Annotated in this window: 54 protein-coding genes and 1 pseudogene (1 of these 55 cut by a window edge); 24 read left to right on the top strand and 31 right to left on the bottom strand. The window is 63.0% G+C overall.

What is annotated here, in order from left to right:
* Window positions 1-56: 56 nt before the first annotated feature.
* From iolE to mocR, 3 genes are all read left to right on the top strand, one after another.
* Window positions 57-968, top strand: coding sequence for a myo-inosose-2 dehydratase (gene iolE / locus NKH05_RS19150; RefSeq protein WP_352481564.1), 912 nt, complete (start codon window positions 57-59; stop codon window positions 966-968).
* 200 nt (window positions 969-1,168) lie between these two features.
* Window positions 1,169-1,375: a LacI family DNA-binding transcriptional regulator gene (locus NKH05_RS19145; RefSeq protein ID WP_352481565.1), complete on the top strand. Its 207-nt coding sequence runs from the start codon at window positions 1,169-1,171 to the stop codon at window positions 1,373-1,375.
* 4 nt (window positions 1,376-1,379) lie between these two features.
* Window positions 1,380-2,846 (top strand): rhizopine catabolism transcriptional regulator MocR, encoded by a 1,467-nt coding sequence (gene mocR, locus NKH05_RS19140; protein WP_352693694.1) that lies wholly within the window; start codon window positions 1,380-1,382, stop codon window positions 2,844-2,846.
* Between the two features lie 166 nt (window positions 2,847-3,012).
* Here the strand turns inward: mocR and NKH05_RS19135 are convergent, their stop codons facing one another.
* Window positions 3,013-3,456 carry an SRPBCC family protein gene (locus NKH05_RS19135; protein ID WP_352495776.1) on the bottom strand — a complete coding sequence of 148 codons (444 nt, stop codon included), beginning with the start codon at window positions 3,454-3,456 and terminating at the stop codon, window positions 3,013-3,015.
* A gap of 169 nt (window positions 3,457-3,625) precedes the next feature.
* Entirely contained in the window at window positions 3,626-4,870 is a 1,245-nt protein-coding gene (locus tag NKH05_RS19130) for a DegT/DnrJ/EryC1/StrS family aminotransferase (RefSeq protein ID WP_023721241.1), read from the bottom strand.
* A gap of 364 nt (window positions 4,871-5,234) precedes the next feature.
* On the opposite strand from NKH05_RS19130, the gene NKH05_RS19125 reads away from it, so the two are divergent.
* From NKH05_RS19125 to NKH05_RS19105, 5 genes are all read left to right on the top strand, one after another.
* Window positions 5,235-6,209 (top strand): polysaccharide deacetylase family protein, encoded by a 975-nt coding sequence (locus NKH05_RS19125; protein ID WP_352495774.1) that lies wholly within the window; start codon window positions 5,235-5,237, stop codon window positions 6,207-6,209.
* Window positions 6,210-6,276: 67 nt separating this feature from the next.
* Window positions 6,277-7,245, top strand: a complete 969-nt coding sequence (locus NKH05_RS19120; protein ID WP_023721243.1) for a rhizopine catabolism ABC transporter substrate-binding protein — start codon at window positions 6,277-6,279, stop codon at window positions 7,243-7,245.
* Window positions 7,246-7,393: 148 nt separating this feature from the next.
* Window positions 7,394-8,509: an ABC transporter permease gene (locus NKH05_RS19115; protein ID WP_352547088.1), complete on the top strand. Its 1,116-nt coding sequence runs from the start codon at window positions 7,394-7,396 to the stop codon at window positions 8,507-8,509.
* 32 nt (window positions 8,510-8,541) lie between these two features.
* Complete coding sequence (locus NKH05_RS19110; RefSeq protein ID WP_353025889.1) at window positions 8,542-9,360, top strand: ATP-binding cassette domain-containing protein; 819 nt, start codon at window positions 8,542-8,544, stop codon at window positions 9,358-9,360.
* Window positions 9,361-9,386: 26 nt separating this feature from the next.
* The gene (locus NKH05_RS19105) at window positions 9,387-10,493 is read left to right on the top strand and encodes a Gfo/Idh/MocA family protein (protein ID WP_353025887.1); all 1,107 of its coding nucleotides are present in this window, start codon (window positions 9,387-9,389) and stop codon (window positions 10,491-10,493) included.
* A 27-nt stretch (window positions 10,494-10,520) separates the two neighbouring features.
* Here the strand turns inward: NKH05_RS19105 and NKH05_RS19100 are convergent, their stop codons facing one another.
* Together NKH05_RS19100 and NKH05_RS19095 are read right to left on the bottom strand one after the other, a co-directional pair.
* Window positions 10,521-11,294 carry a FadR/GntR family transcriptional regulator gene (locus NKH05_RS19100; protein WP_023721247.1) on the bottom strand — a complete coding sequence of 258 codons (774 nt, stop codon included), beginning with the start codon at window positions 11,292-11,294 and terminating at the stop codon, window positions 10,521-10,523.
* A gap of 30 nt (window positions 11,295-11,324) precedes the next feature.
* Window positions 11,325-12,326 carry a LysR family transcriptional regulator gene (locus NKH05_RS19095; RefSeq protein ID WP_023721248.1) on the bottom strand — a complete coding sequence of 334 codons (1,002 nt, stop codon included), beginning with the start codon at window positions 12,324-12,326 and terminating at the stop codon, window positions 11,325-11,327.
* Between the two features lie 110 nt (window positions 12,327-12,436).
* Here NKH05_RS19095 and NKH05_RS19090 point away from each other — a divergent pair, with 110 nt between their 5' ends.
* From NKH05_RS19090 to NKH05_RS19080, 3 genes are all read left to right on the top strand, one after another.
* On the top strand, window positions 12,437-13,051 hold the full coding sequence (locus tag NKH05_RS19090; RefSeq protein WP_352481572.1) for a nitroreductase family protein: 615 nt from the start codon (window positions 12,437-12,439) through the stop codon (window positions 13,049-13,051).
* Complete coding sequence (locus NKH05_RS19085) at window positions 13,048-13,905, top strand: EamA family transporter (RefSeq protein WP_023721250.1); 858 nt, start codon at window positions 13,048-13,050, stop codon at window positions 13,903-13,905. The genes NKH05_RS19090 and NKH05_RS19085 overlap by 4 nt, the downstream gene beginning before the upstream one ends.
* 169 nt (window positions 13,906-14,074) lie before the next feature.
* Entirely contained in the window at window positions 14,075-14,563 is a 489-nt protein-coding gene (locus NKH05_RS19080; protein WP_023721251.1) for a nucleoside deaminase, read from the top strand.
* 110 nt (window positions 14,564-14,673) lie between these two features.
* Here the strand turns inward: NKH05_RS19080 and NKH05_RS19075 are convergent, their stop codons facing one another.
* The 4 genes from NKH05_RS19075 to NKH05_RS19060 form a co-directional block, all read right to left on the bottom strand.
* Complete coding sequence (locus NKH05_RS19075; RefSeq protein ID WP_023721252.1) at window positions 14,674-15,153, bottom strand: hypothetical protein; 480 nt, start codon at window positions 15,151-15,153, stop codon at window positions 14,674-14,676.
* Window positions 15,150-15,569 carry a helix-turn-helix domain-containing protein gene (locus NKH05_RS19070; protein ID WP_198030531.1) on the bottom strand — a complete coding sequence of 140 codons (420 nt, stop codon included), beginning with the start codon at window positions 15,567-15,569 and terminating at the stop codon, window positions 15,150-15,152. Before NKH05_RS19070 ends, NKH05_RS19075 begins: the two co-directional genes overlap by 4 nt.
* On the bottom strand, window positions 15,556-15,921 hold the full coding sequence (locus NKH05_RS19065; protein WP_156948174.1) for a hypothetical protein: 366 nt from the start codon (window positions 15,919-15,921) through the stop codon (window positions 15,556-15,558). The genes NKH05_RS19070 and NKH05_RS19065 overlap by 14 nt, the downstream gene beginning before the upstream one ends.
* 331 nt (window positions 15,922-16,252) lie before the next feature.
* Window positions 16,253-17,149 (bottom strand): NAD-dependent epimerase/dehydratase family protein, encoded by an 897-nt coding sequence (locus NKH05_RS19060; protein WP_352481574.1) that lies wholly within the window; start codon window positions 17,147-17,149, stop codon window positions 16,253-16,255.
* 146 nt (window positions 17,150-17,295) lie between these two features.
* Here NKH05_RS19060 and NKH05_RS19055 point away from each other — a divergent pair, with 146 nt between their 5' ends.
* On the top strand, window positions 17,296-18,234 hold the full coding sequence (locus NKH05_RS19055; RefSeq protein WP_353025885.1) for an NAD(P)-dependent oxidoreductase: 939 nt from the start codon (window positions 17,296-17,298) through the stop codon (window positions 18,232-18,234).
* Between the two features lie 666 nt (window positions 18,235-18,900).
* On the opposite strand, the gene NKH05_RS19050 is transcribed toward NKH05_RS19055, so the two are convergent.
* Both NKH05_RS19050 and NKH05_RS19045 read right to left on the bottom strand, forming a co-directional pair.
* Window positions 18,901-19,680: a FadR/GntR family transcriptional regulator gene (locus NKH05_RS19050; RefSeq protein ID WP_353025884.1), complete on the bottom strand. Its 780-nt coding sequence runs from the start codon at window positions 19,678-19,680 to the stop codon at window positions 18,901-18,903.
* 147 nt (window positions 19,681-19,827) lie between these two features.
* Window positions 19,828-20,817 (bottom strand): sugar-binding protein, encoded by a 990-nt coding sequence (locus NKH05_RS19045; protein WP_023721257.1) that lies wholly within the window; start codon window positions 20,815-20,817, stop codon window positions 19,828-19,830.
* 427 nt (window positions 20,818-21,244) lie between these two features.
* Here NKH05_RS19045 and NKH05_RS19040 point away from each other — a divergent pair, with 427 nt between their 5' ends.
* The 11 genes from NKH05_RS19040 to NKH05_RS18990 all read left to right on the top strand — a co-directional run bounded on the left by NKH05_RS19040 (window position 21,245) and on the right by NKH05_RS18990 (window position 31,302).
* Window positions 21,245-21,985: an ATP-binding cassette domain-containing protein gene (locus tag NKH05_RS19040; protein ID WP_023675804.1), complete on the top strand. Its 741-nt coding sequence runs from the start codon at window positions 21,245-21,247 to the stop codon at window positions 21,983-21,985.
* Between the two features lie 34 nt (window positions 21,986-22,019).
* Window positions 22,020-23,018, top strand: coding sequence for an ABC transporter permease (locus tag NKH05_RS19035; protein WP_023721258.1), 999 nt, complete (start codon window positions 22,020-22,022; stop codon window positions 23,016-23,018).
* Between the two features lie 269 nt (window positions 23,019-23,287).
* A complete protein-coding gene (locus tag NKH05_RS19030; protein ID WP_352641216.1) occupies window positions 23,288-24,115 on the top strand; it encodes an AraC family transcriptional regulator in 828 nt (275 codons plus the stop codon).
* Window positions 24,116-24,222: 107 nt separating this feature from the next.
* Window positions 24,223-24,675, top strand: coding sequence for an SRPBCC family protein (locus NKH05_RS19025; RefSeq protein ID WP_352481579.1), 453 nt, complete (start codon window positions 24,223-24,225; stop codon window positions 24,673-24,675).
* A 21-nt stretch (window positions 24,676-24,696) separates the two neighbouring features.
* Window positions 24,697-25,491: an FAD binding domain-containing protein gene (locus tag NKH05_RS19020; RefSeq protein WP_352788607.1), complete on the top strand. Its 795-nt coding sequence runs from the start codon at window positions 24,697-24,699 to the stop codon at window positions 25,489-25,491.
* Window positions 25,492-25,523: 32 nt separating this feature from the next.
* The gene (locus tag NKH05_RS19015) at window positions 25,524-26,006 is read left to right on the top strand and encodes a (2Fe-2S)-binding protein (protein ID WP_352481581.1); all 483 of its coding nucleotides are present in this window, start codon (window positions 25,524-25,526) and stop codon (window positions 26,004-26,006) included.
* Window positions 26,007-26,020: 14 nt separating this feature from the next.
* On the top strand, window positions 26,021-27,388 hold the full coding sequence (locus NKH05_RS19010; RefSeq protein WP_352855160.1) for a xanthine dehydrogenase family protein molybdopterin-binding subunit: 1,368 nt from the start codon (window positions 26,021-26,023) through the stop codon (window positions 27,386-27,388).
* Window position 27,389: 1 nt separating this feature from the next.
* On the top strand, window positions 27,390-28,394 hold the full coding sequence (locus NKH05_RS19005) for a xanthine dehydrogenase family protein molybdopterin-binding subunit (RefSeq protein WP_023721264.1): 1,005 nt from the start codon (window positions 27,390-27,392) through the stop codon (window positions 28,392-28,394).
* 9 nt (window positions 28,395-28,403) lie between these two features.
* The gene (locus NKH05_RS19000; protein ID WP_352495771.1) at window positions 28,404-29,285 is read left to right on the top strand and encodes an AAA family ATPase; all 882 of its coding nucleotides are present in this window, start codon (window positions 28,404-28,406) and stop codon (window positions 29,283-29,285) included.
* Window positions 29,282-30,415 carry a vWA domain-containing protein gene (locus NKH05_RS18995; RefSeq protein ID WP_352495770.1) on the top strand — a complete coding sequence of 378 codons (1,134 nt, stop codon included), beginning with the start codon at window positions 29,282-29,284 and terminating at the stop codon, window positions 30,413-30,415. Before NKH05_RS19000 ends, NKH05_RS18995 begins: the two co-directional genes overlap by 4 nt.
* Complete coding sequence (locus tag NKH05_RS18990) at window positions 30,415-31,302, top strand: amidohydrolase family protein (RefSeq protein ID WP_352481707.1); 888 nt, start codon at window positions 30,415-30,417, stop codon at window positions 31,300-31,302. Before NKH05_RS18995 ends, NKH05_RS18990 begins: the two co-directional genes overlap by 1 nt.
* A 209-nt stretch (window positions 31,303-31,511) precedes the next feature.
* Here the strand turns inward: NKH05_RS18990 and NKH05_RS18985 are convergent, their stop codons facing one another.
* From NKH05_RS18985 to NKH05_RS18885, 21 genes and pseudogenes are all read right to left on the bottom strand, one after another.
* Complete coding sequence (locus tag NKH05_RS18985; protein ID WP_352481584.1) at window positions 31,512-31,919, bottom strand: carboxymuconolactone decarboxylase family protein; 408 nt, start codon at window positions 31,917-31,919, stop codon at window positions 31,512-31,514.
* 240 nt (window positions 31,920-32,159) lie between these two features.
* Window positions 32,160-33,656 carry a sugar ABC transporter ATP-binding protein gene (locus NKH05_RS18980; protein ID WP_352589802.1) on the bottom strand — a complete coding sequence of 499 codons (1,497 nt, stop codon included), beginning with the start codon at window positions 33,654-33,656 and terminating at the stop codon, window positions 32,160-32,162.
* A complete protein-coding gene (locus NKH05_RS18975) occupies window positions 33,656-34,714 on the bottom strand; it encodes an SMP-30/gluconolactonase/LRE family protein (RefSeq protein ID WP_023721269.1) in 1,059 nt (352 codons plus the stop codon). Before NKH05_RS18975 ends, NKH05_RS18980 begins: the two co-directional genes overlap by 1 nt.
* Window positions 34,711-36,834, bottom strand: coding sequence for an ABC transporter permease (locus tag NKH05_RS18970; RefSeq protein ID WP_352481586.1), 2,124 nt, complete (start codon window positions 36,832-36,834; stop codon window positions 34,711-34,713). The genes NKH05_RS18975 and NKH05_RS18970 overlap by 4 nt, the downstream gene beginning before the upstream one ends.
* 83 nt (window positions 36,835-36,917) lie before the next feature.
* Entirely contained in the window at window positions 36,918-37,943 is a 1,026-nt protein-coding gene (locus NKH05_RS18965) for a sugar ABC transporter substrate-binding protein (protein WP_353025882.1), read from the bottom strand.
* Window positions 37,944-38,002: 59 nt separating this feature from the next.
* The gene (locus NKH05_RS18960; RefSeq protein ID WP_352496049.1) at window positions 38,003-38,989 is read right to left on the bottom strand and encodes an ABC transporter permease; all 987 of its coding nucleotides are present in this window, start codon (window positions 38,987-38,989) and stop codon (window positions 38,003-38,005) included.
* A 279-nt stretch (window positions 38,990-39,268) separates the two neighbouring features.
* Window positions 39,269-40,712 (bottom strand): annotated as a pseudogene (locus NKH05_RS18955) (DHA2 family efflux MFS transporter permease subunit).
* A gap of 228 nt (window positions 40,713-40,940) precedes the next feature.
* On the bottom strand, window positions 40,941-41,741 hold the full coding sequence (locus NKH05_RS18950) for a 3-methyl-2-oxobutanoate hydroxymethyltransferase (protein ID WP_352496048.1): 801 nt from the start codon (window positions 41,739-41,741) through the stop codon (window positions 40,941-40,943).
* Window positions 41,742-41,778: 37 nt separating this feature from the next.
* Complete coding sequence (locus NKH05_RS18945) at window positions 41,779-42,093, bottom strand: MocE family 2Fe-2S type ferredoxin (protein ID WP_352481591.1); 315 nt, start codon at window positions 42,091-42,093, stop codon at window positions 41,779-41,781.
* A 42-nt stretch (window positions 42,094-42,135) separates the two neighbouring features.
* Window positions 42,136-43,224, bottom strand: coding sequence for a fatty acid desaturase family protein (locus NKH05_RS18940; protein WP_353025881.1), 1,089 nt, complete (start codon window positions 43,222-43,224; stop codon window positions 42,136-42,138).
* Window positions 43,225-43,315: 91 nt separating this feature from the next.
* Entirely contained in the window at window positions 43,316-44,497 is a 1,182-nt protein-coding gene (locus NKH05_RS18935; protein WP_023721276.1) for an aldose 1-epimerase family protein, read from the bottom strand.
* A gap of 34 nt (window positions 44,498-44,531) precedes the next feature.
* Complete coding sequence (locus NKH05_RS18930; protein ID WP_352481708.1) at window positions 44,532-45,314, bottom strand: ATP-binding cassette domain-containing protein; 783 nt, start codon at window positions 45,312-45,314, stop codon at window positions 44,532-44,534.
* Complete coding sequence (locus NKH05_RS18925) at window positions 45,311-46,330, bottom strand: ABC transporter permease (RefSeq protein ID WP_023721278.1); 1,020 nt, start codon at window positions 46,328-46,330, stop codon at window positions 45,311-45,313. Before NKH05_RS18925 ends, NKH05_RS18930 begins: the two co-directional genes overlap by 4 nt.
* Window positions 46,331-46,376: 46 nt before the next feature.
* Window positions 46,377-47,318, bottom strand: coding sequence for a sugar ABC transporter substrate-binding protein (locus NKH05_RS18920; RefSeq protein ID WP_352481596.1), 942 nt, complete (start codon window positions 47,316-47,318; stop codon window positions 46,377-46,379).
* Window positions 47,319-47,355: 37 nt separating this feature from the next.
* Window positions 47,356-48,270 carry a sugar phosphate isomerase/epimerase family protein gene (locus tag NKH05_RS18915; protein WP_352496044.1) on the bottom strand — a complete coding sequence of 305 codons (915 nt, stop codon included), beginning with the start codon at window positions 48,268-48,270 and terminating at the stop codon, window positions 47,356-47,358.
* A gap of 26 nt (window positions 48,271-48,296) precedes the next feature.
* Window positions 48,297-49,400 (bottom strand): Gfo/Idh/MocA family protein, encoded by a 1,104-nt coding sequence (locus NKH05_RS18910; protein ID WP_352481597.1) that lies wholly within the window; start codon window positions 49,398-49,400, stop codon window positions 48,297-48,299.
* A gap of 35 nt (window positions 49,401-49,435) precedes the next feature.
* Complete coding sequence (locus tag NKH05_RS18905; RefSeq protein WP_352481598.1) at window positions 49,436-50,509, bottom strand: ABC transporter ATP-binding protein; 1,074 nt, start codon at window positions 50,507-50,509, stop codon at window positions 49,436-49,438.
* 1 nt (window position 50,510) lies between these two features.
* Window positions 50,511-51,602, bottom strand: a complete 1,092-nt coding sequence (locus NKH05_RS18900; RefSeq protein WP_352481599.1) for an ABC transporter ATP-binding protein — start codon at window positions 51,600-51,602, stop codon at window positions 50,511-50,513.
* On the bottom strand, window positions 51,599-52,558 hold the full coding sequence (locus NKH05_RS18895; protein WP_352481600.1) for a carbohydrate ABC transporter permease: 960 nt from the start codon (window positions 52,556-52,558) through the stop codon (window positions 51,599-51,601). Before NKH05_RS18895 ends, NKH05_RS18900 begins: the two co-directional genes overlap by 4 nt.
* Window positions 52,555-53,415 carry a carbohydrate ABC transporter permease gene (locus NKH05_RS18890; protein WP_023721285.1) on the bottom strand — a complete coding sequence of 287 codons (861 nt, stop codon included), beginning with the start codon at window positions 53,413-53,415 and terminating at the stop codon, window positions 52,555-52,557. Before NKH05_RS18890 ends, NKH05_RS18895 begins: the two co-directional genes overlap by 4 nt.
* A 76-nt stretch (window positions 53,416-53,491) precedes the next feature.
* Window positions 53,492-55,105 carry an extracellular solute-binding protein gene (locus NKH05_RS18885; protein ID WP_352481602.1) on the bottom strand — a complete coding sequence of 538 codons (1,614 nt, stop codon included), beginning with the start codon at window positions 55,103-55,105 and terminating at the stop codon, window positions 53,492-53,494.
* A 373-nt stretch (window positions 55,106-55,478) separates the two neighbouring features.
* On the opposite strand from NKH05_RS18885, the gene NKH05_RS18880 reads away from it, so the two are divergent.
* Window positions 55,479-55,933, top strand: partial view of a LacI family DNA-binding transcriptional regulator gene (locus tag NKH05_RS18880; protein ID WP_023721287.1) — the start only. The gene runs 577 nt beyond the window's last position; the window shows 455 of its 1,032 coding nt (coding positions 1-455); its start codon is at window positions 55,479-55,481; its stop codon lies off the right edge, out of view.

The following is a 55,933-nucleotide window of genomic DNA, read 5'->3' as shown; positions in this document are numbered from 1 at the left end:
TTTGTCGCCAGTCTGCAGGCTGGCTTGCATTCGCAAGCCTGCAAAAGCCTGGCGTCATGACGGTCAAGATCGGCATCAATCCCATCACCTGGAGCAATGACGACGTCCCGGCGCTTGGCGGCGACACGCCGCTGCAGACCTGCCTGTCCGAAACCGCACAGGCCGGTTATCGCGGCACCGAGCTCGGCGGGAAATTTCCGCGCCAGGCTGAGGTGCTTGGGCCGCTCCTGTCCTCCTATGGCCTGGAACTCGTCTCCGGCTGGTATGATGGCCGCATCCTCGACCGCACGGTCGAAGAGGAATTCGCGGCGATTACCCCGCATCTGGCGTTGCTGCGCGACCTCGGCGCCAAGATCGTCGTCTACGCCGACACCTCGCGCGGTCGCCATGACGGCATTTTCGCACCGATCTCCGAGCGTCCGCGCCTCGGCGACGGCGACTGGCGGGCCTATGGCGAGAAACTGACCGCCCTCGCCACCCGCATGGCCGCATTCGGGGTCGGCATGGCCTTCCACCACCACATGGGCACCATCGTCGAGACGGACGATGAAGTCGACAGGCTGATGGCGGCGACGGGGCACAGCGTCGGACTGTTGTTCGATACTGGCCACTGCCTGTTTTCGGGCGGCGACCCGCAATCGCTGTTGCAGCGGCATCTCGATCGTATCGTGCATTTCCATTGCAAGGATGTTCGCAGGGCGGTCCTGGAAAAGGCACGCCGCGAGGACATGAGCTTCATGGCGGCGGTAGTGGACGGCATTTTTACCGTGCCCGGCGATGGCTCGGTCGATTTCCTGTCATTGCTGAAACCCCTCGCCGCGCGCGGCTATGAGGGTTGGATCGTTGTCGAGGCTGAGCAGGATCCGGCCAAGGCGCATCCGCTGACCTATGCCAGCAAGGGCTATTTCTCGCTGCTCGCCACCGCCCGGCAGGCCGGCTTCGAAGTGGCAACGCGGCAGGCAAACTGACCGGCCCGCATTGCGAGCCGGAGGAACATAATGGGCGCGCGCCTCGATGGGGTTAGCGACGCGAATGCGCCCGGCGATCCGCGCCGCCTTGCTCCCTGCGCGGCGCGGATCGCAGAATCCCGGCTCTGGATTTCAAACCCCGACGTTCGAGCTTGAGGCCGGCCGGAAGCCGTGCCTTGATGCAACCGAGGAGGAGCGACATGGCTTTCGAAGCTGCGCTTGGCATGGAACGGCTTTGCACCATCCGGGAGATTGCCGAGAAGGCGGAACTTGGCGCCGCCACCGTTCATCGCGCGCTGAAGAACAGCCGCGAGGTCCACCCCGAAACCAGGCGACTGGTGCTTGATACCGTCTGTCGGCTCAACGAGGAAAAGATCGCCCGCGCCGCCCGGTTCGTCGGGGAATAGTGCCTTGGCCGACCACATGCGCCTTTCCCTCGACATCATGTCGGTCGACCGCGCTTCGGAAGAACCGATGCATCGTCAGATCTACGGCGCCTTGCGACGCTTCATCCTTGACGGCCAAATCCCGCAGAACACGCTGCTGCCGTCGACGCGCTCGCTGGCCGAAGACCTCAAGGTCGGGCGCAACACGGTCATCGCCGCCTATGACCAGCTCCTTGCCGAAGGTTTTATCGAGGCGCGCGCCGGATCGGGCACCTGGGTAGCGCCGATCCAGCAGAACCGTCCCTTGGCATCGCTGCGCGCCGGACTGGCAGCGCCGCAAAAACTGTCGCGGCGCGGCCAGACCATCGTCAACGGCCCGCAACCGCCGCGTAATGCCGGCGTCATCAATTTCCATCCGGGCGTGCCTGAGACGGCGTCCTTTCCGTTCACCATCTGGTCAAGCCTTCTGGTGCGCAATGCGCGCAGCCGCGACGAGAGCCTGCTTGGTTATCTCTCCTTTGCCGGCCATCCCGGCCTGCGTCAGGCCATTGCCTCGACCATCGGCCTGTCGCGCGGCATCAGCTGCACCGCCGACCAGGTGATCATCGTCACCGGTGCGCAAGCAGCACTCGATCTCGTCTCGCGCGTGCTGATGGACGAAGGCGACCATGTCTGGATGGAGGAGCCCGGCTATCTCGGCGCCAAAAGCGCCTTTCTCGCCAGCGGCGCCAAGCTGGCGCCGTTGAAGGTCGACAGGCGCGGCTGGCATCTTGCCGATCCGGAACTGCCGCCACCACGGCTGATCTATGTGACGCCATCCTGCCAATGGCCGTTCGGCACCATCATGCGCATCGAGGAGCGGCTGCAGTTGCTCGACATCGCCGAGCGCAACGGCGCCTGGATCGTCGAGGACGACTACGACGGCGAATACCGGTTCCGCGGCCGGCCGGTGCCGGCGCTGCGCGGGCTCGATCATGCCGACCGCGTCGTTTATATCGGCAGCTTCGGCAAGACGCTGATCCCGGCGCTGCGCATCGGTTATCTGATCGTGCCGCGCGAATTGTCGGTCCCGTTCGATCGGGCGGTGAGCATTACCGGGCAGTTCGCGCCACTGATCCTCCAGGCAACGGTCAACGACTTCATCACGCAAGGCTATTTCGCCACGCATCTCAAGCGCATGCGCCGGCTCTATGCGCGCCGGCAGGCGAACTTCGTCAAGCTCTGTCAGGAGCATCTGGCGGAATGGCTGACCGTCACGGAAAACGATTCCGGCATGCAGTTGCTGGCGAGCTTCGTCAGGCCCTACAAGGACAGCGACGTGGTTGCCGCCGCCGTCAAGGAGGGGCTCGACGTGCAGGGCATCTCCATCAACTACCATTCCACAGAACCCGAGCACGGCCTGCTGCTCGGCTATGCGGCAATGGACGAACGCCAGATCCTGCGCGCGGTGCTGGCGCTGCGCGCCGCGTTCCTAAGGTTGGACAGAAGCTAGAGCCAGGCTTCCCCAATCCGGGCTTTCCGGCGCCGGCGCATGTTGCCTGGCAAGATCGGGAATCCCTAGGATCCCGGCTAGCGACGCCGATGCAGCCAAGGCAGCGCCCGCTTCAATCTCTTGGGGCGAAGAGATCGCCCCCATGGATCAGCCGCGCGCGCTTACCCTACTGCTTGATCTCGGGTTCGACGAGCTTCGCCAGATTTCGCAGCGACTCCTGCCAGCCGAGATAGCAGGCCTCAACCGGGATGGCGTCTGGAATACCGGCCTGCGTGATATTCACATCGGTGCCGACCGACACTTTCTTCAATGTCACAGTCACCTCGATCTCGCCGGGCAGGTTGGGGTCGTCGAACCGGTCGGTGTAGCGCAGCTGCTCATTGGGCACGAGCTCGACATATTCGCCGCCGAACGAGTGGCTGTCGCCGGTGGTGAAGTTGCGGAAGGACATTTTGAACGTACCGCCGACTTTCGCCTCGAAGTGATGAACCGTGCAGGTGAAGCCGTTCGGCGGAAGCCATTTCGCAAGTGCATCCGCTTCGAGGAACGCGCGGTAGACTTTCTCCGGGCTGGTTGTCAGAACGCGGTGCAGACGTACGGTGCCGGGCATATCGTTAATCCTCCGTGTTGGTGATCGATGCCCCTAGGACGAGCGGGAGCCCGGCCTATCCGACACGGGCCTGCGGATTTTTTGACGACCGGTTATGCCGGCCGGAATCCTCGCCCGGCCGCCGGACAAGGAACTCGGCCGCAGGGTAGCAAACCGCGTCGGAACTGGTCTAGTTCACACTGTCGAACTTCTGCAGATCAACCGGTGCCGCTTTGCGCAATTCGACATCATCCAGCGAAGCATTTTCCAGCGCCACCCGCGCCGCCGCGTCGATGTTGTGGATCATGTCCTGAATATCGGTATCGTCATGCGCCGGGTTCATGGCGATCATCACCGTGCGATTGAGGATGTCGAGCGAGCGCTTGCCGAGGTCGTCGGCGTAATCCAGCCGCAGGCCCTGGTTCTCGGGCAATGCATAAGGATTGAGCGCCGGATGATGCGCCCCTTCATGCATCAGCACCTGGTCCCACTGGGTGAAATTGTGACGGCCGGTCTTGCCGGCAACGACGCTCGGAATGGTCTTCGAAAAAGTCTGCGCCGCCTGCTCGCTCGGCAGTAGGTACATCACCTGTGCGGCGCAATCGTCGTCCGGGCTGTTCATCGGCGACGGTGTCAGACCGAGATTGCCGAGATGGCGGGTGCCGGCCAGCACCATCTTCTTCTCGGCGCGCATCGCCTCGATGATGCCGTCCAGTCGATCGAGTTGGACGTTGAGCATCGCCCCCATCAGTTCGGAAGCACGCGCGCCGATGCCGGCGAAGGGTTTGATGCTGTCGCTTCTGCCCTGCCAGTAGAAATGGCAAGGGTCGATGGCGCAGCGCGCCCGCTCCGCCACTTTCGGGTCGCTGGTGGCAATGCCGCCGCCCTCGCCCGAGGTCATGTTCTTGAAGTAGTTGAAGGAATAGGCGCCGGCATGGCCGATCGAGCCGAGCTTGCGGCCCTCATAGCCGCCGCCGATGCCTTGGCAGACATCCTCGAGCACCAGCAAGCCGCGCTTGGCAGCAATGTCCATGATCGCATTCATGTTGCAGGCCGCGCCCCACATATGCACCGGGATGACCGCCCTGGTGCGCGGCCCGATGGCATCGCGCAAGGCGACGGGATCGATGGTCAGGCTCTCGTCGATGTCGACGATGACGGGAATGGCCCCGACCGACAGCACCGCGGTCGCTGTCGCCATATAGGTGTGCGCGGGCACCAGGACCTCGTCCCCCGGACCGATGCCGAGCCCGATCAGGCCGGCCGCGAGCCCATAGGTGCCGCTGGCGGCCAGTGCGAAATGCTCGACGCCAAGATGCTGCGCATAGCGGGCCTCGAAGCGGTCGCATTCGCTGTCCTTGCCGTAACGAAACAGCGCGCCCGAGCGGATCACCCTGGCAATGGCTTCGATTTCCTCTTCGCCGGCGGTGTACATGGCAGGCCTCCAAGTTACTTGGTAGTTTGGGTCACTTGGTAATGTGGGTCGCTTGATGGTGTGGACAGCTGTAGGCTTGTCGGCACAGTTTGGAAGAACCACTCCGCCGCTATTCGACCAAGCCATCTGCGCCCGGAAGACGGTTCCTATGAGTGGTTTTGAACCCTGATTGGGGAAATCGGCAGCTAAGTGTCTCAGCCGGCAGGCAAATCGTACCCATCCGAATTCGCCAAAGTGGCCCTGTCGGAAAGCCAGCTTTCGGCGTTCCATTCCGGCCAGTTGGGCAAACGGTTGGTTCCATGAAATACGGGACACACTTTGGAAGACCCTCGAGACCGGCGCGCCGGCGGAAAGGCTGACATTCGTGAACGCCACCGGCTCCAGCAAACGGATCGTGCTCCACGAGGACGATGTCGGCATGTGCCACGGCGCCAACAGCGCCTTTCTCGAATTGAACGGGCTAGGTGTCTGCAGTTCCGGCGCGGTGATGGTGCCGTGCCCGTGGTTCCTCGAAATGGCCGAAAGCGCCGCAGCCAATCCTGGCCTTGACCTTGGCGTCCACCTGACGCTGAACAGCGAGAAACAGCACTACAAATGGCGGCCGCTGACCGCGCCGTCGCGGGCGGCCGGCCTGACCGACGAGTTCGGCTTCTTATGGCCCGACGTGGCGACCACGCGCCGCAAGGCGGTGCCGCAGGCGATCGAGGCCGAGCTTCGCGCCCAGATCGACACCGCCTATCGCGCCGGCATCGACGTCACCCACCTCGACGCGCATATGGGCGCGGCATTGTCGCCCGAATTTTGCGACATATACATCAAGCTCGGGCTGGAATATCAGCTGCCCGTGCTGTTGACCAAGACGCTGTCCGCCTATTCCCCCAACGACAATCTGGTCGGCGTCACCGAGGAGGCGTTCCAGCGCGGCGTGGCGCTAGCCCGCGCCGGCGGCCTTGCCATTTTCGACGCCGCCATCCAGACGACCTGGGGCCGGCCGCGTTCCAGGCCGATCGAGCCCGCTTACAAAGCGCTCATCGAGGGTGTGCGCGAGGGCCTGACTTTCTTTTGCCTGCATTGCAACGCGCCCGGTGAACTCGAGCTGATCGAGCCGCGCTCCGCCTATATCCGCACCGAAGAGTACGAGCTGTTCTGCGACCAGGGCTTTCGCGACTGGCTCGCCGCACAGCCGATCGATGTCATCGGCATGAAGCCGTTGCGCGAGGAGCTTCGCGCAGCACTCTCGGCCGGGCGATCGTCAACATCAGCCCGCGGCAACAACGCGGGCGAACAGCGATTGACGTCGGCAAAGGCCCGCAAAGCGGCCACCCGATCCGCGACGTGAGCCGATCGTCGCGGCCGGAAAACGGCGCCAGAGGGATTGGAACTGCAACGACAAATGGGAGAATAAGATGAAAACTCTTCTGAAAGCGGCATTGGGCGCCTTCGTCACGGCGGGCCTGATGACAGGCATTGCATATGCCGCGGGCCTCAAGGATCCGAAGGACGTCCACATCACGTTCGTCGTGCATGGGTCGGCGTCCGATCCCTATTGGTCGGTGGTCAAGCGCGGCGTCGATGACGCGGCCGCCCTCACCGGCGCCAAGGTCGAATATTACGCGCCGCAGGTCTTCGACGTGGTCGAGCAGGCCCGGCTTCTGGACGCCGCCATCGCCACCAAGCCGGACGGCATCGCGGTCTCCATCGCCGACGCCAATGCACTCGGCAAATCCGTCAAATCCGGGCTTGCCGCCAATATTCCGATGGTGGTTCTGGATTCCGGCGAGAAGGAAGGCGCCGAGCTCGGCACCACGCTCTATGTCGGCACCGTTTCCGAATATGATTCCGGCAAGAAGGCCGGCGAGCGGCTGGCCAAGGAAGGCACGCTCAAGGTCGTCTGCATCAACCACGAGGTCGGCAATGTCAGCCTCGACCAGCGCTGCCAGGGCCTCAATGACGGGCTGAAGCCATCCGGCGGCGGCACCGAGGTTCTGGCCGTGGCGCCAGATCCGGCCGACATCCAGCGCCGCACCGAAGCCTATCTGTCGGCGCATCCCGACACCCAAGCCGTCTTTGCGCTTGGTGCCACCGCCGCCAATCCGCTGATCCCGATGTTCCGCGACAAGGAACTGTTCGGCAAGCTCAAGCTCTACACTTTCGACATCAGCCCGGAGGTCCTCGACTCTGTCGTCGCCGGCGAAATGGGCTTCGGTATGGATGCCCAGCAATATCTGATGGGCTATCTGCCGGTGATCTATCTGGTCGAGCAGGCGACGCACGGCTTCTGGCCGCAGAACAACGCCTATACCGGGCCGCTGTTCATCGACTCGCCCGAAAAAGCCAAGGCGATCCTGGCCCTCGCCAAAGAGGGCATCCGCTAGGCCAGCACTCCGACGGAACGGGAGAATGCGCCAGGCGCTCTCCCGATCCGTTCGAAGATTGCGAATTGAGCGATTGGAGAGCCTAATGGCGGTCGTGGAAGACAAGGCGATACCTCCGGGCGAACTGAAGGCGACCGACCGCTTCGGCATGACGTCGAAGCGGGCCGCCGGCGCCGACGAGCGGCTGGCCAGCACCGGCAAGCTGACCCAGTGGCTGCGCCGGCCGGAAGCCGGTGCTGCCGGCGGGCTGCTTGCGACGATCATCATCTTTGCGCTGCTGCCGGGCGCGGCGAACCTCTATTCGCTGCAGGGGTCGATGACCTTCCTGACGCTGTCGGCGGAGCTCGGCATCGTCGCCACCGCAGCAGCACTTCTCATCATCGCCGGCGAGTTCGACCTTTCGGTTGGCTCCATGGTCGGCTTTGCCGGTGTCGTCATCGGGCTAACTGTGAAGTACTGGGGCCTGCCGCTATGGGGCGGCATCGCCTGTGCCTTCGCCGTTGCCATCCTCACCGGCTATCTCAACGGCCTGATCGTGGTGAAGACGCGCCTGCCCTCCTTCATCGTCACGCTCGCCACGCTCTATATCCTGCGCGGACTGTCGATCGGCATCACCCGCGCCGTCACCGGCCGCACCCAAATTCCCTACATCCTCGAAGGCGTACCGGACCCGGCGACGGCCGGCATTTTCAACGGCCATCTGCTCACCGGCCTGTTCCACTGGATGGGCGCGCAAGGCTGGATCGGCACCCGCAGCGACGGCATTCCCTTCGTCGCCGGCATTCCGATGTCGATCGTCTGGTGGCTTGGCCTGACGGCGCTGGCCGGCTACGTGCTCACCCAGACGAAATACGGCAACTGGATCTTCGCCACCGGTGGCGACCTGATTGCAGCTCGCAACGTCGGCGTGCCGGTCGATCGCGTCAAGATCAGCCTGTTCGTCTACACCGCTTGCGCGGCGACGCTGCTTGCCACCATCCAGGTGATGGAGGCGGGCTCCGCCGACACCACGCGCGGCCTGCTCAAGGAGTTCGAGGCGATCATCGCCGCCGTCATCGGCGGCGTGCTGCTCACCGGCGGCTACGGCACAGTCTATGGTGTGCTGTTCGGCGCGCTGATCTTCGGGCTGGTGCAGATGGGCATCTTCTACACCGGCATCGACACCGACTGGTTCAAGGTCTTCCTCGGCATCGTCATCCTGATGGCCGTGCTGGTCAACAACTACATCAGGCTGAAGGCGCTCGGCCGCGGAGGTGGCAAATGACCGAGCGGGCCCAAATGAGCGAACCGGCCCAAATGACCGAACCCGCAATGGAACTGCGCGGCGTCAGCGTCAATTTCGGCTCGGTGCGCGCGCTCCAGGACATCGACATCAAGGTCTATCCGGGCGAGGTCCACTGCCTGCTCGGCGACAACGGCGCCGGCAAGTCGACGCTGATCAAGGTTCTGTCCGGCGTCTACCGGCCGAGCAAAGGCGAAATCCTGGTCGACGGCAAGACGGTCACCTTCCGCAGCCCGCGCGACGCGCAGGAGCTCGGCGTGGCAACGGTGTTCCAGGACCTCGGCATGATCTCGCTGATGTCGATTACCCGTAATTTCTTCCTCGGCCGCGAGCCGACCAAAAGCAGCCTGCCCTTCTCGCGCATCGACAAGGAGCGCGCCAACACCATCGCCAGGCAAGCGATGGCCGATATCGGCATCGATGTGCGCGACCCGACGCAAGCCGTCGGCACCTTGTCGGGCGGCGAGCGCCAGTCGGTGGCGATCGCCCGCGCCGTGCATTTTGGCGCGCGCGTGCTGATCCTCGACGAGCCGACCTCCGCACTCGGCGTCCACCAGGCGGCGATGGTGCTGAAGTTCATCATCGAAGCACGGATGCGCGGCCTGGCAGTGATCTTCATCAGCCACAACATCCACCATGCCTATCCGGTCGGCGACACCTTCACGCTGCTCAACCGCGGCCGCAATCGCGGTACCTACGCCAAATCGGACATCTCGCGCGACGAGGTCATCTCGATCATGTCGGGCGGCGAGGATCTGAAAGCGGTCGAGGCGGAGATCGCCCGGCCTGCTCGCCCAGATCGGCAGCCGGCCGCCTGCGGCGCCTTGAGCTGACAATCGGACATCGCGGGGATGATGGCATGAGCAGGTTACGCGTCGGGGTCGTCGGCGCCGGCATGATCTCGCAGGTCGAGCATATTCCCAATCTGCTGCGCCTCGGTGAATTGTTCGAGCTGGTCGGCGTCGCCGACCCCTCCAGGATTTCACGGCAGTTCGTCACTGACACCCATGGCATCGCCAATTTCGAAACGATCGACCAGCTCTTCGACCAGCGCCTCGACGCGGTAGTGATCGGCTCGCCGGACCCATTGCATCACGAACAGGTGCTGGCGGCGCTGGCGCGCGGCCTGCATGTCTTTTGCGAAAAGCCGCTCTGCTATTCCCTGGCGGAAATCGCCGAGATCGTCGCCGCGCGCGATGCCGCCAGGAAAATCATGCAAGTCGGCTACATGAAGCGCTTCGATCCGAGCTACCGGCTGGCGCTCGCTTCGCTGCCGGGGACATCGAGCACGCTGCGCTCGGTCTCGGTGGAAGTGAACGATCCCGACGCCTGGCCGTTCATCGCCCACCTGCCCTACAGGCGCGGCACCGATCTCCCGAAGGACATGGTCGCCGCTGTCGCCGCCAAGCAGAAGCGCCAGGTCGAACAAGCCATTGGCGTGCCTTTCACTGATCTCGCTTTCCGTGGATTTACCGGCGCTTACAGCTCGGCCTTGATTCACGATGTCAATGCCGTTCACGGCCTGCTCGATGCGCTCGGCGTGCCGGACGGCGAGATCGTCGGCGCGCAGATCTTTGCCAATGGCGACGGCGGCCAGGGCGCCGTCAAGCTGCTGGACGGACAGGCGCTGTGGACCATGACCCATCTTACCGTACCTAAGCTCGCCGACTACAAGGAGCGGATCACGCTGTTCTTCGACGATGCCAGCCTGGAGCTCGAATTCCCCTCGCCCTGGCTCAACCATCATCCGACCCGGCTGACGGTGACGACCTCGCCCGGTCACACGCTGTCGAAGAAAGATTTGCGCGCCGGCTACGCGGAAGCCTTCGTCGAGGAGATGCGTGGCTTCTGGGCGGCGATCGTCAATGGCGACCCCGTCGTCAACCCGCCCGAACACGCCGCCCGCGATCAGGCCTTGCTGCTCGGGCTGACCCGGCGGCATCTCGCGACCGGACCGTTCGACTGAGCACTCAAACCGGGAGCCGAACGGCGGCTACCTGGACTTGATGACGCCGTCGGTATTGGCCAGCAGCTTGCGCACTGCATTGCGTGCCGCGTCCGGCCGCTGCAGGCGGATGCTCTTCTCGATTGCCTCATGCAGCCTCTGCGCATGCTGCAAATCGTCGAGTTCCCGGGTCGTAAAAGCGAACAGATGATCGAACGCCGATTCGATCAGCACGCCGAGCGGCACCAGCAGATCGTTGCCCGAGGCGCGCAGGATGGCGAGATGAAACCGCGTGTCGGCGCGCGTCCGCTCCTGCAGGTTGGTCGCCTCGCCCATCTCGCGGCAGGCCTGGCTGATCTCGGCCATCTGCTCGTCGGTGCGCCGCATGGCGGCAAAGGCGCTGGCCTCCGGCTCGATGATGTGGCGGAATTCCTGCACCGTCCTGAGGAACACCTCGCGGTCCGGCGAGGTCGCGTACCAGGCCAGCACATCGCGATCGAGCAGGTTCCAGCGCTCCTTCGGCTCGACCCAGCTGCCGATTTTGGGACGTGACGACAAAAGGCTCTTCGCCATCAGCATCTTGATGGCTTCGCGCACCGCCGAGCGGCTGACGTCGAAGGTCTCGGACCATTTGGCTTCGTTGGGCAGGATGGTTCCCGGCGGATAGTCGCCGCGCACGATCCTCAGCCCGATTTCGTTGGCCAGCGACGCATGCACGCTCGACCCCGGCATGCGCGCCGCATCGGCGCGGCGAATACCGCTCGTGCGTTCGGCGAACGCCTCGGCCGCTGTCTTTCCCTTATTCGGCTTTGCGTCCTGCATGGCTCCACAAAGTCCGGATTTGGAGGCGTGTCAAGGAGATGAAATCGACGGCAATATCTCGGTTTGATTTTCCGTATCCGTCGCCTCGCCGACACAGCGCTTTGCCGGGCGTTCACGCCGGGGAGGCACGAACGGCTTCTCTTTGTCCCGACTGAATTCCTCGATCAGGAAATCAAGGAAGACGCGGATTTTCGGGGCAAGATGCTGCCGTGCCGGATAGACCGCGTAGAGTGTGGTTTCGACCTTGTCCCAGTCATCCAGAGCCGATTGCAGCCGGCCTGCTTTCAGGTCGCTTTCGACATAGGGATAGGGGATCAGGCTGACGCCGAAGCCGGCGCGCAGCGCATCGCGCACGGCAAGGCTCGAGGAGACCGAATATCGTCCGTCGATGGCGATCCGCTCGCTGCGGCCGTCCTTGCGGAATTCCCATATGTCCGCATGCCCCGAGAGGCTGAACCGGATGCAGTTGGCCGCCTTCAAATCGGCAGGCGTTTGAGGCCGGCCGTGCTGCTCGAAGTAGGCAGGAGCTGCACAAAGCACGTGCGGCATGACCGCAAGCTTTCTGGCGACCAGGCTGGAATCCTCGAGATTGTCGCTGCCGCGAATGGCAAGGTCAAATCCCTCCCGCACGATATCGACGCGCCTGTCATCAAGATGCAAATCGAGTTTCAAATCGGGATAGCGCGATAGAAACGCGGGAATGGCAGCCGAAAGCCGCGTCAACGTGACAGTCATCGGCGCGCTGACCCGCAACGTCCCGCTCGGCGCCGTCTTGATCGGGCCAAGGACCTGGTCGGCCCTGGCCAGCGCATCGAGCCCCTGCGTGACATGCTCCAGATAGATCCTGCCTTCTTCGGTCAGGGCCATCCGCCGCGTCGTCCGGTTGATGAGCCGCACCCCCAGATGCGCCTCCAGCTCGGCGATGTTCTTGCTGATCGCGGGAGGCGAGAGACCGAGCCGCCGTCCGGCTTCGGCAAAGCTGTTCAGTTCCGCCACATGACGGAAAACCTGCAACGCAGTCAGGCGATCCACTGCACCATTCTCTTCCAGTAAACAATGTCTTTCAATTGTCACCTATTATCGTCTGTTGGTAAATTCCATATCTGCTTCCCGAACGGCTTTCTCATTTTCGGAATGACATGATGACCAACCCCACAATCTCCCTTATCGAGCGACGCATGTCGGCCAATCGGTTCGATGCCTCGTACGCATTGACGGATGCCGAGGTTGAGGAACTGGCACGTCTCGCAACCCGCGCGCCAACCGCCTACAACCTTCAGAATTGGCGGTTCATCGCCGTGCGGACGCCGGAAGCAAAGGCGCGGTTGCGCAGCGTGGCCCATGGCCAGGCCAAGGTGCAGGAAGCAGCGGTCACCTTCATCGTCTGCGGCGTACTGCCCGACCACGCCGCCCTCAATGCAAGGCTGCGTCCTTTCGTCGAAGCCGGCTTCATGCCGGCGGATATGGCTTCGGGCTGGCAGGAAGGCGCCCGCGCACAATATGCCGATCCTCGGGCTGCCCGCGACGAAGCGGTGCGCTCTGCAACGCTTGGCGCTGCAACGCTGATTTTTGCAGCCGAAGCGCTGGGGCTCGTCGCTGGTCCGATGGGAGGCTTCGATGCCGAAGGCGTGGCCCGCGAGTTTGGCCTTGGCCTGAATGAAGTGCCGGTGATGCTCATCGCGGTCGGCCGCGCCGCGCCCGGCAACTGGCCGCAAAAGCCGCGCCGCCCTCTTGCCGAAGTACTGGAAATCTTATGAAAACGCGCCGTTTCGATCTGTTGCTGACAGCCATTGCACCCGCGATATGGGGCAGCACCTATATCGTCACCACCCAGTTCCTGCCCAACTTTTCGCCGATGACGGTCGCAATGCTGCGTGCCTTGCCAGCCGGATTGCTGCTGCTGGCGATCGTTCGGCAACTGCCGACGGGCATCTGGTGGCTGCGCAGTTTCGTCCTCGGAGCCCTCAACATCTCGATCTTCCTGAGCATGTTGTTTGTCGCCGCCTACCGGCTTCCGGGCGGGGTCGCCGCGACGGTGCTGTCGGTCCAGCCGTTGATCGTGATTTTCCTTGCCGCTGCCCTGCTTGCCAGCCCTGTCCGTCGGTTGGCGATCGTCGCCGCCCTTGTCGGGATCGCCGGTGTTGCATTGCTGGTGCTGACCCCGAACGCGACGCTCGATGCGGTCGGCGTTGCCGCCGGCCTCGCCGGGGCGGCCTCCATGGCCTTCGGAAGCGTATTGGCCCGTAAGTGGCAACCGCCAGTATCGCTGCTTACCTTTACGGCATGGCAGCTGACCGCCGGCGGTCTGCTTCTCGTTCCGGTGGCCCTGCTTTTCGAGCCCTCCATCCCGCTCCCGACCGCGGCCAACCTGCTTGGACTGGTGTGGCTCGGCCTGATCGGTGCGGCGCTGACTTACGTCCTCTGGTTCCGGGGCATTGCGCGACTGGAATCTGCCGTGGTGTCATCGCTGCTTTTCCTCAGCCCGGTGACCGCCGTGCTGCTTGGATGGGTATTCCTGGACCAGACGCTGACCTTGCCTCAAATCGCCGGCGTCGTTTTCGTCATCGGCAGCATCTGGCTGGCTCAACGCCCCAATCGCAACGAGTCCTGATGCATGTCGCTCAAAAGTGTGCAGCGGGTTTGCGATACGACATGCATCAAAACAAGAACCTGAAGCGCGTAGCATGAGGCCGGTCGAACGCGACGCGTTTTAGGCCGCCGACTTGTGTCGGCGGATTGTTCGGCACTATGGTCCAGCGGCATAGCCGGAGGATCCGCCGATGCCACAACGCCCCTATGATGAGCGCCTGCTCCGTCAGGCGTTCGAAGTCGCGCGCAAGGCCCGCGATGCCGGCGAACATCCCTTTGGTTCGCTCCTCGCTGACAAGGACGGCAATGTTTTGCGCGAGCAGCCCAACGCTTACAAAGCCGGCGGGGGCGACCGCACCGCTCATGCCGAAAGGCTGCTGGCCTCATGGGCGGGGATGAATTTCAGTCTCGAAAAGCTGGCCTCCTGCACACTCTACACTTCGGCCGAACCTTGCGCGATGTGCTCCGGCACAATCTATTGGGCGGGCATCGGACGGGTCGTCTTTGGCCAGAGCGAACATGACCTCAAGGCATCGACGGGTGCACATGTCGAGAATCCTACACTCGACCTGCCCTGCAGGATCGTCTTCGAAGCTGGGCAGCGTCCGACTGAAGTCGTCGGTCCGCTGCTTGCCGATGAAGCGGCGCAACTCCAGGCCGAATTCTGGAAAGACAAGTAGCTTAATTGCCGCACGGCAGGAAACGAGTGAGGGCTAGGCTCAGAACTTATTGATCAAGGGTATTGCCCCTTCAACAAGTGAAGTATCGGAGAACCTTGACCCGTTTGGGCCTAAACAGCGGGGATGGGGTTGCCGGCTCCATCCCTACTCAACTGCGAGATGCGCAATCGGCCAGCTGAGATTTCCTCCCCGTCCCGAACGACTACGACCACGAGTTTTGCAGGCTCTTGGAAGACCAAGGTTGACAGTTGAATGTTCATGCTAAGGGCCAATAATTTGACTGTATCCTTCTCAAATTCGAGGGGTCCTTTCTGGGGGATGATGTCGGTCTTCGGCACTGGAGCTTCTATCAAATCAACTACCCCACCGGCCTTGGATTCAAGACGAACTTTTATCGCGAGGGTAGGCAAAGTTTCTGGATACGGTTCAAGATACTTAATCAGACACCACAGCCCCGTGGGCAATGCCCACGGCAAAGGTCCGTCGAATAAAACGGCATCATTATAGACCCCTATGTGCAGTTGCTTCCCGTTGGCCTCCTGTCGAAGGTCATCGCAAAACACGACGCTAGCATGGGGGTTCAAAATCATGCTGCCTCAAGGCGTATTGACACCGCACTCACGGCATCGGTTCCCGGCAGGATGGAATGCTGCCCGGAACTTAGTGTGGTCCCCGCTCCGAGCGTAAGCGGCTGTATCTCGCCCGCAGGCCCAAACCGACGGTTCATTTTTCTGTCTACGACCACAACCTCTACGTCTACCTCAAGGGCAGTCGCGAGGTCCGCGATAGTGTCTATTTCCCAGTTCGGCTTTGTTCCTGAAAACCAGCGAGAGACCGCAGACTTGTTAATTCCGAGGCGATCGGCAAGCTGACTTAGGGTGAGCCCCGTTTCCGCTTTCCTGGCTTGAATGACCGCCCAAAAGGCGCTCACAAAAGCCGAACGAAGTATCCCGCGTTCGAACTCTTCAACGAACGCTTGGTCGGAAACCTTATTAGATTTTTTCATCCACATCTCGACATATTCCCTTCACGTACTCTAACGCCGTTGCTGCACGAAAAGGTTGCGCATTACCCATGGTGTTGCCCCAAAGATCGGGGATTCCAGCGACGGTTTCGCTATAGTTCTTTTTGATCCCTAGCCAATGTCGGCAATGCAGTCCTAAACCTATGAATACCCCGGCGTCGAGAAACCTACCGAACAGACGCACTTGGACATGCCTAGGCTTTCGCGCACAAATTACCCAGACCTCGTCAACAGAATGCAATCGTTCGATGTCTGGCCCCCGCTCGTCTGGGTCTCCTTTGAGGCTTGCCGTCACGAACCAACCGAAACAAAAAATTGCTATCAGTTCTTCCATTTTCGCCATCGGCAAATGGCTTAAGTCGGGATCCTTCCCAGCCAATCCTCTATAAACATTTGGCGTTACATACAGAAACCGCTTGGCCTCCACCTTTTGGTTAAGTGCAGGCCGCGCGACGAGCCGACCGGTTTCGACCGCTGATACAGAATAGAGTTAGTTGCGTTTAAAGTCAACAATTCCCCCGCAGGCCGCACCGTTCCTCTCGAAGGGGGAAACGTGTTATTACCAGCCAGCAGATAGCCTATGTCAAATTCGAGGTTGAGTCAGAGCCTTCTCAACGTTGCGCGTCGGGGCTGGCCCAGTGCCGGCTCCGTATCACGTACGCCCGTCAGGTCGTCTTGACATATTTCCGCCAGCTGTGCTCCGGCCGGAAGTCGAGCATGTCGCGTGCCTTGCGGTTGGAGAGCAGGGTCTCGTATTCGCCAAGTTCGCCCTTGACCGGCACATCGGGATAAAACCGCTTCAGGAGTTCGGCTGTCGGCAGGTCGGACGAGGTGTCGTCATTGGCGGCGTTGAACACCTGATAGCCGAGCCCATCCTTTTCGATGGCGCGCAGCGTGATCTGGCCGAGGTCGCGCGCGTCGATATAGCTCCAGGCGATGCGCTTGCGGAAACCCGGATCGGCGAACCATCTCGGAAACAGCGAATATTCATGCGGCTCGATGACGTTGCCGATGCGCAAGGCGTAGATGTCGAAGCCGCTGCGCAGCGCAAAGGCTCGCGCCGTCTTCTCGTTGACGACCTTGGACAGCGCGTAGCTGTCCATCGGATCGACGTCGTACTCCTCGTCGAGCGGAAAATGCGTCGGATCGCGCGGTTCGTTGGCGAAGACCAGGCCGTAGGTCGTCTCGCTGGATGCGATCACCACCTTGCGGATACCGAGCTTCACTGCGGCCTCGATGACATTGTAGGTGCCGAGCGCGTTGATGCGGAACACCTCGTTGTCGGGCGTGATCATGATGCGCGGGATGGCCGCGAAATGCACCACGGCATCGACCGGTTGCGAACGCAGCGACGGGTCGAATTCATGCAGGCCGATATAGCTCGACAGCGCGTTGAACACCTGCCCGCTGTCGGTGATGTCGGTGATCAGCGTGCGCACCTTGGGATTGTCGAGCGGCTTGGTGTCGATGTTGAGCACCTGGCAGCCCTGCTCGACCAGATACTGCACGACGTGGCGCCCGGCCTTGCCGCTGCCGCCGGTGAACATGATCCGCTTCGTCATTTTGCTCTCCCTGGAATTCATGTGTATTGTCAGACAATATCGAACTCTGCAATCGCCTGCCAATGGCATGCGGCAAAAACCCGCTTCAACAATTCGCCGGCAAGGTGCAGCGCCGTCATCCATCATTGCAAATAGGACGAAACGACATGAACACGACCGCCGCGAGCGAAAAGATCGGCTTCATCGGGCTTGGCCTGATGGGGCACGGCATAGCGAAGAACATCGTCGACAAAGGCTATCCGTTGACTTTTCTCGGCCGCAAGAACCGCACGCCTGCCGAAGACCTGCTCGGCCGCGGCGCCAAGGAAGCGGCGACCTCGCGCGACGTCGCCGCGGCATCCGATATCGTCTTCATCTGCGTCACCGGCTCGCGCGAGGTCGAAGCCATCATCCGCGGCCCAGGCGGCCTCAAGGAAGGCCTGAAGCAGGGATCGGTTGTCGTCGACTGCTCGACCTCGGATCCTGTCTCGACGGTGGCGCTGGCCGCCGAACTCAAGGCGCTCGGCGTCGATTATGTCGATGCCCCGCTCAGCCGCACCCCGAAGGAGGCCTGGGAAGGCACGCTCGACGCCATGGTCGGCGCGCCCGACACGGTCTTTGCCCGGCTGAAACCGGTGCTCGACACCTGGGCCGGGCGCATCGTCCATATCGGCGACACCGGCGACGGCCATCGCATGAAGCTGCTCAACAACTTCATTTCGCTCGGCTACGCCGCGATCTATTCCGAGGCGCTGGCGCTGGCGCAGAAGGTCGGCATCTCGCCGCCGCGCTTCGACAGCGTCATCCGCAACGGCCGCATGGATTGCGGCTTCTACCAGACCTTCATGCGCTGGACGCTGGAAGGCGACCGCGACGCGCACAAATTCAGCATCGCCAACGCCTTCAAGGATCTCACCTATCTCGAATCGATGGCGGATGCTGCCGGCATCGCCAACCCACTCGGCAACGCCACCAAAAACGCCTTCGCCGGCGCCTTCGCGGCCGGCCCCGCCGACCAATATGTGCCGATGCTGGCCACGCATATCGGCAAGGTCAACGGCGTCGACCTGATGCCGACCAGGGATGGCAAGAAGCAGACGATCTGAGCCGGCCGATCAGCTTTTGGCCACGCAAGCTTGCCGCAACATTCCGAGGCGTCAGCGCCACTGGCGAACCTGCCAATCTTCCCCCTTGAGGCAGTGCAATCGCATGTAGGCAAGAGCCCCCTCACCCGGATTGCCAACCGAATTGCGAAGGGCAATTCGGGGCAATCCAACCTCTCCCCGAGGGGAGAGGAGATCGCCAGCGCCGGCGTCAGCCTCTTCTCCCCAGCGGGGAGAAGGTGGCCGCGAAGCGGCCGGATGAGGGGGACTCCTTACGCGATTTGCCCTGCCTTGTTGGGGGAGATGCCCGGCAGGGCAGAGGGGGGTGCTGTCCCTCAGACCTCAGATCGGCAACACTGCAATTTCAAAGCCGAAAACAAAAAACCCGCCTCGGTAGGCGGGTCGCCGGCGCCAATCAGCACCATAACCAGATTACTAGCATAGCTGCCGGCACAAAGCAAGAACAAAATACGCTGCGGCGGTAAAAAAGTCCGAATCCCTGGCCCATCCGAGGTCGCCGCCTCATTGCCTAACGTTGATGATTAGCGAAAGCCGAAGTGGCATCCAATCTCCCCCCTCGTGGGGGAGATGTCCGGCAGGACAGAGAGGGGCGCGAAGGAATGCCGAGTTTTGCAATCGTTCGGAGCAATGCCAGCCCTGGTGCAACCATCACCGCCGCGACCGCCCGATAACATCGTCGGTGTTGGCGAGAAGCCTGTGCACCGCGGTACGGGCTGCGGCGGGCCGCTGCAGGCGGATGTTCTTCTCGATCGCCTCGTGCAGTGCCTGCGCACGACGCTGGTCGCTGGTTTCGCGTGTGACGAAAACAAAGAGGTGATCGAGCGCCGATTCGATCAGCACGCCGAGCGGCACCAGCAGATCGTTGCCCGAGGCGCGCAGGATGGCGAGGTGGAACCGCGTGTCGGCGCGCGTTCGCTCCTGCAGGTTGGTCGCTTCGCCCATTTCGCGACAGGCCTGGCTGATCTCGGCCATCTGCTCGTCGGTGCGCCGCATCGCGGCAAAGGCGCTGGCCTCCGGCTCGATGATGTGGCGGAATTCCTGCACCGTCCGGAGGAACACCTCGCGGTCCGGCGAGGTCGCGTACCAGGCCAGCACGTCGCGATCGAGCAGGTTCCAGCGCTCCTTCGGCTCGACCCAGCTGCCGATTTTGGGACGTGACGCAAGCAGGCTCTTGGCCATCAGCATTTTTATGGCTTCGCGCACCGCCGAGCGGCTGACGTCGAAGGTCTCCGACCATTTGGCTTCGTTGGGCAGGATGGTTCCCGGCGGATAATCGCCGCGCACGATCCTCAGCCCGATTTCGTTGGCGAGCGAGGCATGCACGCTCGATCCGGGAAAGTGTGCGGCGTCGGCACGCCGAACGCCGGCCGGCCGCTCAGCCTCTGCCTTCAACTTGGCGGGTCGCTTTTTTGATGTCGCGTCCGGCATTCGTATTCCCCGGCAGCCGCTTGTCGAAAGCCTGAACTCAGGACACGACAAAGCAGCGGCCTACGCTCCAAAGCAGCGTCGCCTCGTGCGTTCGTATGGACGGTCTGTGACGGGGCGCCCGTCGAAGGGCGCCCCGAAACTGCGAACCTACTTCTGGATGCAGGTGTCGACCGTGTCCTTGGTGCATTCGTCGAGGCCGGTGAACACCGGATCGGCGACCGGCTTGCCTTCGACCAGGTCGATCATCACCGAGGGCGCCTTGTAGCCCATCTCGAACGGCCGCTGGCCAACCAGCGCGGTCACCAGCCCGTCACGGGCAATCGCCACCTCGTCGCCGATCGTGTCGGCGGCGCCGATGACGAAGGCGTTGCTGGCGATCTTGTCGGCCATCGGCTTGAACAGGTCGCGGTAGGGCTGCGGAGCGCCGAACAGCGGCCAGCCGCCCATGATGCCGAAGGCGTCGAGATCGGGATTGGCAGCGAGGATGTCGGTCATCGCCTGCACGCCCTTGGCGCCGTCGTCATTGGTGAACACCGGGCAGCCGGCAACTTCCGTCCAGCCGCCTTCGCCTGCCAGCGCGGCGAGGCCGTCCTTGCCCGAAAGCGCGTCACGCATGCCCTGCGCGCGGCGCAGGATGTTGTCGGCCGCCGGATTGCCTTCGATGGTGCAGATCTTGCCGCCATTCGGCTTGGCCTTCTTGATGTATTCGCCGATCTTGTGACCCATCAGGTAGTTGTCGGTGCCGAGGTAGGTCTTGCGCAGCGCCGCATCTTCCTTGCTGAGGTCGGCGTCGAGGGTCATGATCGGGATCGACGGATTGGCGCTTTTGATCGTCTGCGCGATCAGCGGCGCGTTCGATGGCGAAATCGCCATCGCCACAGTGTCGGGCTTGCTCAGCATGTCCTGGACGATCTGGGCTTCACCGGCTTCGTCCGAGGTCGATGCCGGTCCGGTGTAGAAGCACTCATATTCCGAGCTGGCGTTTTCCTTGTTCCATTTCTCGCAACCCTGGTGGATGGCCTCGAAGAATGGATTGTCGAGACCCTTCACGACGATGACGAGCTGTTTCTTGGCCATAGCCGGCCCGGCACCCAACGCCATGACGGCGGCGGCAGCGAGCAATAGTGATTTCCTCATGTCAGTCCTCCCTTTTGAAACAAACGGACACCACGTGCCCGCCACACACAGATCGACCCGGAGCAAGATGACAGAGGACGTCGCACTCGTGTCGCCAAGCCAGGTCGATAAGCATTTTCATATTCAGTCTCAGACCGGCACCGACAGATACAGCTGGTTACCAAATCCCTGACCGACAAACCTTCACCGATTCCTTCCGGCAACCCGGGAGATCGGCGCAAGCTCCTCCGACACTTAGCTAATATCGCCTTGTCGCCGACGTCAATGCTATTTGTCCTACAAAACTGATTTTTCGAAAGAAGCCGTGGTTGACGCCAAGGTGGCTTATGCGTAAATGGGCAAAATCGCTGCTTCCGGGAGGAACTGGGGAGAGCGAAAGGCCGCGGCAGAACCGCAGGCCGCAAAGCACGGGGAGGCAAGAAGGCTGGTGGCGGTTCTCGAACTCACCAACATCTCGAAGCATTTTGGCGCCATCCAGGCGGTCAACGACGTTTCGTTGTCGATCGAGGCCGGACAGGTTGTCGGCCTGATGGGCGACAACGGCGCCGGCAAGTCGACCCTGGTCAAGATGATCGCCGGCAATTTCCCACCGAGCCATGGCACGATGCAGATGGACGGCAAAGAGCTGATCCTGCACAAGCCGGTCGAGGCGCGCCAGCATGGCATCGAAATCGTCCATCAGGACCTGGCACTGTGCAACAATCTGACGGCCGCCGCCAACGTCTATCTCGGCCGTGAATTGCGCCGCGGCCTCGGGCCGCTTCGCATCCTCGACTATGCCGCGATGTACAAGCGTGCCGGCCAGATCTTCGCCGAGCTGAAATCCGAAACCCGCCCGCGCGACCTGGTCAAACAGATGTCGGGCGGCCAGCGGCAAGCGGTGGCGATCGCCCGCACCATGCTTTCGCAGGCCAAGATCGTGCTGATGGACGAGCCGACGGCGGCGATCTCGGTGCGCCAGGTCGCCGAGGTATTGAACCTGATCCGCCATTTGCGCGACCAGGGCATCGCCGTCGTGCTGATCAGCCACCGCATGCCCGACGTCTTTGACGTTGCCGACCGCGTCATCGTCATGCGGCGCGGCCGCAAGGTCGCCGACAAGACGATCGCATCGAGTTCGCCGGAAGAAGTCACCGGGCTCATCACCGGCGCTATCGAACAGGTATGATTGACGCCTCAACCATGAGTAAAAAAGGTCGATAATGGCAGTCACCCTTGATCAGACGATCGCGCACAAGCAGCACACCTTGCTGAGCAAGGTGTTTGCCAGCCAGACCTTCTGGGTGGTGATCGCGGTCATCCTCGCCTGCCTGTTCCTGTCCGTGGCCACGGATTCCTTCGCCACGACCAAGAACCTCTACAACATCACCCGCAACATCACCTTCGTCGCCATCGTGGCGCTCGGCATGACCTTCGTCATCATCACCGGCGGTATCGACCTGTCGGTCGGCTCGGTGCTTTGCCTGTGCTCGATGGTGCTGGCCGTGACCATGCATGCCGGCTACGGCATCGAGACCGGCATTGCCGCAGCGATCGCGACGGCGCTGATCATCGGCGCCTTCAACGGGGTTCTGATCGCCTATCTCGGCTTTCCGCCCTTCGTGGTGACGCTTGGCATGCTCTCGATCGCACGTAGCCTTGCCATGGTCGCCTCCAACAACACCGTCGTCTTCCAGTTCGGGCCGGACCACGACAAGCTGCTGGCGCTTGGCGGCGGCGCCTGGGTGTTCGGCATCGCCAATCCGGTGCTCTACATGATCGTGCTAGCGATGATTACCGGCTTCGTGCTGCGCTGGACGAAATTCGGCCGGCACATCTTCGCCATCGGCGGCAACGAGCATGCGGCGACGCTGACCGGCGTTCCGGTGCGCCAGATCAAGGTTGTCGTCTACATGATCTCGGCATTGGCGGCGGGCCTTGCCGGCATCATCCAGACCGGCTGGCTGGGCGCGGTCACCACAAATCTCGGCAACGGCATGGAGCTTCAGGTGATCGCCGCCACCGTCATCGGTGGCGCCAACCTGGCCGGCGGCATGGGCACAGCCTTCGGCGCAGTCGTTGGCGCGGCGCTGATCGAGGTCATCCGCAACAGCCTCGGCCTGCTCGGCATCAATGCCTTCTGGCAAGGCGTGTTCATCGGCGGCGCCATCCTGCTCGCCGTGCTGTTCGACCGCATCCGCAATTTCAGGCGCAACGACTGAACTTTTCCGCCGGCGGGGCAAAGTTGCTTCGCTGGCAAAAGTCCTTGCTCAGCCTCGAAGGGAGTGCCGGTTGCCGTCGACCGCACCGGTCTTGCCATACCGGCCTGGAAACGCTCGCCTTCTTCCTATCGCCGAGTCTGAAAATCCGCCGCTGCGGCGCATGGCCGGCGCCCGGGCGTGCACATCCGTCTTGACGCAAGCCCGAACTGAGCCGCACAATCGCTCGCAGCAGGCGAAGGGAGGCCAGTCGCCTGCGGGAGGATATACCCATGACGGAAGCGATCAGGCTCTACTGGGGCCGGTTCGGACATGTTTCTGTCCTGAACGTCGCCAGCGACTTCGTCACCCATGCCCATGTCGAGGCGCATATCATCATCTGGCTGGAAGGCACGGCCGGCGAGATGACCATCGGCCGCGAGACGGTGCGGCTTGGACCGGGCACCGCCGCCGGCATCAATTCCTTCCAGCCGCACAGCCACGCTCTGTCCCGCGACGGCACGCCCGGCCTGTTCCTCGCCTTTTACATCGATCCGGACTGGGCTCGAAGGCGCCGCGAGCTGCCTTCCGCCGCGCCGCTGTTCTCCGCCCCGGCAATCACGCTCGAGCCTTGGCTGCACAAGGCAGCGGCCAACCTTCTCGACCATCTCAGCGACAATGAGAGCATCGACGACATCGCCAATTACGAGATCGAGCGCTTCATCGACAGCGTGCTCGATGCCGCCGACGCCTGCGCACCGCAGACGGTGCGCGCCCGCGTCCACACCATGCAGGATTTTCGCGTCCGCAAGGCGATCCAGCTGATGAAAGCCAATGTCTGCGAGCGCATCTGCTTCGACGACGTGGCGCGCAGCGTCGGCCTGTCGCGGCCGCATTTCTTCGCCCTGTTCAAGGAACAGACCAATCTGACGCCCAACGTCTATTGGAACACGCTGCGCATGGAGGAAGCGGTGCGGCAATTGCAGTGGTCGCAGGAGCCGCTGATCTCGGTCGCCTGCAATCTCGGCTTCACCACCCAGGGCAATTTCTCGCGCTTCTTCCGCGACCATGTCGGCGTTCCGCCGACGCTTTACCGCGAGGCGGCGCGGGCGATCAGCTGAGCGCCCGTTTTTCAGACTAATTGATAGGCGTTCAAGACGCATTGATAAGCGCCGCCGAGTCTGCCGCCCTACCCTCCCAAGCAGCTGATTTGCAAGGGAACGATCATATGGCGAAAGTCACCATCTCCAGCGTCATCGACGCGCCGGTCGAAAAGGTCTGGGCACGCATACGCGACTTCAACGGTCTGCCGACCTGGCATCCGCGCATGGTCGAAAGCCACATCGAGGACGGCAAGGACGCGGGCACGATCGGCTGCGTACGCAATTTCCAGCTCGCCAGCGGCGCCCGCCTCCGCGAAAAGCTGCTCGATTTCTCCGACGAGAATTTCCTCGTCAGCTACTCCATCCTGGAGACGCCGCAACCGCTTACCAACCACAAGGCGACGCTGCAGTTGCGGCGGGTGACCGACGGCGACCGCACCTATGCCGAATGGACCGCCAGCTTCGACGCCCCTCCCGAAGAAGCCGACAAGCTGGCCGAAGGCATGGGCGCCAACGTCTTCCAGGGCGGCTTCAACGCCCTGAAGGCCCATTTCGCCGGCAAGGTTGAACTGAATTGAGCTGACAACCAGGAGCGTTCCATGGCGCTTGCACTGCAGACTTTCCCGACGGTGAAGAACGCTGGCGCGGCGCTGAAGGCCGCCGGCACCCGCTATCTCGGTGGCGGCACACTGGTCGTGCGCGCCGCCAACGAAGGCGACGTGTCGATTTCCGGTTTCATCCGGTCGACCGAACCGGCGCTGTCGATCATCCACATTTCCGGCGGCGAGGTCCGCATCGGCGCTTCGGTGACCATGGCGGCGATCGCCCGTCACCCGGATCTCGCTCCACTGGCCCACGCCGCGCGCGCCGTCGGCGGACCGGCGATCCGCAACATGGCTACGGTCGGCGGCAATCTCTTCGCGCCAACGCCTTACGGCGATTTCACCGTTGCACTGCTGGCGTTGGACGCAACCGTCACCACCGACTACGGCGAGCTGCCGATCGAAACCTTTCTGGCAAAGCGCGAGAGCAATCACGCCATCGTCACTGCGGTCGGCTTCACGCTTCCGAAGGAAGGCGGTTTTCGCTTCCTGAAACAGTCGCGGGTCAAGCCAAAGGGCGTCGCGGTGCTGAGCATCGCCACCGTGCTGGAACAGGCACAGGACGGCACTGTCACGTCAGCGCGGATCGCGCTCGGCTGCATGGCCGACCGGCCGATCCGTGCCAGGGCGGCGGAGAAAGCCTTGATTGGCCGCAAACTCACCGCAGACGGCATCGCACCGGCACTGGCCGTTGCCCACGACGGCACTTCGCCGCCAACCGATCCGATCGCCAGTGCCTGGTATCGCAACGAAGTCCTGCCGGTCCATCTCGGCCGGCTGCTGCTCGCCTGAACGCCCTGGCTGCGGCGCAAGGAGTAATAAAGATGGCGAAGGTCCCGGTACAGTTCACGCTCAATGGTGCCGAAAAGGCCGAGTTCATCGACAGCGGCACGACGCTGCTTCACGCGCTGCGCGACAAGATCGGCGACACCTCGCCAAAAGGCGGCTGCCATCAAGGCACTTGCGGCGCCTGCACGGTCATCATCGATGGCGAGCTCAGGCTGTCCTGCCTGACGTTGGCCGAGACCTGCAACGGTGCGGCCGTCACCACGACGTCGGGGCTTTCGGAAGGCGGCGTGCTGCATCCGCTGCAACGCGCTTTCCTCGATGCTTTCGCCACGCAATGCGGTTTCTGCACGCCGGGCATGATCATGGCCGCCAAGGTGCTGCTCGACCACACGCCGAACCCCAGCCGCGAGGACGTGGTCGAGGCGCTGTCGGGCAATATCTGCCGCTGCACCGGTTACGAGCCGATCATCCAGGCGGTGCTGACCGCCGCGCGCTCCAATTCGCAGAACGCGGTTTGAAGGGAGTTAAGAAAATGGAACTCCGCAAGAGCTATTTCGCCGACCAGCGCAAGGACGATCTGCACGAGATCGGCCAGCCGCGGCCGCGTTCGGATTCACCCGGCCATGTCACTGGCAAGACCACCTATTTCGCCGACCGCAATTTTCCCGGCATGCTGCACCTGAAGATGGTGCGCAGCCCGCACCATCACGCCCGCATACGCAGCATCGATACGTCCGAGGCGGAAAAGCATCCGGGTGTCGTCAAGGTGCTGACCGCCAAGGATGTGCCGCACAATGTCTACACCATCCTGATCCTGATCCAGATCGGGCCGGAGGACGAGACGGTGCTGGCTGACGGCAAGGTGCGCTGGAAGGGCGAGGCGGTGGTGGCGGTGCTGGCCGAGACCGAGCGCGCCGCGCAGGAAGCCGCCGCCAAGGTCAAGGTCGACTACGAGGTGCTGCCGGCCGTCTTCGACATGGAGGAAGCGCTGAAGCCCGACGCGCCGATCGTCAACGAGTATCACGGCCGGAACTATTACCTCTACGACAGCGGCGAATGCCGCAAGGTGCGCTTTGGCGATGTCGAGGCAGGCTTTGCTGGCGCCGACCACGTGCTCGAACAGACCTATCAGTCTTCGCCGATCGAGCATGCGCCGACCGAGACGACCGGCTGCATCGTCGCACCCGAGGGCAATGACCGCTTCACCTGCTACACCAACACGCAGGCGATGTTCTTTACGCTCGACAACGCCTCGATCATCCTGCAGATGCCCGGCAACAAGCTGCATTTCGTCGGCGGCACCGTCGGCGGCGGTTTTGGCGGCAAGGTCGACGTCATCGTCGAGCCGATCGCCATCCTCGGCGCCAAACTAACCGGACGACCGGTTTGTTTTATCTACAGCCGCGAGGAAGAGATGCAGATCTCCTCGCCGCGCGCCGCCGAGAAGGTCGTCATCAAGGACGGCGTCATGAACGACGGCCGCATCGTGGCGCGGAAAGTGACCGGCTACACCGATGCCGGCGCCTATTCGCGCCATTCGCCCTACGGCGCGCAGAAGGGCGCCGGGCATTATCCTGGCCCGTATACGATCCCAAATGTCTGGATCGACACCTACTGCGTCTACACCAACCGTACCCCGTCCTCGGCGATGCGCGGTTTCGGCGTCACCATCGGCGACTTCGCGCTGGAGGTGCAGATGGACAAGCTCGCCCGGCTGATCGGCATGGACCCTCTCGAATTCCGCTTCATCAACGCCTACCGCGACGGCGACATGAAGGCACACCGGCAGCCGACGGAGGGGGCGGCGCTGATCGAGTGCATGCAGGAAGCCTCGCGCGCCGCCAACTGGCCAGTGGCGGAAAAGTTCATGACGATGTCGTCTTACGCGAAGGGAGCTTGAGATGGCGATCAGGCGCGGACGCGGCGTCGCCGCGATCAATTATCCGACCGGCATGAATCTCGGCGGCGACCCGACGCAGGCGCTGGTGCATTCGACGCCCACCGGCAATTTCATGGTCACGCTCTCCAGCGTCGACCTGGGCCAGGGCATGAAGCAGATCATGGCACAGATCTGCGCCGAGACGATCGGCGTACCGACCGACCGTGTTGTCGTCGACACCGCCGACACCGACACCGGCCCGCACTGCATGGGCACCTTCGCCTCGCGCGGCACGCATCGGGCCGGCAATGCGGTCATCCAGGCCGCCAGGGAAGCCCGCCAGGTGATGCTGGAAGTGGCGGCCGAGGAACTTGAGGTAAACGCCTCGGACCTCGAGACCGATGGCGAGGGCAACATCCTGGTCAAGGGCGCGCCGCAAAGATCGATCTCGATCTTCGATGTCGCGCTGTCGGCGCATTTCAAGCGCGGCCGTTCGATTTCCGGCCGCGGCATGTTTTTGATCCCCCGCTCCTATCCGGAGAAAGAGACCGGAGCGATGAAGCCGTCTACCTGCTACGCCCATGCCTGCACGGTGGCGGAGGTCGAGGTCGACGACGAGACCGGCGAGGTCACCGTGCTGACGGTAAAGAACGTGTTTGAGATCGGCCGCGCGCTGAACCCGAAAATGGTCGAGCAGCAACTCGTTGGCGGCTCGTGGATGGGCATCAGCCATGCGCTCTACGAAACGACCGAGCCCTATTATCCCAACCGCGACCATGGCGGCACCGACTTCAACCAATATCTGATGCCGGGTCCTGGCGATCTCGCGCAAACCGAGATCATCGTGCTGGAACGGCCCTCGGCGGACGGGCCGTATGGCGCCAAGGGGCCGGGCGAAATGTGCGCCAACCCGCAGATCCCGGCGGTTGCCAATGCCGTCTTCGACGCTGTCGGTGTGCGCATCGATACGCTGCCGATCACGCCGGAGCGCATCCTGCGGGCGCTGAAGGCGCAAGCCCCGAACTGAGTGCTGAAAATGCCCAAGAGAAGCGCTGAGACAGTCGCGACCTCGCCTGAGGCGGTGGCGTCGCGCCTCGCCGCCTCGCGCTATCTCGCCGATGAAAGCCTGGCCACCGCCATCTTCCTGGCGATCAGGCTGGGAAAGCCGCTGCTGCTCGAAGGCGCACCCGGCGTCGGCAAGACGGAAGCTGCGAAGGCGATTGCCGAGGTGCTCGGGCGCGACCTGGTGCGGCTGCAATGCTACGAGGGCATCGACGCCGCACATGCGCTCTACGAATGGAATTACCAGCGCCAGTTGCTCGCCATCCGCCATGCCGGTGAGCACGAGGTCGACATCTACGACGACCGCTTTCTCATCGCGCGGCCGCTGCTGCAGGTGCTGAAAGCGCCGGAAAAGCGCGTGCTGCTGGTCGACGAAATCGACCGTTCCGACCATGAATTCGAAGCGCTGCTGCTGGAGTTCCTGTCCGATTTCCAGATCAGCATTCCCGAGCGCGGCACCATTCGCGCGACTGCGCAGCCGATCGTCATCCTGACCTCGAACCGCACCCGTGAGCTTGCCGAAGCGCTGCGGCGGCGCTGCGTCTACCACTGGATCACCTATCCCGACGCCGGGCGCGAAGCCGAGATCATCATGCTGCGCGCCGGCGACGTCGCCGAGGCCACGGCGCGCGCCGTGGCTGCCGCAGTGCGCGACATTCGCGCCCGCCCGCTGGCGAAGCCGCCCGGCATCGCCGAAGCGGTCGAATGGGCGAACGCCGCGACGATCCTCGAAAAAGGCGGCAGTCCGTGGCCGGAAGCGTTTCGCCGCGCCATTGGCGTGCTGATCAAGGACGAGGAGGACCTTTCCTGCATCGCGCCCGAGCTCGGCAAGATTGTCGAGGAGGCGCTGGCGTGAGCCCCGCGGCTCTGCCTCGAGGGGCGACGCCCTTCCTCGGCTTCGGCCGGCTGCTGCGCCGCTATGGCTTTTCAGTGGCGCCCGAGCAGGTCTCCGGCTTCATGCAAGCGGTGACGCTGCTTGGGCCGCGCTCGATGGCCGACATCCGCGAAGCGGCGCTCGCCACGCTGGCGCCGCCGCCCGACCGCCGCGACGAATTCGAGGCGCATTTTCGGAGCCATTTCTATGGCAGCACCGCGGCAGTGGTCGGAGGCGAGGCCGACGAGGAAACCCGCATCAAGGATGACGGCGAAACCAGCGAACAAGAAATCGAGGTGGTCCGCCAGGAGCAAGGCGGCGAACTGTCTTCGGCCAGCGAACAGTTGAGCGTCCGCGAATTCAGCCGCGATAGCGACGGGCTTGCCGCCTTCCGCCGCAAGCTCGCCACCGCTTTGCCCGCCCGCCGCTCCTTCCGCACGGTGCGCACGCATGCGCGCGGCAAGCTCGACCTGCGCCGCTCGCTGCGCGAAATCGTCAGTGCCGACGGCGATATCCCCTCGCCGCTGCTGCGCCGGCGGCAGACAGTGCCACGCAAGCTACTCATCCTGATCGACGTGTCGGGCTCGATGAAACTCTACACCTCAGACTATCTCAAGCTGGCGCATGCGGCCGTGCAAGGCGCCGACCGGGCGGAGGTCTTCACTTTCGGCACACGACTGACCCGTATCACCTCGGCGCTGCGCATTCGCGACCGCGACCAGGCGCTGGCCCGCGCCGCTGCCCAGGTCGACGACTGGGACGGCGGCACCCGCATGGGACCGACACTGCTTGCCTTCCTCTCGGTGCCGCGTTTTTCGGCCTTTGCGCGCGGGGCGGCGATCGTCATCCTGTCGGATGCGCTGGAGCGCGGCGATCATGCCGAGCTGGAGACGGCGATGCGCCGGCTGAGCGCCCGCGCTTTTCGGCTTTCGCTGGCGACGCCGTTGGCCGGCGATCCACGCTTTCGGCCGGCGACGGCAGCGCTTCGCGCCATCCTGCCAGTGCTCGACGACCTGGTCGACGGTTCGTCGATCGCCGGCCTCACCGATTTCATCCTGTCGCTCGCCCGCCCAGCCCCGGCGGCCGCGGCAATCTGGAGGAGGGTTTCGTGATGCAGAAGGCGATCGACGCGCATTTCCACATCTGGCGCCAAAAGGACCAGCCCTGGCTGGTCGGGCCGATGGTGCCGCGCATCTTCGGACCATATGAGCCGATCCGCCGCGACTATCCTATCGGGGAATTCCTCGCCGACCAGCAAGGCTCGGGCGTCGAGAAGGCGGTCTATGTCCAGACCAACTGGGCCAAGGAGGATTTCGAGAATGAGGTCGCCTTCCTGCAGAAAACCGCGGAAGAAACCGGCTGGCCGCACGCCATCGTCGGCTATGCCGACATGACCGTGGACGACGTGCGTTCCCAGATCGACCGGCTGATCAAATACCCCCTGCTGCGCGGCGTGCGCATGCAGCTGCACTGGCACGAAATGCCGGCCTTCCGCTTCGCTGCCTCGGCCGATCAGGTCATCGACCCGAAGGTGCGGGCCAATGTGGCGCGTCTGAAGGACTACGGCTTGTCCTTCGACCTGCAGCTTTTCCCCGCCCAGATGAAGGACGGGCTGACGCTTGTCGGCGAGAACCCCGAGACCAATTTCATCCTCACCCACGCCGGCATGCTGACCGACATGGAGCCGGAGACCACCGAGGCCTGGAAAGCCGGCCTGCGCACGCTGTCAGCGGCCCCCAACCTCTATGCAAAACTGTCCGGCCTCGGCACCTTCGTCCACCGCAACGACCCGGCGCTGATCAGCTATATCGTCGACGCCGCCATCGACATCCTCGGCAGCAATCATTTGATGTTCGGATCGAACTTCCCGATCGAGAAACTGTGGACCAGCCACGCCGAGCTGATCAGGGCGCACAGGGAAGCGGTGGGCAAGCACGGCGCGGCGGCAGAGGCCGACATCTTCTGGAACACGGCGGAGAAGGTTTATCGGCCGGTGTAGCGCGCATTCGCTTCTCCCCCTGTGGGAGAAGGTGGATCGGCGCGCAGCGCCGAGACGGATGAGGGGTGCTGGAAGAAACTCGGCGGTGGAAATCTAGGCAATTTGAAGCACTTACGTCTCCAGGCTAGCGATCCTTCCGGCACCCCTCATCCGACCGAGCTTCGCTCGGCCACCTTCTCCCACAAGGGGAGAAGGGAAGGCGCCGCACCTCACCTCACCTCGAACTCCGGATCGACCGGAATCTGCAGCGCTGTCACCATCTGGTTGGTCTGCCCGGCCAGCCCGATGATCGACACCAGCTCGCCATGCTGCGCTTCGGTCATGCCCTTGGCGCGGGCGGCGGCGGTGTGGGAGTGAACGCAATAGGAGCAGCCATTGGCTGTCGAGACGGCGATGTAGATCATCTCCTTGGTCAGCGGGTCGATGACGCTGTCCGCGACCATCACCGCCTTGAGCTGTTCCCACACCCGCTTCAGCGAGACCGGATCATTGGCCAGCCCGCGCCAGAAATTATTGACGAAATCGGATTTGCGCGTCGCGCGGATGTCGTCGAACACGGCCTTCACAGCGGGAATCGCCTCGACCTCGGCATCGGTCAGAAGTCTTGTGGTGGCCATGGGCAGGCTCCTTTCGGTTTGAATCGATGAGAGAGGTCGTTGAATCGGCTTGGTAGCGAATGCGGCTAACTTGCTCTGGTGATTCACGTTTTGCAGGCCGGCCCAGAACCCTGGAAATGCAGAGGCCCTCACCGTCGTCATCCTGGGGTCTGCGCCGCGTCGCTGCGCTCCTTGCTTCGCCCCTCGATGACGAATGGACTGGTGACTCCGCCAATTGTCGAAGTACGCATCGCCTGGAACCTAATGAACCGCCGCATACATGATCTTCTCCTCCGTCGCCTCGGCCGGCGAGAACTCCTCGACGATGCGGCCTTGCCGGCAGACCAGGATGCGGTCGGACAGGTTCATGATCTCCGGCAGGTAGGACGAGATGACGACGACGGCCAGGCCCTCATCGGCCAGCCGGTTGATGATCTGGTGGATTTCGGCGATCGCACCGACATCGACGCCGCGCGTCGGCTCGTCGAAGATGACGGTGCGCGGCTTCTGCACCAGCCCCTTGCCGATCACCACCTTCTGCTGGTTGCCGCCCGAGAGCTCGACCACCCGCGCATTGTCGTTGATCGCCTTGACGTTCAGCGTCTTGGTCCATTCGGCCGACAGCGCCCGCATCTCCTGCGCATTGATCACCCAGCCCTTTTCCCGCCCGGCCGCCAAAAAGCCGCCGAACAGGTTCTCGGCAACGTCCATGGTCTCGAAAATCCCCTCGCTCTTGCGGTCTTCGGTGACATAGACGATGCCGTCCGCCACCGCCTCGCTCGGAACGAGATAGCGCACCGGCCGGTCGTCCAGCTCTATGGTGCCGCCGCGCAGGAAGTCGCGCTTGTAGATGCCGGAAACGATCTTGAACGTCTCGGTGCGACCCGAGCCGATCAGCCCGAACACCCCGGTGATCTGGCCCTCGAAGATCGAGAAGGAATTGTTGCGCACGACATTGCTCATCGAGATGTCCTGCACCGACAGCACCTTCTTGCCGGCCTTGCGCAGCTTGGCCTCGTCGCGCTGGCTGTAGAGCTGCCCCGACAGCGTGCGCCCGACCATGGCGGCGACGACCCTGTCGCGATCGAAGGCGGCTGTGTCGTCGGTGATCACCAGTTCGCCGTCGCGCAGAATGGTGATGCGGTCGGCGACATCAAGCGCCTCTTCGAGCGCATGGCTGATGAAGACGATCGACACACCCCTTGCCTTGAGCCGGCGGATCAGCGCGAAGAAGTGCCGCTTCTCCTCCGGCGTCAGCGTCGCCGTCGGCTCGTCGAAGATGATGATCTCGGCATTGTGGTGGACGGCGCGCGCGATCTCGACCATCTGCCGTTTGGCCGCGCCCAGCGTCGCCACCATGGCGTTCGGGTCGACGGGAAAGTTCAACGACTGCAGGAATTGCTGCGCTGAAATGTAGGTGCCGCGCAGCCGGTTGAGAAAGCTTTCCGTGCCGAGATAAAGGTTCTGCGCCACTGTCATCGACGGCACCAGGCTGGTCTCCTGGAACACCATGGCGATACCGGCTTGAAGGGCCGCATGCGGCGAGGCGTAGGCGATCTCCTGCCCGTTGTGGAACATCTTTCCCGAGGTCGCGTCGACGACGCCGGCGATGATCTTGGTCAGCGTCGATTTTCCCGCGCCATTCTCGCCGAGCAGCGCGTGGATCTCGCCCTTGCGCAGCTCGAAGCTGACATTCTTCACCGCGGGCACGCCGCGATAGGTCTTGGTCACGTTCTCCAGGCGGACGATCGGTTCCATCAGCGATGTCCTCCTGGACCCAAGTCGATGGCCAGCAGGCAATCGCCGCCTTTCGAGGCAATGAACAGGCGACCGTCTTTCTCCGCCACGCTGCAGATGCCGTGGCGCGTGCCGTTGGCGCGGCTGTGCAGGCTGAATTGCGGCCGCATCTCCCGGTCGAGCCTGACCACCACGCCGTAGGAGCGGCTCGGCGACCATGGCTTGTGAATGCCCATGGTGCGAATGCCGCCGCATTGCAGCGGCTCGAGGAAGCTGCGGTTGGAGGCAAGTGCCGGCGCGATCCAGTGCTGCGGCGGCACTTGCGCCAGCATGTCGTTTCGATAGTGCGTTTCCTGCAGCACGAATTCGATCAGCCGGTTGCGGGGCGCAAACAGCGCCAGCCAGGCACCGCCACCGGCGGCAGGCGACAGGCGCGAGGGATAGCCGGGCAGATGCGCCAGCACCGTCGAGCGGCTGCCTGTCGCGCCGTCGAAGCGGATAAGTTGGTGCCGCCAGCTCTCGCTGACCAACACATCCTTGCCGGTTGGATGCAGCCCATAGGGAAAGGCGATGTCACCGGCGAGCTTGCGGAATTCGCTGCCTGCCGGTTCGCGCTTCCACAGCGAACCAGAAGCGCCCTTCTTCATCAGATCGGCGGCCCATTGCGACGGCCCGTGTTCGGCCGAGCCATTGGTCAGCCAAAGCGTGCCATCTTCTGCGTAGGCGAGCGCTGTGATGCAGCGGATTTCGGCCGGTAGCGGAGCGTCCTTACCCGCGATCAACAGCCTGCCGTTTTCGAGCCCGACCGTCAGTTCGCCGGCGGGCGAGCGCGCGAGCGCTGTGACCGGGGACGGAAATGTCTCGACTATCGTCGGCGCGGCACCGGCGGCGAGCGCATAGACGGCATTGCCGCTGGCCGCCAGCAACCGGTCCTTATCGATCAGCAGGTTGTCAGGCTCCGGCAGTTCAACAAAAGCCGGAGCATCGTCCAGCAGCGTATTCGGCCTGAAGGCGCCATCGAGCGGCGGGATTGTCACCGCCTTGCCGCGAAAGATGTCAAGGATCGGGTCCAGCATCATGGCTTCGCTCCCCAATAGGAAGCGGGGCTGGTCCAGTTCGGGTCGGCACCGGCAATCCGGTAGCGGCCGATCCGATTGTTGAGGATGCCGCCGACGAACAGATAGCCTTTGTGCTCGCGCATCGAGGTGACCATCGGATGCGCGGCGCCCGACAGGTCGCCCATCGCTTCGACGATGCCGCCCTTCTCGTTGAATTTGACCACACCGCCGGTGTTGATGTTGGGGAACAGCCATTCGTCCTGCGGCAGCCGGCGCGTCATGCGCTTGCGCATGTCGGGATGGCGCAGCGACAGGTCGAAGCTCGGCGTGCGCATGCCGAGCCAGGCCATCCAGTAGTTGCCGTTGGAGGCGCGGTTGATGTTGTCGGGGTAGCCCGGCATGTCGCGGATGACGCATTCGGCGGTGCCTGCTTTCGGCCCTTCCAGCCAGTAGCGGTGCACGCGGCAGGCCCAGCTTTCGGCAAAGAACAGCGACTTGCCGTCATGCGCCATGCACACGCCGTTGGTGTAGCGGTAGCCGTCGAGCAATGTCTTCGTCGAAGCGTCCTTCGGGTCATAGACGAGCAGCCGCCCGGTGGCGCGGTTCTCGATCGAGTCCAGCGCCCAGTCGTGGGCGTCATAGCGCTTGGTGGAATCGGTGAAGTAGATGCGGCCGTCCGGCGCGATGTCGCAATCATTGGGATCGCGCAGCCGCGCATCGTCGACGATCGAAGTCCAGGAGCGCGACGTTTCCGCCGATAGCCGCTTCACCTCCCGCTCCGGCGAGACCGAATAAAGGCCCATCGCGCCGACGCAGCTGATCAGATTGCCTGTTTTGTCGAAGGCCAGGCCGAGCGGAAAGCCGCCAATATGGGCAAAGACCTCCGAACGTTTGTAATCCGGCGCAAAGAAACGGACGATCTCGCCATGCCTGGTGCCGCAATAGAGATGGTCGTCGCGGTCGAGGATGACGTCTTCCGGCCCTTCCAGCTCGCCAAGCCCGATATGGTCGGCCTCCGATAGGCGATTGTCGAGCTCGTAAGGCGTGCCGGAGCCCGGTGCGGCCGACTGCGTTGCCCCCATCTTCAAATAGACCGGTGCGACATAGACCTCGTCCAGCACCTTGTGGCGGTTCTTCAGCCAGCGAATGTCGATGGTGACCGCCACGGCCAGCATGATGCCCAACACCATCTGGTTGGTGCCGGTGCCATAGCCCAGCCGGATCAGCCCGTTGGTCATCGTCAGCACGATGATCGCGCCCATCAGCCCCTTGATCACCGAACCGCGGCCGCCGCCCAGGCTGACGCCGCCGACGACCGCTGCTGTCAAAGCCATGACCTCGAGATTGAGCCCTGTGCCCGGCCCTGCCCCGCTCAGCCGGCAGGCGATGAGGAAGCCGCCGAGCGAGGCGCAGAAGCCGGAGAACACATAGGTCATGAACACGGTGCGGCGCACGCGGATGCCGGCATTGTGGGCCGATCGCCGCGACCCGCCCACCGCCTGCACATGCCAGCCGGGCCGCGAGCGCGTCAGCGCGACATGGGTGATGATGGCCAGGATAATCGCCGCCCACACCGCAACCGAAAGGCCCCAGAAGGTATCGTCGCCGATGAAGTCCAGCACATCCGATGTGGCATCGGAAAGCTGGACGTCGGCGGCATAGGTGGTGACCAATATGTCGAACAGCGCCCGCCCGAAGATGAAGGTGACCAGTGTCGTCAGGAAAGCGCGCAGCCTGAAATAGCCGATCAGATAACCATTGATCGCGCCGAACAGCAGCCCGGTGGCGATCGAGGCGGCCAGCGCCAGCCATACCGATTGTTCGAGGATGAAAAAGACGAACACGGCGGAAAAGCAGGACAGCGCGAAGATCGAGCCGACCGAAAGGTCGATGCCGCCGCCGAGCATGACCACCGTCATGCCGGTGACGACCAGCGAAAATTCGCCGAGCTGGCGGGTCGATTCCTGCAGCGACATCGGCTTGAAGAAGCCGGGAATGATCGAACCGAACACGCTGAGCGTCGCCACCAGCGCCAGGAACGGAATGGCGTTATCAGTCCAGCGTTTGCTTAGGATCTCGCCGACAAGGTGGTCGGGCACGAGATTGTAGCGCCAGGATTGAAGGCGTTCGCGAAAGGACATCGGTTGCTGCTGCCACTCAAGAGAGAAAGAGGCGGCCGAACAAGGTCCGGCCACCTCGTCGATGCTTGCAACGGACCCGCGGTTTACTTGGCCGCAGCTTGGGCTTGCAGTGCTTTCAAGTCCCAGCAGCTGTCTGGCTTGAGGTCGGCCTTGGTCGTCGCCTTCTCCAGCGTGTAGATGTAGGTGTGCGAGGTGCCGGCTGGCTGGCCACTCTGCAACAGGAACTTGATGACGGCGTTCATGTCGCCCGACTGGCGGGCAAGGTCGGTCATCACCACCGCGCCATAGGTGCCGTCCTGCAGCTTGTCGCAATCAGCAGTCTTTTCGCCACCGCCAGTGGTGACCAGAAAGACTTTGCCCTCGAGCTTGGCATCGCGGATCGCAGCAGATGCGCCCGTCGCGTCGCCGTCCCAGAAATCGATGATGGCGCAGATGTCGGGGTTCTGCTGCAGCATCGTCGTCGTCACGTTGCGCGAGGTCGTCGCATCCCAGTTCGAGTCAGGCTTGGCCACGACCTTGAAGTCGGGGTTCTTGTCCAGCACCTTCATGATGCCGGCATATTGATAAAGGCTCGACGAGTTGGCCTGGTCGCCCTGCACCAGCCCGATCTTCTTGGAGGAGTTCGGCCCACAACCCTTGATCGCCGCTTCGGCTTCCAGCTGGCCGAGCCGATCCCAGTCGCTGCCGACAAAGGCATCGGCCGGGAAGTTCGCCGGATTGTCGACCAGCAGGACATAGGTGCCGGCGGCCTGCGCCTTCTTCATCAGCTTGGCATAGGAGTTGAGGTCCGGCGAATGGATGATCAGCACGTCCGGCCTCATGTCAGACGAGATCGCGTCGGTTATCGCCTGCGCGCCGGCATCGACCACCCAGTTCGGGTCACGCGTCTCGAACACGCCGCCCCAGGCCTCGACCTCGGTCTTCAGGTAATGCGCCCAGCCCTGTGCCAGATCGAAGCCCATCGCCATCGGCACCAGCATCACGCGCTTGCCCTTGAGCGCTTGCGAATAGGCGCCCGGACCCGGATCTTCGGCGGCGAAGCCTGGCGCCACGAAGGCGGAGACGGCAAGCGCTGCCGCGGCGGCCATAAACGTCCTGATCATTTTCATGTCACATCCTCTGGTTTGGTCGTTGTCGTTCGCGGCCGGCCCCAACCGTTCGCGTCAGTCTAAATGTCGCCTTGCTGCGCGGTCTGCTCGTCGCGCGGATTGATGAACCCATCGACGATGATCGCCGCCAGCAGGATCGCCGCCTTGATCAGGTTCTGATAGAGCAGCGGAATGTCGATGATGGTCATGGCGTTGAGCAGGATGCCGATCAGCGCGGCACCCACCAGCACGTTGCGCACCCCGCCCCGCCCGCCCGATAGACCGATGCCGCCGATCACCGCCACCAGCACGATGTCGTAGAGCAGCGTGGAATTGACGATGCGGGTGTTGATCGAATGCAGGCTGGCGGCGGTGAGCAAGCCGGCAATCAGCGAGACCAAGGCCGACAACACGTAGCGCAGCACCAGCATCGGGCGCACTGGAATGCCGATATTGCGCGCCGCAACCGGGTTGTCGCCGGCGAAATAGACGTAGCGGCCCCATTTGGTGTAGCGCAGGAACAGGAAAAAGGCGAAAGCCAGCCCGGCGAAGACAAAAACCTCGACCGGGATGTCGAGGAACCGAAGCCCGCCCAGAAGCTCGACCCAATGGCCGGGCGGCACCGGCACGGCGTCCTGTGTGATCAATTGTGAGCGCACATAGCCGAAGACGAAGGACGCGGTCGCCAGCGTCACGAAGATCGCCGGAACCTCGGCGTAGGCAACCAAAATGCCGTTCAACAGCCCGATGGCGAGAACACCGGCTAGCACATAGGCGAAGGCCAGCCCGTCGGACATCCCCGAATTCAGCAATTGCAGATACCACGCAACCGACATCGCCATGATCGCCACCGCCGACAGGTCGATGCCCCTGCCGATAATGACGACCGCCATGCCGAGCGCCAATATGCCCAGCACCGAGACCGAGCGCACGATTGCAACGAGATTGTTCGAATTGATAAACCCGGGCAGTCCGATGGCGGCGGCAATGAACAGCACGACCGCGATGGCAAAGACAATGCCCTCCTGGTTCAGGCTTCTCCAGTTTAGCCAGCCGGTCGCGTTCATTGCCCGCTTTCACCCGCGATGGCTACGCCCTGCTCCCTCTGCGGCCATCGGAACGAAAGCTAATCGGCTCAAGACCAATTCGTCAAATGAATCCGCGCATTGCAGGCCGGCTTGCGAGGAAATTCCGCGGTTGGACGCACCGATTGGCGAGGCTGGCGCAATGCCCGGAACTCAAGCACTTTTGCAATGATCGTGCCGATCGAACCGCTGGTAAAGGTTTGCTCCCGGACGAGCGGAGCAGGCGGAATTCATGTCCGCGCTCGCCGCGCAGTTCCTGCATCAAATCCGCAAAACATGGCCCGAGACCTCGGCGCCGGCAGCCCTCGGCAGCGCCAGGAAGCGGAACGAGGCGACGAGCCCGATTGCGCCGATCACCAGGAAGGCAAGTCGGAAGTCGACGAGATCGAGCGCCGCAGCGTCCCTGGCGATCTGCGACAGGTTGAGCAACGCCGCCGCGACCGCCACGCCGAACAGCATCGCCACCTGCTGCAGCATGCTGGACAACGTCGCCGCCGAGCTACGCTGCGGTGAGGCCACATCGGCGAAGGCCAGTGTGTTGAGCGCGGTGAACTGCATCGAACGCGACAGTCCGGCGATCAGCATCAGCACCACCACCAACGCTTTCGGCGTCTGCGGCGTAAGCGCCGCGCAGGCCATGATCGACAAAGAGGCGATCACTCCGTTGACGATCAGCACCGAACGGAAGCCGAACCGCCTCAGCGTCGGCGTCGTCACCGCCTTCATACCGAGATTGCCGAGGAAATAGGCCAGGACCATCATGCCAGCATCGACCGGGCTCAGGCCGAAGCCAACCTGGAACCAAAGCGGCAGCAGGAACGGCGTGGCGTTGATGGCGATGCGGAAAATCGTGCCGGCCGACAGCGTCGAGATGGCAAAGGTCTGCACCTTGAAAGCTGTGAGATCGAGCAGCGGATGGTTGGCGCGTCGCAGATGCCGCACCGCCAGCCAGCCGACCAAAATGCCCGTGGCGAGCAGTGCCACGGTCGGCAAGGCACCCTCTTCCGGATGCGCGATGCGCTCGAGGCCATAGAGCATCGCGGCGAGCCCCACCGAGGTCAGCAGGAAGCCCGGCCAGTCGAGCGGCTTGGCCCCGGCTTCGCGGTCGCCGGGAATGAAGCGGGCGACCAGCGCCAAACCGACGACCCCAAGGGGAATGTTGATGAAGAAATTCCAGTGCCAGGAGACATAGGTGGTGATGAAGCCGCCAAGCACCGGCCCGACCACCGGCGCAAACAGCGCCGGCCAGGTGATCAGCGCCGTAGCATTGAGAATGCTCGGACTTCGGCGCATTGCGCAGCACCAGGATGCGGCCGACCGGCGTCATCAGCGCGCTGCCCACGCCCTGCACCGCGCACGCGGCAACGAATTCGGCCAGGTTCTGCGAAATGCCGCAGGCGAGCGAGGCCAGCGTGAACAGGGCGATCGCCACGAGGAAGATGTTGCGCGCGCCGAACCGGTCCGCGAGCCAGCCGGACAGCGGCACGAACACCGCCATGGTCAGCATATAAACGGTGATGCCGATGCTCATCGCCACCGCCGGCACGCCGAAGGATTCTCCCATCTGCGGCAGCGATGTCGAGATGATGGTCGAATCCAGAAGCTGCATGAAGAAGGCGACGGCGACGATCAGCGCCACCCGCCGGGCTTGCCGCGCCGCCGGCGCGGTTTCGGGTAAGGCTTTGTTTTCGGGAATGGCGGTCATGCGCAGAACTGTCCGAAGGGGAATCTTCTCCCGCCTCATCGGCAACCGCACAAATGTCCGGCAAAACCGATGACGCACCGGTTTCAACTGCATTTGGCCGATGCCGTCCAGACATGGACCAACAAACTTTCGTGTGACATCGCAGCCGGCTATGCGATGACCTGGCCCTGCCGCCGAACCGGCGTTTTTACGATCCGCGATGGCGCTTCGCGCTGTTGCCGGTGTGTCTCATGCGGCTTCGATCTTCTCCAGGAACAGGCTGAGCTGGTCCGGATCCATGTGCACGACGTGCCTGTCTTCGGGATACGCCATACTGTTCACATCAGCGACATATTCGGAAAAGGCGGCGATGCGTTCGGCCTGCAGGCGGTCGTATTCGGCGGCGAAGTTGCGATAGACCTTGGAATGGCGCGGCATGTGGCCACGGTTCTGGCCGAGGATATCGTCTGCGAACAGGTATTGCGCATCGCAGCCGGTGCCCGCCCCCATCGATAGCATGATCAGCGAAGTGCGTTCCGAAATCGCCTTGGCCACCTCGACTGGCACCACCTCGATCTCGGCGCCGATCGCGCCGGCGGCCTCCAGTTGCTTCACCGCCTCGAACACCTGCATGGCGGTATCGGCGGTCTTGCCGACGGCCTTGAAGCCGCCGGTCCAGGTGGCGCGTGACGGGATGAGGCCGACATGCCCGATCACCGGAATTGCATCGTCGGCCATCCGTTTGATGGTGGCGTAGCCGGCGCTGCAATAGACCGCATCGGCGCTGGCCTTGTAGAGCCGGAACGCCCAGCGGACAAAATCATCCGCGGTGCCGATCTCGAAGAAATTCTCGCCCGGCATGGTGAACAGGCTGGGTGCCGCATCGCGGTATTGCGGATTGAGCACCAGCTCCGGCGGCACCGAGACGATATCGACGCCGGCGCGTTCGGCGGCCTCGGCCTCGTCCATCGTCAGCACGCGCAGCATGGTCAGCTGCCGCTTGCCCTTCATGGCGCGCAGGTCGGCGACGGTCGGTCTTTTCCGGCTCATGGATTTTGGTCCCCTTTGCTACGTGACAGAAGGCCGGTCAGGCGATCTGGATCATCACCTTGCCAGCTTCGACCTTGACTGGATAGGTCGCGAGATTGACGCAAACGGGAGCGCCCTTCGCCTGGCCGGTCTTGTAATTGAAGCGGCCATTGTGCTTGGGGCATTCGATGATGTCGTCCATGACAAGCCCGTCGGCCAGATGAGCCTGTTCATGCGTACAAAACCCGTCGGTGGCGAAGAATTCATCGTCCGGCGAACGGTAGATCGCGAAGGTGCGGCCGCCATGGTCGAAGCGGATGACATCTTCCTCTTCGACATCGTCCACGGCGCACGCTTCGACCCAATCGGCCATCTCTGCTTCTCCTGAAATTTCTGCGTTGCGCTCGTGCAGTGCCTACTCAGCCGCTGCCGACATGTTCACTTCGTGGAACTCGCCACGATAGGGCCGTGCCGTTGGCGGCAGTTCGCGCTTAAGGAAATAATCCTCGTATTTGAGCTGCCTGAGCAGGACCGGCCAGACCTCGCGATAGGCATGCCATATCGACGGGTTCGCCTCGGGCAGATCGTGCTTGATCAGTTCATGCAGCCTGGGCAGCGCGTGATACGGTACCATCGGGAACATGTGATGCTCGACGTGGTAGTTCATGTTCCAGTAGATGAACCGGCTGATCGGATTCATGTAGACGGTCCTGGTGTTGAGCCGGTGGTCGACGACGTTGTCGGCCAGACCGATATGCTGCAGCAGGCCGGTCAGCACCATGTGCCAGGTGCCGTAGAGGCGCGGCACGCCGATGAGCACCACCGGTATCCACGACCGCATGAACACGGCGAGCGCGATCGTCGCGATGTAGATCGCGATATGCCAGCGCGCCGCGATGACGGCCTTGTGCTGTTCCATCTCGGGAACGTAGCTTTTCTCGTCGGGCGTCAGCTTGCCGAACGCCTGGCGTACCAGCGCCGGAAGCGAATAGCGAAAATCGAGGATGCCGGTGAAAGCCAGCGCGGCACGCAGCAGGTCCGGCGGGCGCATCACGGCGATCTCGGCGTCGCGGCCGACGATGATCGTGTCCGTATGGTGCCGGGCATGGCTCCAGCGCCAGGTCACCGGATTGCGCATCAGCATGAAGCTGGCGATCTGGTAGACGACATCGTTCATCCAGCGCGTGCGGAAAGCCGTGCCGTGGCCGCATTCGTGCCAACGCGAGTCGCTGGAGGAGCCGTAGAGCACGCCGTAGACGAAGAAGAACGGCACGCACCACCAGGTGCCCCAGAAATAGATGGCGCCGGCGGCGGAGCCGAGGATGGCGATGATCCAGATGATCGTGTCGCGGATCGCCGGGCGGTCTGAGCGCTGCATCAACTCCTTGATCGCCTTGCGGGGGACATCGGTGTGGTACCACTCCGCCGAGGCCAGTCCCGTCTCGATCGCCCTGCGCGTGCTTTCGCCGACCAGGCTGTAATCGCGCTTTACCGTGCCAGCCATTGTGACCTCCAATTCCAGCTCGGCCGCGAACCCTCCCCGCTCCGGCCGGGACCAGCCTCCCAACTGGTGTCTCGTATCGTCCTAGCCATTATCACGACCTGCCTCCAAGAACAGGAAAACGGCCCGACGGCTGGGGATAATCCTGCTGCGGCTGCCTGGCGATTGCCGCGATCCGGCTCTCGGCGGCGGCGATCTCGCCGGCGCCGTCGAGAACCCGGAACACCGCATCGTACGAGCGGCTCTCGCCGTGCTCCAGCCAGATCATCTCGCCGCGTTCGCGCGCCGCCAGATTTCCCAGCACATGATGCGTCGACGGCTCGATGCCAAGCGCGTACTGTCCAGCCTGGAAATTCTGCCATTGGTAGGTGCAGGGCAATTGGTCCTTGCGCGTGACCACCTCGAACCCGAGGCCGAGCCTATCGTTGACCACCGCCACCGGGACTTCGCCGGTGCTGCCAGCGCCGAGCTCGTGCTGCCAGACCTGTTCGCTGAAACGCGGCTGCGGCGCCGGGACCGTGCGATAGCCGACCTTTTGCGCCTCATAACGCTCGCCGGCATGCCCGGCCCAAACGACATCCCTTATCGGCGCCAGATAGCGCGCGCCCTCGTCAAGCACCGGATGGCTGACATTGATGTGGTAGAAAAACATATGCGGTGTTCGGTTGAAACCGTGATTGACGACACGGTCCGAAAGCCGGATCTCGTTGCCGCCGACATCGGCCTCGATCCGCCGCAATAGATGCAGATCCTCGCCGAATACAGTCGATTGCTGGACGATGCCTTCGGCCCACAACACGCAGCGGTCGCCGTCCCAGGTCTCGCCGTAGCCACTCAGCCGCGCCGGGATGGTGCTGATGCGGCCATGCAGCGAATGGCGCACCGTCTTCTTCGGCGGATAGTTGTAGGTGTCGGCGGGTACCTCGTTCATGAACAATATATGGTCGAGGCCGCAGGTCAGTAGAAGGCCGGAAAACGACCGCGCCCAGGCCAGCCCGTCCTCGCCTTCATACTCGTGCAGGCCGGGATTGCGAAAGCCGCTCGGCGAATGCCAGCCGATCGCCTGGCCCTTGAAGTCGCAATCGGCGATATCGAGCGCCCGGTCGACCAGCGCGGTGAAGCGCAGGCCCGAGCCGGTGCGGAATTCGAGCATGCGGATGCCGCGCTCGACGCCGTCGCCAAGCGTCATCAGTCGCACGCCGGCGAACTGCGACAGCATGCCCGAGCGTTCCGAGACCTGCCGGCGCGACAGCGTCTTGCCGTAAAGCTCTACCATGTGACGGCCAGTTCCTTCACTTTGCTCCCGTCCTTCACTTGGCTCTCGTCTCCTTGAGCAGGGCCGACATGTCGGCGCCGGTGATGATACTTTCCACGGTCAGCAGGTCGGTGTCGGCGACCGTCTGCTCGGCGACGATCTCGCCGCGCCGCATGACGATGATGCGGTCGGCGACCTGGAAGACGTGATGGATGTTGTGGGTGATCAAAAGCACCGAGTGACCGGCGTCGCGCACTTCCTTGACGAAGCGGAGCACGCCGTGCGTTTCCTCGACGCCGAGATTGTTGGTCGGCTCGTCGAGGATGATGACCTTGGCGGCGAATTGCATGGCGCGCGAGATGGCGATCGACTGGCGTTCGCCGCCCGACAGCGTGCTGACCAGCGCATCGGCGTCGAGCTTCTTCGAGATGCCGACGCGCTTCAAAAGAGCCGAGGCGGCATCGCGCAATTGCGCGAGATCGAGCGGCGCGAACACACCCAGCCATTTGAGGTTGACCGGCTCGCGGCCGAGGAAAAGATTGCGCGCGATGCTGAGGTCCGGTGCCAGCGAGGTGTCCTGGTGGATGGTCTCGATGCCGAGATCCATCGCATCGCGCGTCGAGCGGATGGAGACCTTCTGGCCGCGCACATAGATGTCGCCGCGGTCGACCGGAAACACCCCGGAGATCGCCTTGATCAACGTCGATTTGCCGGCGCCGTTGTCGCCGAGCAAGGCCACCACTTCGCCCTCGTTGAGCGTGAAGGAGGCGCTCTTCAGGGCGCGGACGCTGCCGAAGGACTTTTGCAGGTTGTGCAGCCGAAGCACTTCCATGGTCAGCTCCTGGCGGCGTTCTTCTGCAGCAAAGCGTGCAGAATGAGCATGGCAAGGATGATGACTCCGACGAAGATGTTGTAGGCGAGCCCAGGCACGCCGATCAGCACGATGCCGTTGCGGATGCTGCGCAGCATCAGCGCGCCGACGATGGTGCCGAAAATGGTGCCTCGCCCACCGGTCAGCGCGGTGCCGCCGACCACCACCATGGCGATCACTTCGAGCTCGTAGCCGGTGCCTGCCACCGGCGAGGCGGCAGAAATGCGGAAGGCGCTGATCATGCCGGCGAGACCGGCCAGCACCGAGGTCAGGATGAACAGCCAGATCTTGACCGCATCGGCCGGCACACCACGCGCCACGGCGGCGTTACGGTTCGAGCCGATGGCGCTGATCCAGTTGCCGAGCTTGGCGTAGCGCAGCACATAGATCGCCAGTAGCGACAGGCCGATGAACCACCACAGCGAGGTATAGAAACGGAACGTTCCGATATTGAAGCTGCCGGCCAACAGCGTCACGAAGAACCCGGGCTGGTCCCAGGACTTCAGCGGAAAGCCTTGGGTGATGTAGAGGGCCGCGCCTCGCACCACGAGCAGCATCGACAGCGTCACCAGGAAGGAGGAGATGCCGATCTTGGTGACGATCAGCCCATTGATCGCACCGATCGCTATGCAGAGCAGCAGGCCGGCCAGCAGCGCCACGCCAATATCCACCCCGCCGTTCTGCACCAGCAGCATGACGACAACCGGCGCCAGTCCGAACACAGCACCGACCGAAAGGTCGAACTCGCCCGCCGTCAGAAGCAGCGTCATGCCGAGCGCGATGATGCCGAGCTCGGGCAGGAACGCCATCATGTTGGAGATGTTGAGCGGCGACAGGAAGTTCGCATCGGCGATCGCGAACACCGCCAGCAGGACGATCAGGATGACGAGCGACGAGAACTGCGGCGAGCGGATCAGGCTCGACCTGCGTTTGGCACGCGGCATTTCCTCTTCTGCGGCAATTGTCATGACAGCTCGAACCATACGCCAGGGTGAGGCCCACCGCCTGCGCGGCGAGCGTCAGTTCCAATCACTTGTTGTAGAGTTTCAGGATCGGTTCGACGCTCGAGGCGTCGTAGAGGCTGAAAGTGTGGATGTCGTAGCCGATCGGTTCGCCGGCGGCGGCCAACCCGAGCAGCGCCACCGGCATGAAGCCCTGCGCCGACGGGAACTGCCAGGCAGCCGCGTTGACGAAACCGGCCTTGACGGACTCGGCCGTTTCCTTCGAATTGCCCCAGCCGACGACCGGAATCTTGCCGGCCGGCACGCCGGCGCCATCGAACACCCGCTTGACGCTGGCCGCGACGGAATCGCCGAGCGCGATGATTGCCGGCGGATTGTTGGCCACCATGTAGTCCGTCATCTTGGCGATGATGCCGGCCGGATCGGTGCCGCAATCGACCACGTCATATTTGATGCCGAGCGGATCGAAGACGCTGGCAATGCCTTCGGTCTCGAGCTGCTGGTAGCTGGCACCCGGCACTTCGACCGGCAGGAACACCTTGTCGCCCTGCTTCACCATTTTGTGGTCGACCAGATATTTCGCCCAGATGACACCGGCTTCCCTAAGGTCGGCGCCGACATAGGCTTGCCGGCCGGTTGCCGGATCGTCGGTGTTGAAGAACACGATCGGGATGCCGGCCGCCTTCGCTGCCTTGACCTCCTCGGTCCACAGGCCGGGCTGCGCCGAAGTCGTGGCGATGCCGTCCGGCTTGGCGGCGAGTGCCGAGTTGAAGGCTTCCTTCTGCGCCGCCATGTCGCCGCCGCTGAACGAGATCTTGCAGGTCACCTTGAGCTGGTCGCAGGCCTTGGTCGCGCCGGCATTCCAGTCGATCCAGAAGGCATCCGACGGGCCGCCATGCGACAACAGGTAGAACGTCTTCTGGGCGTCCTGCGCCACCGCCGGAGTACCCAGCGTTGCACCGGCTAGAACCGTCGCGGCAGCCGCGATTTTCAACGCGAATTTCAACATTTCTCTTCCTCCCTTGTTTCGTAGCCGAACCGCGCCATCACAGTCCGTTGGCGCGGAATTTCCCATCGAGGAATTTCTTGGCGCGCGGCACGTCGTCTTCCGAAAGATGCTCGATGATGACCGGGATGTTCGGGTGCTTTTCGGCCAGCCGCTTGAGATAAAGGTCGTAGTTCAGCGAACCGAGGCCGGGCGCCGGCAGCTCGATCTCACCGACGCCGCGGAAAGTGTGGCTCTCCAGCGCGTCCTCGTCGCCAATGTCTGCGTGCTTCTCCGACTTGTCGCCGCCGGAACGCTTGACGTCCTTGGCGTGGGCGATCTTGATCTTGTCGGTCAGCGTGTCGAACACCTGGTTCAGGATCTGATCCATCCGGTCGATATTGTGGGTTTCGAAATAGTTGGTCGGGTCCATCAACAGGCCGAGGCCTGGGTGGTCGACCTGCGCGAACATCCTCACCGTCTCCTCGACCGAGCCGACGACATTGTTGACATAGGTTTCGAGCAGGAAGACCGCGCCGTGGTCATAGGCCGTCTGGGCAAGGTCGGCGATGACCTTGCGGCATTCCTCGAACCCTTCCTCGGTCTTGTTCTTCGGGTGATGCACCCAGTCGGATTCGGTGTTGTAGGTACCCGTTTCCGAGATCACGTAAGGGGTGCCGAAATGGCGCGCGTTGCGGATGATCTCCTTCAAATAGCCGACGCGCCTCTCGCGCTCGCCCATATCCGGATGGATGATGTTGGTGTAGCCCGACACACAGCAGATCGGCAGATTGTGGTCGCGGAACGTATCGCGGACGGTCTTGGCCCTGTCCTTGGTGATCTGCCCGGACGACAGGTCGATATCCCTGAAATGCAGGTCGAGCTGCACGGTGTTGAAATCGAGCGCACGGATCTTCTGCGCGGTTTCCTTGAGGCCATACGGGAAATAACCCGTGAAAATACCTGCCTGCATCATGGTGTGAATTCCTCCCTGTAAGTGATTCAGTCAGTTGATATTTCGGAAAGCTTGACCGTCCGGCCTTTGTCGATCGAGCGGTAGCCGGCTTCGACCAGCGCCATGGTCTTGACATTGTCCGCGACGGACAGCGCTGGCGGCTCGCCCGTCTTAACCGCGTGCTGAAGCTGCTCCATGACGCCGATGAAAGCATGCGGGAACCACATCGTGTCCCAGCTGGGTGTCACCCATTGACCATCGGTGGTCTCGGTCGAGGCGTAGGTCAGCGTCGACGCAGCGCCCGTCGGCCAGCCGATGGTGCCTTTGGCGACACCCTTGGTGCCGTCGACGCGCCAGTTGATGTGCTGGTCGTCCTGGTAGCCCTCCTGGCGCGGACCGGACCAGACATCCTCCAGCGATACGGCGAGCACGCCGGACGGGAACCGCAGCGTCGACACGATGATGCCGTCCGAATGATCAAAGCGGGTGCGCGGATCCTTGCGGGTCAGGGTGGTGATCTCCAGGGGATCGCCGAACAAGAAGCGCAGTACGTCGAGATGGTGGACGCTCATATTGGCGAGCGTCAGCCGGTCATAGTCCTCGAGGAAGGTCTGCCAGTGCGGGATCGCATGCATGTCGATCTGGGCGAAGACGATGTCGCCGAGCGCGCCGCTGTCGATGATCTGCTTCAAGACGCGCATCGACTGGTCGTAACGCATGTTCTGGTTGACCGAGAGGATCTTGCCGGCCTTGGCCGCCTCGTCGCGCAGTTTGACGGCTTCATCGAGCGACAGCGCCAGTGGCTTCTGCGCCAGGATCGCCTTGATATGTGCTTGGTTCAGCGCATGGCGGATCAGCGCCGGCTGCTGGTCCGGCGGAAAGGCAAGATCGATGATCTCGACGTTCTTGTCCTCGATGAGTTGTTCCGGCGTGTTATGGACGGTCGGGATATCCCAGCGCTTGGCGACCTTCTCGGCGCTGGCCTTGGTGCGCGAGGCGATCGCCACCACCGGAAAACCGGCTTCCTTGTAGGCGGCAAGGTGACATTCGGCCATGATCATACCGGCGCCGACGCAGCCGATCCTGTATTCCCTGGTGCGGACTTTAACGTCCGGCTCGAAGCCGTTGCCCGCTATTTCTTCGCTTGCCATATGTTCCTCCCGAAGCTCGTTTCTTGCAGCCGCCGTCATCTTGCCAGCGCTTCCCCGCTTTGCCCGAAATAATGCACCCTGCCCGGCTCGCAGGATATCGCCACCATCGCGTCCGGCCTGATGTCCGGCTGGCCGCGCAACAGCGCCCGCAGGCGCGCCTGCCCGGCGGCGAGCGTCACCACGGTGTAGCCGCCGAGCGGCTCGACCTCGAACACTCGCGCCGGGCGGCCCGCGCCCCCGTCCGAGATTCCATCCGACCAGGCCTTGACCTTGATGTCTTCCGGCCTGAGCCCGATCTCGACGGCATCGGCCGGCGCCGCCTTGTCCGCGATGCGGATCGTGCCTTCGGCCGCCTCCACGCCTTCCGCGCCGTGCACCGACTTCAATATGTTCATCATCGGCGAGCCGAGCAGCCGCGCCACATAGGTGCTGGCCGGCCGGTCATAGATCTCGGCCGGCGCGCCGATCTGCCTGATCTTGCCGCTCTCCAGTATGGCCATGCGGTCGGCGACCGACATCGCCTCTTCCTGGTCGTGCGTGACATAGATCAGCGTCTTGCCGAGCTCGCGCTGGATGCGCTTGAGCTCGACGCGCGTCTCCTCGCGCAGCCGGGCGTCGAGCGCCGAGATCGGATCGTCCATCAAATAGGCAGCCGGATCACGCACCAGCGCGCGGGCGATCGCGACGCGCTGCCGCTCACCGCCGGAAAGCTGCGCCGGCGGTTTGTGCAGGATATGTCTGATATGCAGCTTGGCCGCGACATCGGCGACGCGTTTTTCGATCTCGGCTTCTGCCACCTTCCGCTCGACCAAAGGAAAACGGATGTTGTCGCGCGCGCTCATATGCGGGAACAGCGCCAGATTCTGGAACACCATGGCGACATTGCGCTCCGCCGGCGACACCGTGTTGACCGGCTTGCCGCCAATCAGGATCTCGCCCGTGTCCGGGGTTTCCAGCCCGAGCACCAGACGGAGTATCGTCGACTTGCCCGACAGCGGCGGCCCGAAGAAGCAGAAGAACTCGTTGTCGTTGACCGCGAACGAGGCATCGTCGACAGCCAGCGTGCCGCCATAGCGTTTTGTCACATTACGGAAAACGATATCGGCCATCTCAACCTGCTCTCAACGCAAGGCCGGTAGCGGCGTCGAAGACGCGCACCGCCTCCGCCGCAGGCGCGACGACGGCTGTCTGCCCGATCGCCAGCCCGACATCATTGTCGAACACCGCCTTCACCGCGGTCTCTCCCTCGCCAAGATGGATGATGGTGCGCGCGCCGATCCGCTCGACGAAACTCACCGGCATGCAGAGGCCACGGCCGCTTTCGGCCAGCGTCACCTGCTCCGGTCGAAAGCCATAAAACACCTCGCCGCGCATCCGGCTGGCGGCATCGGCGATCTCGACCGGCAGCGGCGGCGTCGCCCCGAGTGGGCCAAGATCGACGACCAGGCCACGGTCACTTTCCGCCAACCAGCCCTTGAGCAGGTTCATGCCCGGCGCACCGATGAAGCGGGCGACGAAGACGTTGGCCGGGTTGTTGTAGACTTCCAGTGGCGTGCCGACCTGCTGCAGCACGCCGTGGTCCATCACCGCGATGCGGTCGGCCATGGTCATCGCTTCGAGCTGATCGTGGGTGACGTAGACCATGGTCTGCCGGAACTGCCGCTGCAGTTGCTTTAATTCGGTCCGCATCACCGCCCGGAAGGCGGCGTCGACATTGGACAGTGGCTCGTCGAGCAGGAAGATCGCCGGCTCCATGATCGCCGAACGGCCAATCGCCACCCGCTGCAATATGTTGACCGAAAGCCGGTCGGCCTTGCGGTCGAGCAGCGGCGTCAGCTGCAGCATCTCGGCAATGGCGCCGACGCGGCGGTCGATCTCGGCCTTTGGTGCGCCGCGCATTTTCGGGCCGTAGGCGAGGTTCTGCCGCACGCTCATATGAGTGAAGATCGCATAGTTCTGGAAGACGAAGCCGACGCCGCGCCGCCCCATCGGCACGCCGGCCATGTCGCGTTCGCCGAACAGGATCTTGCCGCTGGTCGGCTCTTCCATGCCGGCGATCATGTTCATCGTCGTCGACTTGCCGCAGCCGGACGGCCCGAGCAGCGCCATGAACTCGCCGTCGGCAATGGCCAGATCCATCGTCTGCAGCGCAGTGAAGTCGCCAAATTTCTTGACAAGGTTTTGCAGATGGATCGTGCTCATGCCGCCACCTCGCGTACCCGGGCCATGCGTTTCATGGCAAACACAGCGGCGATGGACAGCACGATCAATATGGCCAGCGCGATTGCCGCCACATAGCTCCAGATCAGGTCCTGCGTGGTGAGCTTGTAGATGTAAACGGAGATGGTTTCGGTAGCGACCCCGGGACCGCCGCCGGTCATGATGTAGAGGGTGTCGAATATTTTGAAGTTCTCGATCACCCGGATCGCCAGCGCAATGATGATGATCGTCTTCATCTTCGGCAGCACGATGGTGACGAAGCGCTGCCAGGGGTTGGCGCCGAGCAGCGTCGCCGCCTTGATCTGGTCCTCCGGCACGCCGACCAGGCCGGCAAGCAGGATCAGGAACATTAGCGGCGTCCACTGCCAGATGTCGGCGACCATCACCGCGATCAGCGCCAGCGTCGGATCCGAGAGCCAGGCGATGGTGACGGGAAAGCCTGACATCGCCGACAGGATGTCGTTGACCGGGCCGCCCGACTGAAACAGCATGAAGAACATGTAGCCGGCCACCGCCGGCACCACCATCATCGGCATCAAGAGGATCGAATAGAAGATCCGCTTGCCGGGAAATTCGTCCGCAAACAGCGTCGCCAGCGCGAGGCCGAGCAGGAACTCCGCCGGCACGCAGACGATCATGACGATGGCCGTGCGCTTCAGCGCGCTCCAGAAGCGCGCGTCCGCGGCAAGGTCGGTGTAATTGGCGAAACTGTTCCACATCGACCAGGCATTCCACCAGCCGGTGCCCGACAGCGGCGACCAGTCGGTCAGGCTGATGTAGAGCTGCATCAGCAGCGGGAAGACGGCGATGAACAGCACCAGGATCTGCGCCGGCAGGGTCAGCCGGAATCCGAGCCGCGCGCCCTCGTCCGGCAACACCGACGCCGCCTTGGAGGCTTGCATGTCGCCCTCCGAAATCGTGGCTGTCACCGAGCTCATTGCTTGAGCGCCCCGAAGGTCAGCCCGCGCACCAGATGACGCTGGATGGCGATGCCCATGATCACCGGCGGCACCGCGGCGATCAGGCCGAGAGCTGCCTTGGCGCCGTAGAGCTGTCCGGTCATCGAGGAGGACAGCGAGGCCATGTAGACCGGGACCGTGACCCATTCGCGCGTCGTCAGAAGCAGCGCAATCAGATAGTCCGACCAGTTGAGGATGAAGACGAACAGCGCGGCACTGGCCAGCGGCGCCCGCATCATCGGCAGCGTGATGCGGGTGAAGACGCGCCACCGCGAACAGCCCTCGACCAGTGCCGCCTCCTCGATCTCGCGCGGCATGTCGTCGAAGAAGGTCTTCATCAGCCAGAAGGCGAAAGGCAGCGTGACGATGCCGTAGATCAGCGACAGCCCCCACCAGCTGTCGGTGAAGTTGAGGAAGGCCCACATGATCATCACCGGGGTCATGACCGCCATCGGCGGAAACAGGCGAAGCTGGATCAGCGCCAGCGGCAGGTTCTGGCCCGAGTTGAAGCGCGACAGCCCGTAGGCCGCCGCTGTGCCCGCCGACATGGCGATCGCCGTGCCGAACGTGGCCGACAGCAGCGACGACAGGATCGGCTTCAAAGCTGTGCGGTCGAGCGCGACGATAAGATTGTTGGTCGATTCACCGAAGACGAAGCGGAAATTGCTGAGTGTCGGGTTCTTCGGCCACCAGGTCAGGTCGGCGCCGGTCGCCGACCATTCGGCGATCGGCTTGAACGCCATCGACATCATCCACAGGATCGGCACCAGCGTCACCGCCATTGCCGCAAAGATCGCGGCATAGCGGAATATCTCGAAAGGAACTGAACGCTTCATCTTGCGGCTTTGCTGGGTCCTTCGTTATCGAGGGGAAGAGCAATCACTCCTCCCCTCTTGGTAAGATCCGGGAGGATCAGGCGATCGGATCGAGAACGGTGGGCCAGGCCTCCTTGTTGGTCTTGATGGCTTCGAGAAGCTTCTCCTCGCCGGTGCGGCGGGCAATCTTCTTCCACTCGGCCTCGGTGTCGGCCATCGCCTGCTCTGCTGTCTTGGCCTTGGTCAGCGCGGCGACGAGGTTCTCGTCCAGCGCATTGTGGAAGGCGGTGGCGCCGGGATAGTTGATGGTGGGCACGGTGCGGGCGACCGTCTCGCGCACCACGTCCATGTGGTAAGCATGATAGGTCTGGCGGACCAGCGGATCGGAGAAATCCGACAGCCGGAACGGATCGAAGTAACCGCCCGGGTTGGCGGTCATCCACGCATAGATGCGACTAGATCCCAGCCATTGCAGGAACAGGTAGCAGGCCTCCGGGTTCTTGGCCTGCGAAGACACCGACGCCGACAGATTGAGCCACAGCACCGAACGGCTGACCAGCTTGCCGTCGATCTCGCGGCCGGGCGGCAGCATCGAGCCGATCTTGCCGGTGACAGCTGAATCCTTGTTGCCGGCATTATCGAGGAATTTCGGCAGATTGGAGAAGGCGCAGGTCATGGCCGCACCGCCCTTTGCGAAATTGCCGTACTGCTCCGGCCAGCCCCAGGAGATCGCATCCGGCGAATGGTGCGCAAGCGACGCGATGTACTCGCTGGTCGCCGCAATACCTTGCTCCGAATTGATCAGCGGCTTGCCGGTATCGTCGAACAAGAACTGATTGGGCGAAGCCATTGAGACATAACGCTGATACCAGTTGGTATAGCCCCAGCCCTGGTTGCGCAGATCGGTCGAGCCGAACAGGCCCTTGTCCGGGCGCTGGAAGAAGGCTGCGATCTCGTCATGCTGCTTCCAGGTCTTCGGCGCCGCCAGTTCATAGTCGTATTTGTCGGAGAAGGCCTTCTTCTCGGCTGCGTCGCCGAACAGATCGGTGCGGTAGACCCAGGTCTGGAAGTCGCCATCCAGCGACACGCCATAGGTCGAGCCGCGATACTGATTGAGCAGCGAGACGCCCTTGGCGCCATTGACATAGCCGCGCTCGGGATCGTCCCATTCCGGCTTGTACTGCGCGACGAAGTCGTCGAGCTTGAGGATGCCCCCGGTTTCGGCGAGGTCGCCAAGACGGTTCCATTCGACCGCGTAGATGTCATACGCCCCACCCTTGGTGGAGATGTCCTGCATCGTCTTGGTGAATTCCTGGCCATTCGGCACACCGACGATCTCGAGCGGAATACCGGTTTCCTTCTCCCAGAGATCCTTGATCGACGGCGCACCGGCCGGAAACGGCTGTGTCAATTGGCCGATCGAACCATCGGACAGGCCAAGCACGATCTTGGCCGGCGCCTTGCCGGCGCCCTTCATCGCCTTGGCCGCCTCAATGGCGCGGCCCTCGGGCGTGTCGGCGCCATATTGATAGCGCTCCGAGCCGTCGAAGCCCGTCGGGCCACCGATCATGCCGGGCGCCAGGGCATCGGCCGCATAGGCACGGCTTGGGCGAATGAATTTCGGTGCGATACCTGCGGCAGCAACAAGGACTGCCGCCTTTCCACCGGACGCCAGCAAACGGCGCCGCGACACGCGGATCAAATTCGACATTGGAACTCCTCCCTCAGGGCCTTGTTCCTCCACGGCCCTTATGATGGATATTGACGGCACTATACGAAGCCTGTCAACATCATAAATAATCAAGACACCTCATAACATCTCATGGGAGGGGACGAATGGCGTGTATCAAGGCACTCACACTGAAGCCGGTGCTTGAATTTGAGGGAGCCAGGCTGCCCACCTCCCCGCTTTGGTCCGTTTCGGCATTTTGGTGTAGCGCGGCAGCTTGCGTATCGGCCAAGGCTGGTTACATCATTTCCCATCAGAATCGCGGCTGGCGATGAAGCTGCCGCTTCGACAGCGGACCCATGAAATGCGTAATCTCGATGCGCCCTTGGCGCATTTTGGAATGAGGTGATCGACAGTGCGGTCCACCCTGACAGACATAGCCCGGGAAGCCGGCGTTTCCGCCGCTACGGTCGACCGTGTGCTCAACAACCGCGCCGGGGTCAGGGCGCGCACCCGCGAGGTCGTGCTCGAAACGGCGCAACGGCTTGGCTATATCGCTGAAAATTCGAATAATCCGAACTCGCGCAACGCGATACCTGGTGAGGTTATACGGCTCGATTTCGCCCTGCCCGCCGGCACCAATTCCTTCATCAAGATGCTGCACCGCCAGATCGAGGCGCAGGCGCAGTCGCGGCCGGACCTCGACGTCCGCGTCGCCACTATCGAAGGCTTCAATCCGGACCGGCTTGCCCGGCTGCTGCAGGAATTGCACGGACAGACGCAAGGCGTCGGTGTGATCGCACTCGACCATCCGACGGTGCGCGAGGCGATCCGCTCGCTTTCGGCCAGCGGGGTCAAGGTCGTTACCAT

Source organism: Mesorhizobium sp. M1399 (assembly GCF_040317735.1).
GTDB lineage: Bacteria > Pseudomonadota > Alphaproteobacteria > Rhizobiales > Rhizobiaceae > Mesorhizobium.
Note: the sequence above shows the minus strand (reverse complement) of the source record. Positions and strands in the feature narration are given on the sequence as shown.

What these genes read in the sequence shown, in the direction of transcription:
- NKH05_RS19090 (WP_352481572.1), top strand. Translation starts at nt 12,437, where the DNA reads ATGACCAACCCCACAATCTCCCTTATCGAGCGACGCATGTCGGCCAAT.
- NKH05_RS19085 (WP_023721250.1), top strand. Translation starts at nt 13,048, where the DNA reads ATGAAAACGCGCCGTTTCGATCTGTTGCTGACAGCCATTGCACCCGCG.
- NKH05_RS18970 (WP_352481586.1), bottom strand. Translation starts at nt 36,834, where the DNA reads ATGTCCTTTCGCGAACGCCTTCAATCCTGGCGCTACAATCTCGTGCCC.
- NKH05_RS18980 (WP_352589802.1), bottom strand. Translation starts at nt 33,656, where the DNA reads ATGGAACCGATCGTCCGCCTGGAGAACGTGACCAAGACCTATCGCGGC.
- NKH05_RS19055 (WP_353025885.1), top strand. Translation starts at nt 17,296, where the DNA reads ATGAACACGACCGCCGCGAGCGAAAAGATCGGCTTCATCGGGCTTGGC.
- NKH05_RS18990 (WP_352481707.1), top strand. Translation starts at nt 30,415, where the DNA reads ATGCAGAAGGCGATCGACGCGCATTTCCACATCTGGCGCCAAAAGGAC.
- NKH05_RS18915 (WP_352496044.1), bottom strand. Translation starts at nt 48,270, where the DNA reads ATGATGCAGGCAGGTATTTTCACGGGTTATTTCCCGTATGGCCTCAAG.
- NKH05_RS19100 (WP_023721247.1), bottom strand. Translation starts at nt 11,294, where the DNA reads ATGCAGGACGCAAAGCCGAATAAGGGAAAGACAGCGGCCGAGGCGTTC.
- NKH05_RS19000 (WP_352495771.1), top strand. Translation starts at nt 28,404, where the DNA reads ATGCCCAAGAGAAGCGCTGAGACAGTCGCGACCTCGCCTGAGGCGGTG.
- NKH05_RS18905 (WP_352481598.1), bottom strand. Translation starts at nt 50,509, where the DNA reads ATGGCCGATATCGTTTTCCGTAATGTGACAAAACGCTATGGCGGCACG.
- NKH05_RS19060 (WP_352481574.1), bottom strand. Translation starts at nt 17,149, where the DNA reads ATGACGAAGCGGATCATGTTCACCGGCGGCAGCGGCAAGGCCGGGCGC.
- NKH05_RS19025 (WP_352481579.1), top strand. Translation starts at nt 24,223, where the DNA reads ATGGCGAAAGTCACCATCTCCAGCGTCATCGACGCGCCGGTCGAAAAG.
- iolE (WP_352481564.1), top strand. Translation starts at nt 57, where the DNA reads ATGACGGTCAAGATCGGCATCAATCCCATCACCTGGAGCAATGACGAC.
- NKH05_RS19070 (WP_198030531.1), bottom strand. Translation starts at nt 15,569, where the DNA reads ATGAAAAAATCTAATAAGGTTTCCGACCAAGCGTTCGTTGAAGAGTTC.
- NKH05_RS18940 (WP_353025881.1), bottom strand. Translation starts at nt 43,224, where the DNA reads ATGGCTGGCACGGTAAAGCGCGATTACAGCCTGGTCGGCGAAAGCACG.
- NKH05_RS18965 (WP_353025882.1), bottom strand. Translation starts at nt 37,943, where the DNA reads ATGAAAATGATCAGGACGTTTATGGCCGCCGCGGCAGCGCTTGCCGTC.
- NKH05_RS18885 (WP_352481602.1), bottom strand. Translation starts at nt 55,105, where the DNA reads ATGTCGAATTTGATCCGCGTGTCGCGGCGCCGTTTGCTGGCGTCCGGT.
- NKH05_RS18900 (WP_352481599.1), bottom strand. Translation starts at nt 51,602, where the DNA reads ATGAGCACGATCCATCTGCAAAACCTTGTCAAGAAATTTGGCGACTTC.
- NKH05_RS18925 (WP_023721278.1), bottom strand. Translation starts at nt 46,330, where the DNA reads ATGGTTCGAGCTGTCATGACAATTGCCGCAGAAGAGGAAATGCCGCGT.
- NKH05_RS19130 (WP_023721241.1), bottom strand. Translation starts at nt 4,870, where the DNA reads ATGTACACCGCCGGCGAAGAGGAAATCGAAGCCATTGCCAGGGTGATC.
- NKH05_RS18985 (WP_352481584.1), bottom strand. Translation starts at nt 31,919, where the DNA reads ATGGCCACCACAAGACTTCTGACCGATGCCGAGGTCGAGGCGATTCCC.
- NKH05_RS19015 (WP_352481581.1), top strand. Translation starts at nt 25,524, where the DNA reads ATGGCGAAGGTCCCGGTACAGTTCACGCTCAATGGTGCCGAAAAGGCC.
- NKH05_RS19045 (WP_023721257.1), bottom strand. Translation starts at nt 20,817, where the DNA reads ATGAGGAAATCACTATTGCTCGCTGCCGCCGCCGTCATGGCGTTGGGT.
- NKH05_RS19075 (WP_023721252.1), bottom strand. Translation starts at nt 15,153, where the DNA reads ATGATTTTGAACCCCCATGCTAGCGTCGTGTTTTGCGATGACCTTCGA.
- NKH05_RS19065 (WP_156948174.1), bottom strand. Translation starts at nt 15,921, where the DNA reads ATGGAAGAACTGATAGCAATTTTTTGTTTCGGTTGGTTCGTGACGGCA.
- NKH05_RS19050 (WP_353025884.1), bottom strand. Translation starts at nt 19,680, where the DNA reads ATGCCGGACGCGACATCAAAAAAGCGACCCGCCAAGTTGAAGGCAGAG.
- NKH05_RS18975 (WP_023721269.1), bottom strand. Translation starts at nt 34,714, where the DNA reads ATGATGCTGGACCCGATCCTTGACATCTTTCGCGGCAAGGCGGTGACA.
- NKH05_RS18950 (WP_352496048.1), bottom strand. Translation starts at nt 41,741, where the DNA reads ATGAGCCGGAAAAGACCGACCGTCGCCGACCTGCGCGCCATGAAGGGC.
- NKH05_RS19010 (WP_352855160.1), top strand. Translation starts at nt 26,021, where the DNA reads ATGGAACTCCGCAAGAGCTATTTCGCCGACCAGCGCAAGGACGATCTG.
- NKH05_RS19135 (WP_352495776.1), bottom strand. Translation starts at nt 3,456, where the DNA reads ATGCCCGGCACCGTACGTCTGCACCGCGTTCTGACAACCAGCCCGGAG.
- NKH05_RS18960 (WP_352496049.1), bottom strand. Translation starts at nt 38,989, where the DNA reads ATGAACGCGACCGGCTGGCTAAACTGGAGAAGCCTGAACCAGGAGGGC.
- NKH05_RS18945 (WP_352481591.1), bottom strand. Translation starts at nt 42,093, where the DNA reads ATGGCCGATTGGGTCGAAGCGTGCGCCGTGGACGATGTCGAAGAGGAA.
- NKH05_RS18895 (WP_352481600.1), bottom strand. Translation starts at nt 52,558, where the DNA reads ATGAGCTCGGTGACAGCCACGATTTCGGAGGGCGACATGCAAGCCTCC.
- NKH05_RS19145 (WP_352481565.1), top strand. Translation starts at nt 1,169, where the DNA reads ATGGCTTTCGAAGCTGCGCTTGGCATGGAACGGCTTTGCACCATCCGG.
- NKH05_RS19005 (WP_023721264.1), top strand. Translation starts at nt 27,390, where the DNA reads ATGGCGATCAGGCGCGGACGCGGCGTCGCCGCGATCAATTATCCGACC.
- NKH05_RS19110 (WP_353025889.1), top strand. Translation starts at nt 8,542, where the DNA reads ATGACCGAACCCGCAATGGAACTGCGCGGCGTCAGCGTCAATTTCGGC.
- NKH05_RS18920 (WP_352481596.1), bottom strand. Translation starts at nt 47,318, where the DNA reads ATGTTGAAATTCGCGTTGAAAATCGCGGCTGCCGCGACGGTTCTAGCC.
- NKH05_RS18910 (WP_352481597.1), bottom strand. Translation starts at nt 49,400, where the DNA reads ATGGCAAGCGAAGAAATAGCGGGCAACGGCTTCGAGCCGGACGTTAAA.
- NKH05_RS18890 (WP_023721285.1), bottom strand. Translation starts at nt 53,415, where the DNA reads ATGAAGCGTTCAGTTCCTTTCGAGATATTCCGCTATGCCGCGATCTTT.
- NKH05_RS19030 (WP_352641216.1), top strand. Translation starts at nt 23,288, where the DNA reads ATGACGGAAGCGATCAGGCTCTACTGGGGCCGGTTCGGACATGTTTCT.
- NKH05_RS19080 (WP_023721251.1), top strand. Translation starts at nt 14,075, where the DNA reads ATGCCACAACGCCCCTATGATGAGCGCCTGCTCCGTCAGGCGTTCGAA.
- NKH05_RS19115 (WP_352547088.1), top strand. Translation starts at nt 7,394, where the DNA reads ATGACGTCGAAGCGGGCCGCCGGCGCCGACGAGCGGCTGGCCAGCACC.
- NKH05_RS19120 (WP_023721243.1), top strand. Translation starts at nt 6,277, where the DNA reads ATGAAAACTCTTCTGAAAGCGGCATTGGGCGCCTTCGTCACGGCGGGC.
- NKH05_RS19105 (WP_353025887.1), top strand. Translation starts at nt 9,387, where the DNA reads ATGAGCAGGTTACGCGTCGGGGTCGTCGGCGCCGGCATGATCTCGCAG.
- NKH05_RS18935 (WP_023721276.1), bottom strand. Translation starts at nt 44,497, where the DNA reads ATGGTAGAGCTTTACGGCAAGACGCTGTCGCGCCGGCAGGTCTCGGAA.
- NKH05_RS19020 (WP_352788607.1), top strand. Translation starts at nt 24,697, where the DNA reads ATGGCGCTTGCACTGCAGACTTTCCCGACGGTGAAGAACGCTGGCGCG.
- NKH05_RS19035 (WP_023721258.1), top strand. Translation starts at nt 22,020, where the DNA reads ATGGCAGTCACCCTTGATCAGACGATCGCGCACAAGCAGCACACCTTG.